This window comes from Mycobacteroides sp. H001, from assembly GCF_001440005.1.
Taxonomy (GTDB): domain Bacteria; phylum Actinomycetota; class Actinomycetes; order Mycobacteriales; family Mycobacteriaceae; genus Mycobacterium; species Mycobacterium gwanakae.
This window is the reverse complement of record NZ_LJYH01000024.1, coordinates 1-56,194: the sequence shown is the minus strand read 5'-3', so window position 1 is coordinate 56,194 and position 56,194 is coordinate 1. Positions and strand designations below refer to the sequence as shown.

General features: G+C 65.4%; 61 protein-coding genes and 3 pseudogenes (1 of these 64 cut by a window edge). 28 read left to right on the top strand and 36 right to left on the bottom strand.

The features are described 5' to 3' along the window. The 4 genes from AOT83_RS06750 to AOT83_RS06735 form a co-directional block, all read right to left on the bottom strand. Positions 1-799, bottom strand: partial view of an alpha/beta fold hydrolase gene (locus tag AOT83_RS06750; RefSeq protein ID WP_057964578.1) — the 5' portion only. It extends 26 nt beyond the left edge of the window; the window shows 799 of its 825 coding nt (coding positions 1-799); its start codon is at positions 797-799; the stop codon falls past the left edge of the window. Positions 800-1,276: 477 nt separating this feature from the next. Further along, a complete protein-coding gene (locus AOT83_RS06745) occupies positions 1,277-1,990 on the bottom strand; it encodes a cysteine hydrolase (protein WP_057964577.1) in 714 nt (237 codons plus the stop codon). 101 nt (positions 1,991-2,091) lie between these two features. Continuing rightward, positions 2,092-2,679, bottom strand: coding sequence for a TetR/AcrR family transcriptional regulator (locus AOT83_RS06740; protein WP_057964576.1), 588 nt, complete (start codon positions 2,677-2,679; stop codon positions 2,092-2,094). Between the two features lie 263 nt (positions 2,680-2,942). Next, positions 2,943-3,599: a TetR family transcriptional regulator gene (locus tag AOT83_RS06735; RefSeq protein WP_082628287.1), complete on the bottom strand. Its 657-nt coding sequence runs from the start codon at positions 3,597-3,599 to the stop codon at positions 2,943-2,945. 250 nt (positions 3,600-3,849) lie between these two features. Here AOT83_RS06735 and AOT83_RS06730 point away from each other — a divergent pair, with 250 nt between their 5' ends. The 9 genes from AOT83_RS06730 (at position 3,850) to AOT83_RS06690 (ending at position 11,819) form a co-directional block, all read left to right on the top strand. After that, positions 3,850-4,701, top strand: a complete 852-nt coding sequence (locus AOT83_RS06730) for an alpha/beta hydrolase (protein ID WP_057964575.1) — start codon at positions 3,850-3,852, stop codon at positions 4,699-4,701. A gap of 226 nt (positions 4,702-4,927) precedes the next feature. After that, a complete protein-coding gene (locus AOT83_RS06725; protein WP_057964574.1) occupies positions 4,928-6,094 on the top strand; it encodes an acyl-CoA dehydrogenase family protein in 1,167 nt (388 codons plus the stop codon). Positions 6,095-6,411: 317 nt separating this feature from the next. After that, positions 6,412-7,002, top strand: coding sequence for a TetR/AcrR family transcriptional regulator (locus AOT83_RS06720; RefSeq protein ID WP_057964573.1), 591 nt, complete (start codon positions 6,412-6,414; stop codon positions 7,000-7,002). A 142-nt stretch (positions 7,003-7,144) separates the two neighbouring features. After that, on the top strand, positions 7,145-7,882 hold the full coding sequence (locus AOT83_RS06715; protein WP_057964572.1) for an SDR family oxidoreductase: 738 nt from the start codon (positions 7,145-7,147) through the stop codon (positions 7,880-7,882). A 2-nt stretch (positions 7,883-7,884) separates the two neighbouring features. Continuing rightward, a complete protein-coding gene (locus AOT83_RS06710; RefSeq protein ID WP_057964571.1) occupies positions 7,885-8,238 on the top strand; it encodes a VOC family protein in 354 nt (117 codons plus the stop codon). 122 nt (positions 8,239-8,360) lie between these two features. Next, complete coding sequence (locus AOT83_RS06705) at positions 8,361-8,948, top strand: TetR family transcriptional regulator (RefSeq protein WP_057964570.1); 588 nt, start codon at positions 8,361-8,363, stop codon at positions 8,946-8,948. A gap of 235 nt (positions 8,949-9,183) precedes the next feature. Beyond that, a complete protein-coding gene (locus AOT83_RS06700; RefSeq protein ID WP_057964569.1) occupies positions 9,184-9,657 on the top strand; it encodes a nitroreductase family deazaflavin-dependent oxidoreductase in 474 nt (157 codons plus the stop codon). A 244-nt stretch (positions 9,658-9,901) separates the two neighbouring features. Next, positions 9,902-11,005, top strand: coding sequence for an alkene reductase (locus AOT83_RS06695; RefSeq protein WP_057964568.1), 1,104 nt, complete (start codon positions 9,902-9,904; stop codon positions 11,003-11,005). A gap of 13 nt (positions 11,006-11,018) precedes the next feature. Next, on the top strand, positions 11,019-11,819 hold the full coding sequence (locus AOT83_RS06690) for a glucose 1-dehydrogenase (protein WP_082628286.1): 801 nt from the start codon (positions 11,019-11,021) through the stop codon (positions 11,817-11,819). 42 nt (positions 11,820-11,861) lie between these two features. Here AOT83_RS06690 and AOT83_RS06685 read toward each other — a convergent pair whose 3' ends face one another. From AOT83_RS06685 to AOT83_RS06635, 10 genes are all read right to left on the bottom strand, one after another. After that, positions 11,862-12,623, bottom strand: a complete 762-nt coding sequence (locus AOT83_RS06685; RefSeq protein WP_057964644.1) for an SDR family oxidoreductase — start codon at positions 12,621-12,623, stop codon at positions 11,862-11,864. Between the two features lie 32 nt (positions 12,624-12,655). Then, on the bottom strand, positions 12,656-13,513 hold the full coding sequence (locus AOT83_RS06680; RefSeq protein WP_057964567.1) for an MBL fold metallo-hydrolase: 858 nt from the start codon (positions 13,511-13,513) through the stop codon (positions 12,656-12,658). Then, entirely contained in the window at positions 13,510-14,391 is an 882-nt protein-coding gene (locus AOT83_RS27300) for an NAD(P)H-binding protein (RefSeq protein ID WP_057964566.1), read from the bottom strand. Before AOT83_RS27300 ends, AOT83_RS06680 begins: the two co-directional genes overlap by 4 nt. A gap of 612 nt (positions 14,392-15,003) precedes the next feature. Next, positions 15,004-15,723, bottom strand: a complete 720-nt coding sequence (locus tag AOT83_RS06665; RefSeq protein WP_057964564.1) for a hypothetical protein — start codon at positions 15,721-15,723, stop codon at positions 15,004-15,006. Positions 15,724-16,252: 529 nt separating this feature from the next. Continuing rightward, on the bottom strand, positions 16,253-17,293 hold the full coding sequence (locus AOT83_RS06660) for an alcohol dehydrogenase catalytic domain-containing protein (RefSeq protein ID WP_057964563.1): 1,041 nt from the start codon (positions 17,291-17,293) through the stop codon (positions 16,253-16,255). Between the two features lie 59 nt (positions 17,294-17,352). Next, positions 17,353-18,906, bottom strand: coding sequence for a GMC family oxidoreductase N-terminal domain-containing protein (locus AOT83_RS06655; protein ID WP_057964562.1), 1,554 nt, complete (start codon positions 18,904-18,906; stop codon positions 17,353-17,355). Positions 18,907-18,952: 46 nt separating this feature from the next. Next, on the bottom strand, positions 18,953-19,255 hold the full coding sequence (locus tag AOT83_RS06650) for an antibiotic biosynthesis monooxygenase (RefSeq protein ID WP_057964561.1): 303 nt from the start codon (positions 19,253-19,255) through the stop codon (positions 18,953-18,955). A gap of 46 nt (positions 19,256-19,301) precedes the next feature. Then, the gene (locus AOT83_RS06645) at positions 19,302-20,210 is read right to left on the bottom strand and encodes an alpha/beta hydrolase (RefSeq protein WP_057964560.1); all 909 of its coding nucleotides are present in this window, start codon (positions 20,208-20,210) and stop codon (positions 19,302-19,304) included. Positions 20,211-20,267: 57 nt separating this feature from the next. Further along, a complete protein-coding gene (locus tag AOT83_RS06640; RefSeq protein WP_057979814.1) occupies positions 20,268-20,999 on the bottom strand; it encodes an NAD(P)-binding domain-containing protein in 732 nt (243 codons plus the stop codon). Then, the gene (locus tag AOT83_RS06635; RefSeq protein ID WP_057964558.1) at positions 20,996-21,442 is read right to left on the bottom strand and encodes a nitroreductase family deazaflavin-dependent oxidoreductase; all 447 of its coding nucleotides are present in this window, start codon (positions 21,440-21,442) and stop codon (positions 20,996-20,998) included. Before AOT83_RS06635 ends, AOT83_RS06640 begins: the two co-directional genes overlap by 4 nt. A gap of 283 nt (positions 21,443-21,725) precedes the next feature. Between AOT83_RS06635 and AOT83_RS06630 the strand changes: the two genes are divergently transcribed. From AOT83_RS06630 to AOT83_RS06605, 6 genes are all read left to right on the top strand, one after another. Then, positions 21,726-22,613, top strand: coding sequence for an NAD(P)H-binding protein (locus AOT83_RS06630; protein ID WP_057964557.1), 888 nt, complete (start codon positions 21,726-21,728; stop codon positions 22,611-22,613). Positions 22,614-22,828: 215 nt separating this feature from the next. Beyond that, entirely contained in the window at positions 22,829-23,284 is a 456-nt protein-coding gene (locus AOT83_RS06625) for a nitroreductase/quinone reductase family protein (RefSeq protein ID WP_157858398.1), read from the top strand. A 10-nt stretch (positions 23,285-23,294) separates the two neighbouring features. Next, positions 23,295-24,173, top strand: a complete 879-nt coding sequence (locus tag AOT83_RS06620; RefSeq protein ID WP_057964555.1) for an LLM class F420-dependent oxidoreductase — start codon at positions 23,295-23,297, stop codon at positions 24,171-24,173. A 125-nt stretch (positions 24,174-24,298) separates the two neighbouring features. Continuing rightward, entirely contained in the window at positions 24,299-25,204 is a 906-nt protein-coding gene (locus AOT83_RS06615) for an oxidoreductase (RefSeq protein WP_057964554.1), read from the top strand. Positions 25,205-25,271: 67 nt separating this feature from the next. Then, entirely contained in the window at positions 25,272-26,213 is a 942-nt protein-coding gene (locus AOT83_RS06610; protein ID WP_057964553.1) for an NmrA family NAD(P)-binding protein, read from the top strand. Positions 26,214-26,325: 112 nt separating this feature from the next. After that, positions 26,326-26,769 (top strand): helix-turn-helix domain-containing protein, encoded by a 444-nt coding sequence (locus AOT83_RS06605; protein WP_057964643.1) that lies wholly within the window; start codon positions 26,326-26,328, stop codon positions 26,767-26,769. A gap of 282 nt (positions 26,770-27,051) precedes the next feature. Here the strand turns inward: AOT83_RS06605 and AOT83_RS06600 are convergent, their stop codons facing one another. Further along, a complete protein-coding gene (locus AOT83_RS06600; protein WP_198530421.1) occupies positions 27,052-27,678 on the bottom strand; it encodes a TetR/AcrR family transcriptional regulator in 627 nt (208 codons plus the stop codon). A 1,061-nt stretch (positions 27,679-28,739) separates the two neighbouring features. On the opposite strand from AOT83_RS06600, the gene AOT83_RS06595 reads away from it, so the two are divergent. Continuing rightward, positions 28,740-29,516 (top strand): SDR family oxidoreductase, encoded by a 777-nt coding sequence (locus tag AOT83_RS06595; RefSeq protein WP_057964551.1) that lies wholly within the window; start codon positions 28,740-28,742, stop codon positions 29,514-29,516. A gap of 5 nt (positions 29,517-29,521) precedes the next feature. Further along, positions 29,522-30,565, top strand: coding sequence for a zinc-dependent alcohol dehydrogenase family protein (locus AOT83_RS06590; RefSeq protein ID WP_165592873.1), 1,044 nt, complete (start codon positions 29,522-29,524; stop codon positions 30,563-30,565). 780 nt (positions 30,566-31,345) lie between these two features. Here the strand turns inward: AOT83_RS06590 and AOT83_RS06585 are convergent. The 5 genes from AOT83_RS06585 to AOT83_RS06565 form a co-directional block, all read right to left on the bottom strand. Next, positions 31,346-32,092, bottom strand: coding sequence for a TatD family hydrolase (locus AOT83_RS06585; RefSeq protein ID WP_057964549.1), 747 nt, complete (start codon positions 32,090-32,092; stop codon positions 31,346-31,348). Next, the gene (gene qatC / locus AOT83_RS06580; RefSeq protein ID WP_057964548.1) at positions 32,089-33,447 is read right to left on the bottom strand and encodes a Qat anti-phage system QueC-like protein QatC; all 1,359 of its coding nucleotides are present in this window, start codon (positions 33,445-33,447) and stop codon (positions 32,089-32,091) included. Before qatC ends, AOT83_RS06585 begins: the two co-directional genes overlap by 4 nt. Further along, positions 33,444-34,169, bottom strand: a complete 726-nt coding sequence (locus tag AOT83_RS06575; RefSeq protein WP_057964547.1) for a hypothetical protein — start codon at positions 34,167-34,169, stop codon at positions 33,444-33,446. Before AOT83_RS06575 ends, qatC begins: the two co-directional genes overlap by 4 nt. Then, complete coding sequence (locus tag AOT83_RS06570; RefSeq protein ID WP_057964546.1) at positions 34,153-36,213, bottom strand: P-loop NTPase fold protein; 2,061 nt, start codon at positions 36,211-36,213, stop codon at positions 34,153-34,155. The genes AOT83_RS06575 and AOT83_RS06570 overlap by 17 nt, the downstream gene beginning before the upstream one ends. A gap of 833 nt (positions 36,214-37,046) precedes the next feature. After that, positions 37,047-37,526: a MarR family transcriptional regulator gene (locus tag AOT83_RS06565; RefSeq protein ID WP_057964545.1), complete on the bottom strand. Its 480-nt coding sequence runs from the start codon at positions 37,524-37,526 to the stop codon at positions 37,047-37,049. Positions 37,527-37,686: 160 nt separating this feature from the next. Here AOT83_RS06565 and AOT83_RS06560 point away from each other — a divergent pair, with 160 nt between their 5' ends. The 7 genes and pseudogenes from AOT83_RS06560 (at position 37,687) to AOT83_RS06535 (ending at position 42,564) form a co-directional block, all read left to right on the top strand. Continuing rightward, positions 37,687-38,250 carry an NADP oxidoreductase gene (locus AOT83_RS06560; RefSeq protein ID WP_234797730.1) on the top strand — a complete coding sequence of 188 codons (564 nt, stop codon included), beginning with the start codon at positions 37,687-37,689 and terminating at the stop codon, positions 38,248-38,250. 27 nt (positions 38,251-38,277) lie between these two features. Further along, positions 38,278-39,213, top strand: a complete 936-nt coding sequence (locus AOT83_RS06555) for an SDR family oxidoreductase (RefSeq protein ID WP_057964544.1) — start codon at positions 38,278-38,280, stop codon at positions 39,211-39,213. 47 nt (positions 39,214-39,260) lie between these two features. Continuing rightward, positions 39,261-39,686, top strand: a complete 426-nt coding sequence (locus tag AOT83_RS06550; RefSeq protein WP_057964543.1) for a hypothetical protein — start codon at positions 39,261-39,263, stop codon at positions 39,684-39,686. A gap of 164 nt (positions 39,687-39,850) precedes the next feature. Further along, the gene (locus AOT83_RS06545; protein ID WP_057964542.1) at positions 39,851-40,474 is read left to right on the top strand and encodes an NAD(P)-binding domain-containing protein; all 624 of its coding nucleotides are present in this window, start codon (positions 39,851-39,853) and stop codon (positions 40,472-40,474) included. A gap of 181 nt (positions 40,475-40,655) precedes the next feature. Beyond that, positions 40,656-41,264 (top strand): annotated as a pseudogene (locus AOT83_RS28410) (NAD(P)-binding domain-containing protein); the annotation flags it as partial. 126 nt (positions 41,265-41,390) lie between these two features. Beyond that, the gene (locus AOT83_RS28405) at positions 41,391-41,645 is read left to right on the top strand and encodes a nuclear transport factor 2 family protein (RefSeq protein WP_324610519.1); all 255 of its coding nucleotides are present in this window, start codon (positions 41,391-41,393) and stop codon (positions 41,643-41,645) included. Between the two features lie 175 nt (positions 41,646-41,820). Then, positions 41,821-42,564, top strand: coding sequence for an SDR family oxidoreductase (locus AOT83_RS06535; RefSeq protein WP_057964541.1), 744 nt, complete (start codon positions 41,821-41,823; stop codon positions 42,562-42,564). 444 nt (positions 42,565-43,008) lie between these two features. Here AOT83_RS06535 and AOT83_RS06530 read toward each other — a convergent pair. From AOT83_RS06530 to AOT83_RS06520, 3 genes and pseudogenes are all read right to left on the bottom strand, one after another. Continuing rightward, positions 43,009-43,140: pseudogene (locus tag AOT83_RS06530) on the bottom strand (Fpg/Nei family DNA glycosylase); the annotation flags it as partial. Between the two features lie 3 nt (positions 43,141-43,143). After that, positions 43,144-43,617, bottom strand: a complete 474-nt coding sequence (locus tag AOT83_RS06525; protein ID WP_057964539.1) for a ribose-5-phosphate isomerase — start codon at positions 43,615-43,617, stop codon at positions 43,144-43,146. Between the two features lie 42 nt (positions 43,618-43,659). Then, complete coding sequence (locus AOT83_RS06520; RefSeq protein WP_057964538.1) at positions 43,660-43,878, bottom strand: hypothetical protein; 219 nt, start codon at positions 43,876-43,878, stop codon at positions 43,660-43,662. Positions 43,879-44,610: 732 nt separating this feature from the next. On the opposite strand from AOT83_RS06520, the gene AOT83_RS06515 reads away from it, so the two are divergent. Further along, positions 44,611-45,114 (top strand): carboxymuconolactone decarboxylase family protein, encoded by a 504-nt coding sequence (locus tag AOT83_RS06515; RefSeq protein WP_234797732.1) that lies wholly within the window; start codon positions 44,611-44,613, stop codon positions 45,112-45,114. A gap of 213 nt (positions 45,115-45,327) precedes the next feature. Continuing rightward, entirely contained in the window at positions 45,328-45,921 is a 594-nt protein-coding gene (locus AOT83_RS06510; RefSeq protein WP_057964537.1) for a molybdopterin-dependent oxidoreductase, read from the top strand. A 277-nt stretch (positions 45,922-46,198) separates the two neighbouring features. Here AOT83_RS06510 and AOT83_RS06505 read toward each other — a convergent pair whose 3' ends face one another. Then, on the bottom strand, positions 46,199-46,615 hold the full coding sequence (locus AOT83_RS06505; protein WP_157858397.1) for a DUF1003 domain-containing protein: 417 nt from the start codon (positions 46,613-46,615) through the stop codon (positions 46,199-46,201). Between the two features lie 42 nt (positions 46,616-46,657). Between AOT83_RS06505 and AOT83_RS28330 the strand changes: the two genes are divergently transcribed. Next, the gene (locus AOT83_RS28330; RefSeq protein WP_267888690.1) at positions 46,658-46,786 is read left to right on the top strand and encodes a hypothetical protein; all 129 of its coding nucleotides are present in this window, start codon (positions 46,658-46,660) and stop codon (positions 46,784-46,786) included. Between the two features lie 32 nt (positions 46,787-46,818). Here AOT83_RS28330 and AOT83_RS06500 read toward each other — a convergent pair whose 3' ends face one another. From AOT83_RS06500 to msrB, 8 genes and pseudogenes are all read right to left on the bottom strand, one after another. Next, positions 46,819-47,121, bottom strand: coding sequence for a hypothetical protein (locus AOT83_RS06500; RefSeq protein ID WP_057964535.1), 303 nt, complete (start codon positions 47,119-47,121; stop codon positions 46,819-46,821). A gap of 422 nt (positions 47,122-47,543) precedes the next feature. Beyond that, positions 47,544-47,744, bottom strand: a pseudogene (locus AOT83_RS06495) (6-phosphogluconolactonase); the annotation flags it as partial. A 138-nt stretch (positions 47,745-47,882) separates the two neighbouring features. Then, complete coding sequence (locus AOT83_RS06490) at positions 47,883-48,476, bottom strand: hypothetical protein (RefSeq protein ID WP_057964533.1); 594 nt, start codon at positions 48,474-48,476, stop codon at positions 47,883-47,885. A gap of 483 nt (positions 48,477-48,959) precedes the next feature. Further along, a complete protein-coding gene (locus AOT83_RS06480; RefSeq protein WP_057964531.1) occupies positions 48,960-49,148 on the bottom strand; it encodes a hypothetical protein in 189 nt (62 codons plus the stop codon). A gap of 347 nt (positions 49,149-49,495) precedes the next feature. Continuing rightward, on the bottom strand, positions 49,496-49,633 hold the full coding sequence (locus AOT83_RS27805) for a hypothetical protein (protein ID WP_157858396.1): 138 nt from the start codon (positions 49,631-49,633) through the stop codon (positions 49,496-49,498). A 112-nt stretch (positions 49,634-49,745) separates the two neighbouring features. Continuing rightward, a complete protein-coding gene (locus AOT83_RS06475; RefSeq protein WP_057980023.1) occupies positions 49,746-50,087 on the bottom strand; it encodes a helix-turn-helix domain-containing protein in 342 nt (113 codons plus the stop codon). An 833-nt stretch (positions 50,088-50,920) separates the two neighbouring features. After that, a complete protein-coding gene (msrA, locus tag AOT83_RS06470) occupies positions 50,921-51,505 on the bottom strand; it encodes a peptide-methionine (S)-S-oxide reductase MsrA (protein WP_057964530.1) in 585 nt (194 codons plus the stop codon). A 2-nt stretch (positions 51,506-51,507) separates the two neighbouring features. Then, positions 51,508-51,975, bottom strand: a complete 468-nt coding sequence (gene msrB, locus AOT83_RS06465; RefSeq protein WP_057964529.1) for a peptide-methionine (R)-S-oxide reductase MsrB — start codon at positions 51,973-51,975, stop codon at positions 51,508-51,510. A gap of 175 nt (positions 51,976-52,150) precedes the next feature. Between msrB and AOT83_RS28120 the strand changes: the two genes are divergently transcribed. After that, entirely contained in the window at positions 52,151-52,327 is a 177-nt protein-coding gene (locus tag AOT83_RS28120; RefSeq protein WP_234797733.1) for a hypothetical protein, read from the top strand. Between the two features lie 196 nt (positions 52,328-52,523). Here the strand turns inward: AOT83_RS28120 and argS are convergent, their stop codons facing one another. The 4 genes from argS to AOT83_RS26690 form a co-directional block, all read right to left on the bottom strand. After that, positions 52,524-54,188, bottom strand: coding sequence for an arginine--tRNA ligase (argS, locus tag AOT83_RS06460; RefSeq protein WP_057964641.1), 1,665 nt, complete (start codon positions 54,186-54,188; stop codon positions 52,524-52,526). Then, positions 54,185-54,481, bottom strand: coding sequence for a peptide methionine sulfoxide reductase (locus AOT83_RS06455; RefSeq protein WP_234797734.1), 297 nt, complete (start codon positions 54,479-54,481; stop codon positions 54,185-54,187). The genes argS and AOT83_RS06455 overlap by 4 nt, the downstream gene beginning before the upstream one ends. Then, positions 54,478-55,092 carry an RraA family protein gene (locus AOT83_RS06450; RefSeq protein ID WP_234797735.1) on the bottom strand — a complete coding sequence of 205 codons (615 nt, stop codon included), beginning with the start codon at positions 55,090-55,092 and terminating at the stop codon, positions 54,478-54,480. The genes AOT83_RS06455 and AOT83_RS06450 overlap by 4 nt, the downstream gene beginning before the upstream one ends. A gap of 729 nt (positions 55,093-55,821) precedes the next feature. Beyond that, positions 55,822-56,082 carry a hypothetical protein gene (locus AOT83_RS26690; RefSeq protein WP_081343823.1) on the bottom strand — a complete coding sequence of 87 codons (261 nt, stop codon included), beginning with the start codon at positions 56,080-56,082 and terminating at the stop codon, positions 55,822-55,824. Positions 56,083-56,194: the final 112 nt, after the last annotated feature.

The following is a 56,194-nucleotide window of genomic DNA, read 5'->3' as shown; positions in this document are numbered from 1 at the left end:
GCCGGTCGGTCGTGTGTTGGGCGTTGACCCAACCGATGGTGAAGTCGGCGACCTCGCGCCACCGACTGTCGAAAACCAGCGAATGTCCTCGGTCGGCGAAGACGTGGTAGTCGGTGACCGCTCCTGATGTGGCGTAAAGCTCTGCAGCTTGGCGGCTCACCGACTCGGTGACGATGTGGTCCTTGCCGCCCCCGATGATGAGCAGCGGTCCGCGACGACCATTGGCGACATCTACGGCGGTAGGCGATGCGGAATCCTTCTTGGCGCCGACCACTTCGAACAGCGGCTTTCCCGGCGCCGGGATGACCAGTTGTTCGTAAAGCTTGTGGGCTTCCTGCCGTGGCACGGCGTTGGCCATGGCATAGCGGAACTGCCCTTCGGTCAGCGTGACGGCTCGGTCTCGGTTCTTCTTGTTGCGCAACACCGGGATGGAGGACCGGATCTGCGACCACGGCAGCTTGGTTACACCCTTGATCGGGGCCGGATCGATCGCCACCGCGGCGGTGGCAAATCCCTCGGCGAGGAGTCGCTGGGCGATCAACCCGCCGAAGGAATGCCCGATGACGACCGGCGTGGTGGGCAACCCGTCGATGACCTTGCGGTAGTGATCGACGACCTCGTTGACGCCGTACCCGCCGACCCGATCGCCGTCACGGCGCGTGCCCTCCACGGTAGGAGCGTCACCCGGCCAGCCGGCGATGACCGGTTCATAGCCCTGCTCTCGAAACGTCCTGGCCCACGGCACCCATGCCTGGCCGTGGATCCACATGCCGTGGATGAACAGAACTGGTTGCGCCATGATGTGTTCCTTTGCCTCGCACCTGATTTGGCTTCCCCACCAAGCCGGTGGAGATCCGGCGGCGCCGTGCCGCTGATGCGCACAGCCGAACTTTTAGACAGTTCATTCCAAAAGCGGTCGCGGTGTGGGGATCGTCACCCTTCGCACTCGAGGTGCCGGGCAGCGGGTGGGCCGAAGTCATGCGGCGACCAATGGACCACCTGGACGACGGCGCGGTCTTCGAACATTGGAATGGGCGCAGGTAGCCGCGATCTGCCGGCCCCTGGCTGGCTTCGGCATTAGCGCTGTGAACGGTTAGGGACGATGCGTCGCCGGCGCGACCACGCGACTCACGGTTCGACCGTTTACCACGCCACTGCAGAGCCCGCGTAGGTGCGCCGACGGCGACTGACCGCATGCCGCGTCCTGCACCCGCTATGTGGTCACCGTGACACCTCGCCGGGGCGACCCAGTGTCCGCGGGTCGTAGGTCACCGTGTTATCCCGTCCTGTTCGCCGTCAGGGAGCGGACCGCCTCGGCGGTGGTCCACACCGCGGAGGCCAGAAAGCGATAGTTGACCAGCGCCGCTAGGTAGCCGTCGCCTTCGGGCAGCCGCGGGCCTGCGGTGGCGTCCTTCACGACGACCACCTCGAAGCCCTGCTCGACCAGTTCGCGCATGTGGCCCTCGACGCAAAGGTTGGCAGCCATCCCGGCCAGGATGACTTGGTTTATTCCGCGCTTGCGCAGCTGTAAGACAAGGTCATTCGATTCCGGACCGACGATCTTGTGCGGAGAGGTGATCACGGTCTCGCCGTCGTGGATGTGGTGCACGTAGTCGGGCAGGAAGTCCGCACCGGAGCCGGCGAACCCGTCCAGGGTGTAGGCGCCTCGGCGACCGAACATGCCGATGCCACCCATGAATTTCTCCAGCGGATCGCCAAACGCCCATTGCGCGTCGGTCGGATAGAAGTAGTGCGGCGACACCGCCACGGTGATGCCCGCCGCCTTCGCGGCGTCGAACAGTTCCCCGATGTGGGCGACGGTGCCGTTCTCCTCGATGCTGTCGCCGAACACCGCCCACGTCGCGCCGTCCGGGCTGAGGAAGTCGATCTGAGGGTCGGTCACGACTAGGGCGGCGTGTGCGCGGTCGAGCGCGAAGCCCGAGGCGGGGAGCGCGGGACTTGCAGGCTCATCGTAGAGCGAATTGGTCATGGGGGTCCTTGCGTATTTAGAGGCGAGTGCCTTCGGAACTAAAATACGTGACTGGTCGTCTAATTAACAGGGGACGAGGTGATGCCGCTTCGCCTTGCGGCTCAGCGCAGCAGAGCTGGGACGGTCACCGCTTCGAAACGGTCGTACGGTGCGCGGCTGCGGGCAACCTTGCCGCGCAGTGCCGCGCCCTCCCATCCCTCGATCAACGAGGCCGCGAGCGCCCCTGCGTCGAGGTCGGTCCGGATGATGCCCGACTCCTGGCCGACGCGAACGCATTCGGTGAGCGCGGCGTCCCATCGATCGAGGATGCTGGCGAGCTGGTTGCGTACCGCGTCACTCGACCCGCCGAGTTCCAGCGCCAGGTTGCCGAGCAGACATCCGAGCAGAAAGCCACCGGCTTCGTGCTGGTCGGCGAGCGCGTGAAAAAAGCGCGTGATTTGTTGCGGCGCCGGTGCCTTCACACCAAGGATGGGTAGCAAGCGGTGCTCGATGTCGGCCCAGTAGCACTCGAGGATCGCGGTGGCGAACTCTTCCTTGCTGGCGAAGTAGGCGTAGAACGAGCCCTTCGGCACCCCCGCCGTATCGGTGATGTCCTTCACCCCGCTGGCGGCGAACCCGCGGTGGTGAACGAGTTCGAGTCCAGCGGCCAGCAGACGACGACGCACGTCGGGATTCGGTGGCCGTGGCATGACGACGACGGTAGTCGACCGGTCACGTATGTTCACGGTCCCTCGATCATCGGGCAGACTTCGTGAACAACGGTGCGCACCGCCGGACGCCGCGACCACTCATTCCCCAGTCGTAGTCCATGCCGACGTGCAACCTCGGCTACGAGCCTTCCGGACGGGCTAACGTCAGGTGCCAACCGTCGCGGAACCGGGCAGTGACGAACCCGCGCATCTCACCCTGTCCCCCACCACGTCAACAGGATTCGATCCGATGCCCCGCTGCGTCACGGGCTTGGCATGGGTTCTGCGCGCGGGCCGCGGTCACCGCGGCGGGCGTGCTCCTCGTCGGAGCGGTTTCCCGTGGACTGCCCGGCGAGCAAGGCAACCGCGGTTTGGACTCCCTGTTCGAGCACTTGGTCGGCGAGCACGCGGTCGGTGAGTGCGCGTGATATCTGCACCGTCCCTGCCATCAACGCGAAGACGTTGAGCACCGCCACACGCGCCGTAGATGGGTCCGGCGACGACATCTGTGCAGCTATGGCGTCCACGACGGCCAGCAGTCCGTCGGTGTAGTTCTGTTTGATGGCGTCGGGGCACCGTCCGATCTCGTCGAGCAACGCCGCAGATGGGCAACCCCCGCCGGGATTGTCGCGATGCTCGACCGAGAGATAGCTGCGGATGATTCGCTCGAGGCCACCGGGCTGAGCGGCCAGTGCGGCGAAACCACTGCCCTGCAACTGGAGTTGATCGGCGACCGTCACCGCCACCAGGTCGTCCTTGGACGCGAAGTGGGCGTAGAAGGCGCCGTTGGTCAGCCCTGCGTCGCTCATGAGCGTCGCGATGCCCGAGCCGTCGATGCCGTCCTGTTTGAAGCGTCGCCCGGCGGTGTCGATGATTCGCTGCCGGGTGGCTTGCTTCTGGTCCTTGGCGTAACGCGCCACGTCAATCCTCCAACCGGGCGTACCAACGCTTGTGTTCCACTGCGCGCAAGGTTACATTACGACCGAACGCTAATATTACGATCATACGACAACGGCCTTGGCGGCACCCTGCCAGCCATCGGGCTCGGGGGCCGCAGCTGGCGCGCAGGCTCGTCCCGGCCACGGCGGACGACGAACAGATCCGCAAGTTCAACGAGCTATCACCCACAAAGCAGCCCACGACCACGACCACGACCAAAGAGGGATCCCCATGACCACGTTTCACGCTGACACCGCCGCGGACCTCACCGTCGACGGCCCATCGGCCCGCTTCACCTACCGCCGACTCGGCCCGCGGGGCGGTGTCCCGCTGATCTTGCTGCAGCGATTCCGCGGCACGATCGACTGGTGGGATCCGGAGTTCGTGGACTATCTAGCCTCCGACCACGACGTCGTCCTGTTCGACAACGTCGGCATCGGCTACACCACCGGGCAGCCGCGTGACTCCGTGGCCGGATTCGCCGATGGCGTCATCGAGTTCGTCGATGCTCTGGGTCTCGCGTCGGTCGACCTCCTTGGTTGGTCACTCGGCGGCATCGTCGCCCAAGCCGTGACCCACCAACGGCCTGAGCTGGTTCGGCGGCTCGTCGTCGCAGGCAGCGCCCCCGTCGGCCCGGTTCCCGGTCAACCAGACATGGACAGTCGGGTGCTCGCAATCATGGCCAAGCCCGACTCCGACGCCGACGACCTGCTCTACCTCTTCTACCCCGAGACCGACGCCGCACGCGCGGCGGGCCTCAAGCACCTCGCCAAGGTGTCCACACGTCTCGGCGCCGGCGGCCCCGCGGTGTCGCAGGACGCTGCGCTCGGACAACTCCAGGCGGTGGCCAAGGTCTTGGCCGTGCCGTTCGAGGAGGTCCGATCCACCCTGGAAGCGATCACGCAACCCGTTCTGTACGCCAATGGCGTGCACGACGTGATGATTCCCGCGCTGGCGTCCTACGTCGCCGTGCAGCACCTGCGATCGGCCACCTTGGTGCTCTACAGCGACGCCGGGCACGCCTTCCTGTTTCAGCACGCCCGCGCCTTCGCCACCGAGGTGGGGAACTTTCTCGCCGCTTGACCGTCGAGAATCCGCCCAAACCGACACGGTCGCCGCCGCCGTCGGAGGGCTCGGCGGGGCGGCGTCGCGGGCCGTGGCAGCACCCCGAAACGACGGTTGCCTCCGCCGCGCCGAATGCGCGAAACACGGGCCACATGAACGATTGTCATTCTGGGCCGCTGACGCGAAGCGGCGGTGAGCACGGCCGCGCCTCCCGAATCACTGGCACGCCGAGAGGAACCCCCTGATGGCCACCACGACACCCTCATTCGATCTCTTCGCCCTACCCGATGAGCACCGTCAACTTCGCGTTGCGGTGCGCGAGCTGTGCGCCAAGCATGTCGCCCCGCACGCCGCCGACGTCGACGAGCAGGCCCGTTTCCCAGAAGAAGCCCTCGCAGCACTCAACGCCGGCGGGTTCTCGGCGATCCACATTCCCGAGGAGTACGGCGGGCAGGGTGCCGACGCGGTCGCCGGTTGCATCGTCATCGAGGAAGTCGCGAGGGTATGCGCATCCTCGTCGATGATTCCGATCGCCAACAAGCTGGGCACCCAGGGCATCGTCCTGCGCGGCTCCGAGGACATCAAGAGGCAGGTGTTCCCGTCGATGGCGTCCGGCAAGACGATGGCCGCCTACGGACTCTCCGAACGCGAGGCAGGCAGTGATGCCGCAGCCATGCGCACCCGCGCCAGAGCTGACGGTGAGGATTGGATCCTCAACGGTTCCAAGTGTTGGATCACCAGCGGCGGCAGGGCTTCCTGGTACACCGTGATGGCCGTGACCGACCCTGACAAGGGCGCCAACGGGATCTCGGCCTTCGCCGTGCACGCCGACGACGACGGTTTCACCGTCGGTGCGAAAGAACGCAAACTGGGTCTTCGCGGCTCCCCGACCACCGAGTTGTACTTCCAGGACTGCCGCATCCCTGGTGATCGGATCATCGGTGAGCCGGGGACCGGCTTCAAGACCGCTCTCACCACCCTGGACCACACCAGGCCGACAATAGGCGCCCAAGCCGTCGGCATTGCCCAGGGCGCATTGGATGCGGCGATCGAATACACGAAGGAGCGCAGGCAGTTCAGGTCGTCCATCAGCGACTTTCAGGGCGTGCAATTCATGCTCGCCGACATGGCCATGAAGATCGAGGCCGCTCGCCTCATGGTGTACACCGCAGCCGCCAGCGCTGAACGCAACGACGCCGCACTGGGATTTCTGGCATCGGCGTCCAAGTGCTTTGCCTCCGACGTGGCCATGGATGTCACCACCGATGCGGTGCAGCTCTTCGGCGGCTACGGCTACACCAAGGACTTCCCCGTGGAGCGGTTCATGCGCGACGCCAAGATCACCCAAATCTATGAGGGGACCAATCAGATTCAGCGTGTCGTGATGGCGCGTGCCCTGCTGCGAGGCTGATCGACGTCCTACCTCGACACACCCGACCGGAAGGTGCGACCGGCAGGCCGGGGACCCTCTCGAAGATCTCCGACCGGCCCTCGGGTGCAGCGTGCAATGGGGGCGGTGTCAAACGAATCAATACCGTCCGTTGAGTCGGGGCGCCGATGGGCCGCGGTCACCCACGCCGACCGCGGTACGCATCGCGGACCCCACGGCTCCGTCCCGCCCGGCATGCACAGACGCCGGGATACCCGTCCGGCCCATGGAACGAAGCCGAAAGCCACGGCCCCCCTGGCGCCCCCTTTTCAAGACAGGTCGGTCTGATAACTTGGGGAATGGCCGAGACTCCCCCGAAGCGGCGGTCCGTTCGCGAGCGGCTGCTCGCCGCGTCTGACGAGTTGTTCTACCGCGATGGCGTTCACTCGACCGGCATCGACGCGGTCATCGAGCGGGCGCACGTCGCCAAGGGGTCCCTCTACTACAACTTCGATGGCAAGGACGCCTTGATTGCGGCGTACTTGGAACGCCGTCACGCAGCATGGCGCGAGAGGGTCGAGAAGCTTCAGGCGCAAGCCGAGGGGCCCGAAGAGAAGATCCTGGCGATCTTCGACGCGGTGGCCGACTACGTCAGCAGCCCGGAGTACCGCGGCGACGAATTCACCAATGCCGCAGCTGAAACCGGCATCGGAGCAGCTCAAGCCGTGGCGACCAAGGAGTTCCGCACGTGGCTTCGTCAGTCCTTCGCGGAGTGGGCCGGGGAGACCGGCGTGTCCGATCCGGACGGACTCGTCGACGCCCTCGTCGTCCTCTACGACGGGGCTCTGGCCACGGCCAACATGGACAAGTCCGCGCGCACCGCGGCGATGACCGCCAAGCGCATCGCCCGTCTCACCATTGCCGCCGCTCGGGCGTCCATCTCCTCCTGACCGCCCCCGGCCGGTCCTCTCATCCCGAGAATGCGAATGCAATGGGAACAATCGCTCGCGCCCGCCGGTTGGGTCTTTAGTCAGACCAGTCTAAATATGCGGCCGAGCGTTCTCGGCCACCCCAACGCTCTAGGAGAGCTAGATGGCAGATGTAGTGCGGGACCTCGAGAATAAGACGGCGCTGGTAACCGGCGCGACATCGGGGATCGGGCGGGCGGCCGCAATTCAGCTGGGCGCCCAGGGTGCCCATGTGATCGTTCACGGGCGCGACGAGGTGCGCGGCAAGGAGGTCGTCGACGCGATCGAGATGGCCGGCGGCACCGCCACCTTCGTCGCCGCCAACCTCTCCGATCCGGCCGCCGCGCAGGAGCTTGCGCACGACGTCGGCAGCGTCGACGTCCTGATCAACAATGCCGGGTTCTCCTGGTTCGGCCCGACCGGTGACATCGAACTCGCCACCCTCGACGAACTGTTCGTCGCGAACGTGCAGGCGGCGTATCTCCTCGCGTCCGTGCTGGCGCCCCAGATGGCAGCCCGCGGTGGTGGGGTGATCATCAACCTGGCGAGCATGGCCGGCACCGTCGGCCTGACCAGCGGCTCGGCCTACGGCGCTACGAAGGCTGCGCTGGCCTCCCTGACCCGGTCGTGGGCCGCCGAATACGGCCCGGCCGGTGTCCGCGTGAACACCGTCTCACCCGGGCCGGTCTACACCGGCGGGGCGTCGGCCGAACTGATCACCGCCCTCGGCGAGACCACCCTGCTGGGCCGGGCCGCACAGCCCGAGGAGATCGCCGAGGTCATCGGCTTCCTCTCCTCCCCACGCGCCAGCTACGTGACCGGAGCCCTCATTCCGGTCGACGCCGGACGCACGGCGGTCTGAGCATGGCCATCGACCTCTACGGCATCAGTTTCGACGCGCACGACGTCGTCGCACAGGCTCAATTCTGGGCGAAGGCCCTCCAGCGCACGGTCGGTGACGACGCCACCGAGCAGTTCGCCACTGTCGCAGCCGGCGGCGCCGGCACCGGCCCTGTGCTGATGTTCCACCAGGTTCCCGAGGCCAAGACCGTAAAGAACCGCGTGCACTTCGACCTCTTGGCTGCCGAAGTCGAGGCCGAGGCACGGCGACTGGAGGAATTGGGCGCCATACGAATTCGCGCGCTCGCCGACAATGGCGGCCGGTGGATCAGCTTTGCAGATCCCGAGGGCAACGAGTTCGATCTCGTAGCCGGCTGATCGCCGCGCCAGGCAGACGAGGACGGTGGCGGCTGGGGAGACCGGCCGCTACCTGCCTCGTGTGTTCTGCGTTACCGTTCGTGGATCCGGTACATCGAACGAACGAGACCCCAGCGAGCGCCATGGCCAACCACGAGCTTGACACCGACCGCAGCGAAGAAGCTCGCATCCGACTGCTCGACGTCGCCGCCGGGCTCTTCGACCGCGAAGGCATCCACGCCGTCAGCCTCGACCGCGTGATCGAACACGCCGACATTCCCGAATCCGAGTTGCGCGACGCGTTCGGCGGCCGCACCGAGTTGATTCGTGCCTACCTCCGCCTCCGACACGGCCGTACCCGCGAGCAGGTCGTCCGCGGACTCGTGTCCTACCGCACTCCGCGAGACAAGCTCATTGGTGTGTTCGACATTCAGGGAGAAGCGTTCGCCGAGCCTGCTTTTCGCGGGTGCGTCTTCGTGACGGCCACGGCGCAGGCGCTACCCGGTGACCTCGTCGAAGAAGTCACCGCGGAGTACCGCACCTGGCTGCACGACCTGTTCTACGACCTCGCCCTGGCCGCGCGCGCCGCGCAGCCACGGGAACTCGCCGAACAACTCGTGCTGCTCTACGACGGCGCGGGAATCTCCGCCTGGATGGACAGCCGCCCCGGCACGGTCAATACCTCGCGGTCCATCGCCACCGCTCTCGTCGACGCCGCGCTGCCGGCCTGAGACTGCTACGCCGCGCGCCGGCGCCCTACGCACGTGGCCCGTCCCGTCACCCGGGTGAGATCGCCCCCATTCTCGGCGCATGAACGATTACGCCGACCAGTCTGACGTCGTCGCGCGGAAGACCTCATCAACTTCGTTGGTGCTGATTCCTTGGACGCGGGAATGCATCCGCTCGGCTGGGACGTTGACCCCATCGAGATTTGATACGACCAGTCTAAAGAATGGATTGCCGCCGATGACGAACGTCGACACGCCAGACGGGTTGGACGGTGAGTATGCGCCCAGCCCCCGAGAGCGCATCCGCGAGCAGGTGCGGGCCTACGAGGCCAGCGCCGGCACCGAGGGCGGGACGCTGGAGGACCGGCCGGTGGTCATCTTGACCTCCGTGGGCGCGAAATCCGGTCTGGTGCGCAAGAACCCGGTGATGCGCATCGTCGACGGCGACAACTACATCGCCGTAGCCTCGGCTGCTGGCTCCCCCACTCATCCCAGCTGGTATGCCAATTTGGTGGCACACCCGCTGGTCCGCATTCAGGACGGCCCGGACGTGGGCGAATACGTCGCACGCGAAGTCACCGGCGAGGAGAAGACGTACTTCTGGGGCGTTGCGGAGCAGTTCTGGCCCCACTTCCCGGAGTATCGCCAGCTGGCACGAGGACGCGAGATTCCCGTCTTCGTGCTCGAACCGGCGAGGGCAGCGCGGCGATGAAGCCCGGACCAATCCATGGCCCGCCCACCGCGCCAGACCGAGCATGATCGTCACAGTGCGTTCGTGCTGGAGGCCTTCCGCACGTTGTTCAAAACCTGCGATTACGCGGCCGCCGAGCAATTTTCGCTCCGAGCTACGTTCAACGCAGCGCACATCGGAGTTCGGCGACCGGCTTCCCGCCCACGCTGACCGCGGCCGCGATCGTTAACCACTTCAGTTCGAGCCCACACTCCGAGGAGATCTCATGACGTCCCCCCTGTTCGATCCGATCACCGTTGGTGCATTCCCGCTGACACACCGGGTGGTTCACGCCCCCATGACCCGGTTGCGCGCCGAACCCGACGACAGCCCCAGCGACATCATGGTCGACTACTACCGCCAGCGCGCCAGCGCGGGCGGGCTCCTCATCACCGAGTCCGCTCACCCGTCGACCGACAGTTTCGGCTACCTCGGTGCGCCAGGGCTTTACGCCGATCACCACGTCGACCGTTGGCGGCGAGTGGTCAACGCCGTCCACGAGCGTGACGGGCTGATCGTCGTGCAGATCGCCCACGACGGCCGCCAGTCCCACGTCGACCTCGCCGACGGCAAGTCGCCCGTCGCCCCGTCGGTGGTGCCCTTCAAAACCCAGGTCGTCACCGCCGACGGGTGGGTGCCCAACTCCCCGCACCGCGCCCTGGACGCCGACGAACTTCCCAGCCTGGTCGAATCGTTCCGCCGCGGCGCCCAGCGGGCCAAGGACGCCGGGTTCGACGGCATCGAAATGCACTCCGCCAATGGCTATCTGCTCGACACCTTCCTGCAGGACGGCACCAATCGCCGCACCGACGCCTACGGCGGTGACGCCGAAGGGCGCACCCGGTTCCCCCTGCAGGTCGCCACCGCGCTGGCCGACGTGTTCGGCGCCGACCGCGTCGGCGTGCGGGTGTCCCCCAGCGGCACCTGGGGTTCCATCTCCGACAGTGATCCCGAAGCGACGTTCGCCTTCTATGCTGAGCGGCTCAACGACCTCGGTATCGCCTACCTGCACGTCATCGAGCCCCGGGTGAGCGGCACCGAGACCGTCGCAGAGGGTCAAGCACCGGTTGCCGCAACGTTCCTGCGCCGGCACTTCCGTGGACCGATCATCGCCGCGGGCGGTTTCGACAAGGCTGGTGCCGAGGACATCGTGGCCCGTGGTGACGCCGACCTCGTCGCGTTCGGCCGCTTCTTCTCCTCGAACCCGGATCTGCCCGAGAGGATCCGCAACGGGTGGGCGTTGACGCCCTATGACCGCGACGCGTTCTGGGGCGGCACCGAACATCACTACTCGGACTACCTACCCCACGACTGCGCCAAGACCGCTTGACGCCATGGTCCCCATGTCCAAGGCCCTGACTTTCCTGGGCCTTGACTCACCGGAGGAGAACCCCTTGACCAGCCCACGCAGCGTGATCGTTACCGGCGCCCTAGCCGGGATCGGGCGAGCCGCCGCTCGTGCATTTGCCGACCACGGTGACAACGTCGTCATCGCAGGACGTCGCGCCGACGCCGGCGCCGAACTGGCCGCCGAGTTGCGCTCGTTGGGCGGGCAAGTCGAATTCGTCCAGACCGACGTCTCGTCGGAAGCCGACGTCGAGGCGCTGGTGGCAGCAACGGTAGAACGTTTCGACCGTCTCGACGTGTTGGTCAACGCTGCCGGAAACGAGGGCGACTCGGCCCCGATCACCGATGTCACGGTGATGAGCTACGCCAAGACCTTCGACACCAACGTGCTCGGCACCCTGCTGGGCGTCAAGCACTCGATGCGGGTGATGAGCAAGCAGGGTGGCGGCAATATCGTCAACGTGTCGTCGACGATGGGTGATAGGGGTGCCCCCAACTCGGCGCTCTACGCGGCCAGCAAGCACGCCGTGGAGGGGCTGACCAAGGCCGCCGCGCTCGACGGGGCGGCAGCCGGTGTGCGGGTCAACGCGATTGCCCCGGGACCGGTTCAGACGGCGATGCTCGACCGGTTGACCGGCACCGAAGAGAACAAGGCTGCGTTCCTGCGCAACGTGCCCCTCGGCCGGGCCGGTGACCCCGAGGAGATCGCCGACGCGATCCTCTTCGTCTCCTCGGACAGGGCATCGTTCATCACCGGTCAGATCATTCGTGTCAACGGCGGCAAGACCGCGTCCTAGACGGGGCCCCGCATGACGCGGCCCCGCCGAGGCGCCGCCCGCTCAGACCTGGTTCATACCGCCGTCGACCGGGACGGCCGCGCCGGTGGTGTAGCTGCTGAGTTCTGACGCCAGGAATACCACGACGTTGGCCGTCTCCCGGGGTTCACCGAAGCGGCCCAGCGGAATCGAGGTGGACGCGGCGGCGCGGAAGCCGTCGGTGTCGGAGTCGGGCGTAGCCGCACGAGCCAACCGTTCAATGCCGGGGGTGGCGGTGTACCCCGGTACGACCGCGTTCACCCGAACGTTCCGTGCAGCCAATTCGTTGGCCCACGTCCGGGCCAGTGAACGCAGAGCAGCCTTGCTGGCGGCATATACGCCCAGTCCGATCCGGCCGCGCTCGCCGGTCGTCGATGAGTTCAGGATGATCGACGCGCCGTCGTTGAGCAGGGGCAGCGCCCTCTGCACCGTGTAGACGGTGCCCTTGATGTTGGTTGCGAGCACGGTGTCGAGGTGATCGTCGGTCACCGTGGCAAGAGTGGCGACCGGGGCGGTACCTGCGTTCGCGAACACGACGTCCAGCCCTCGACCATGCGCGGCGACGGCGGCGTACAGCCGGTCGACGTCATCGGCGACGGCGACGTCCCCCTGCACGCCGATCGCGCGCTCACCCAAAGCCTCGACTGCAGAATCCAGTTCGGCTTGGCGGCGACCGGTGATGAACACCGTCGCACCCTCTTCCACGAAACGGTGCGCCGTGGCCAGTCCGATGCCCTCGGTTCCTCCGGTGATGACGGCGATCTTGTCAGCGAGTAGCGCGGGCATGGTCTTCTCCTTCATCGAGCACGTGAATGATGTCAGCCCTGAGGTTCGAGGAGCGCCGCCGCGCTCGACCACAGGGCCCCGGGATTGAGCCGGTGTGGGAAGGCCTGCACCATGGACTCGAAGAACTCCAGCGCCGTCGGTGTGGCGGCGAGTCGACGTTGAGCCTCGAGCAGGTAATCACGGGTCTGACCGATGGTGGCCGGACCATCGGACTTCGTCTTGTCCTTGTGCCCGCAGACGACGTACACGGGAGACAGGTGCTCGACGAGGTCCAGTGCAGCCAACCAGTTATCGATGCCCTCGCCTTGGGCTTCGCGCAGGTATTGGTGGACGTTGTTGTACACCACGTCGCCGGCCACCACCAGCTTCAGGCTGGGCACGTGCAGGATCGTCGTGTCGTCGGTGTCGGTGTGGCCGACGGGAATCGGGACTAGACGGTGCCCTTCGAGATCGATGTAGCCGCCGGGGGGCGGGGCGGCTTGGACATGTGTGGTCGCGGGGACGACGCCGGGAAATTGTTTGTCCCACAACGCAGCTCGAAACTCTGACGAGCCGTGCACCTTCATCATCGCGATGGTTCCCGGCAGCGCGTACAGGTGGGCACCGGGGAAGCGTTCCAGCAGTGGACCTGCCCCGAACCAATGGTCGCCGTGGCCATGGGTGACGTAGATGGCCTGCAGTGCCTTCCCGCTGGCCGCGATCCAGTCACCGACGGCGGCGGTCTGCTCGGTGGACAGGGGTGGGTCGACCAGGACGGCCCACTCGTTGCCGGCGATCAGGGTGGCGGTCAGTGGGGAGAACATTCGTCGGTCGCCGTTGGGCACCGTGTCGGTCGTTGCGACCGCGATGGGATCGCTGATGAAGGTGTCGTAGGAGAGTGCGCTGCTCATGGTCTGGTCTTTCCTGTGGGGGTTGCGGTCGACCACCGCGCGTGGTGTTCGAGGTACTCGGTGAAACTCATCGGGTCGCGGCCGGTCGCCTGCCGGAATCCGTCGGTGACGGCCGCGGTGGTGTTGTCGGCGAACGCCTTGTAGAGGGTCAGCCCGTAGTCGATGGTCTTCGGCGGCAGACCCCGTGACTCATACATCGCCTTCAGTTCCTCGAGCGTCTTGGGGTCGTAGGTGATGCGCCGACCCAACGCCGTGGTCAACAGGTCGGCAACGTCGTGGTGGTCCAGCGACTCGGGGCCGGTCACCAGGTATTCGCCCACCAGTTTCTGGGCAAGCGCCTCGGCCACGAAGGCGCCGAGGTCGGTTCCCGCGATCAGTGCCGACTTGCCGTTGGCGGTGGCCAGGGTGATGGTGCCCTGCGCCACCATGCCGGAGTAGAAACCGGTGACGTAGTTGTCCATCAGGAAGCCGGCGCGGACGATCGTGTGCCGCACCGCCGATTGAGTGACCAGGACTTCGAGTCGTCGCACCGGCAGCTGGTCGAGTGTCCTGCCCGTCATCCCGGACAGGTAACTGCCGGACACCATCACGAGGTGTTCGATCCCCCGGCGCGCCGCGGCCGCCACGAAGGGCGCGAGCTTCTCGTCGATGTGACCGTCCAGAGGTGGGGCGATCAAGACGATGTCGTCGACGCCGTCGAACAGTTCGTCGAAGTCGGTCTCGAGATCAGCGTCATAGGTGCGGGTTCGAACGCCGGGCGGCACCGTGAGGGTCGCGGGCCGACGTGAGGTGGCGATGGTGTCGAACCCAGCGCTGACGAGGGCTGTGACGCAGTTGTTTCCTACGCTGCCGCTCGCAGCGGTTACCAGTACGGTCATGATCGCACCTTCTTGTCGAAGTCTTTCGGGGTCGGGGTCGGCGAGTGATGTTCGCCGTTGAGCTGGTGGATACGTGGCGCGGTAGGGCCCCGCTTCGCGAACCGGGCGTCCATCTTCGCCGGTGCCTGCGGGTGAGGGGCGACGTCCGGCGGTTGGTGCGTCCGGCGGTGCGCGCACGAGGGGCGACGCTCTGTGGGCCACCAGATAGACCCCTGGTCTGCTGCGACTGCGACGCCGGCCGGGCCGCGAATCTGGTTGTGGGTATGGCCCGGCGCGGCGGCGCGTCGCGGGGTGTCGGGAATGGACGTCAGCCGCGCGGGGACGGGTGCAACTGTCGGGACGAAGGAGTGGCCGCGGCCAGACCGGTGGCGAGCAACACACGGGCGCCCAGTCCCGCTGGACGAAGGCCCGATCACGCTCGACGTGGGGTTCGGGCTCGCCGCCCCCGTGGAGCAGGCACTGGCCGTCGCGTCGAACATCACGCCGTGTCCGCGCGTCGTCGTTGACTTCGACCGGACGGTCGGCTGTCGGTGAAGCCATGGTGGGACTGCGCTTTCGTCGAGCGGCTCGGGTGGTGTGCGTCGCACGGCACCGGTCTGGACGCGGTGCGGGTCAGCTCAGCGTGTAGTCGTCGAACACCATGTTGATCAGCAGCGGCTCGGCGGCGGACTCGTTGTCGGGCTGACGGGGGTAGACCTGGCGACGCGTCGGGAAGACGATGCCGTCGAAGTCCTTGTGGTCGTGCAGGTAATGGGCTCCTGGCCCGCCCTTGGTCACCTCGGCGAGGTAATCGTGGCGGCGGATGAGGCCGGCGTCGTCGACGTAGAGGACCTGCTCGGTGCTGTGGGTAGCGATGTTGTCTGGGAAGGTGACCTGTAGTCGACGCCACGTCTCCCCCTTCTCGTCCCACGGCTCGATCTCCTCGGTGTGGAATCCCGGTTCGGCCAGGACGAACGGCAGCGTGATGTAGGTCCACAGTGCCGTCCCGCCAAAGTAGATGGCGTGCAGGTGATCCCACTGGGTGAACAGATCGTGGGTGTCGAATGCGCTGCGGGGCTCGGTGCGCGATTCCTCGACCTCGCCGGCCTGGTTCTCCACGCGGACGCGATCGCGTTCGAAGATTCCCCGCCAGCCGTCGTGTACGAAGGGGGTGGCGGCGACGTGCTGGGCGTGCGGATCGACGTCGACGTCCACGGAGGCGAACAGGCCGGTCTGGCCCTTCAATTCCCACACCGCGCCGGTCGAAGCGAGATGGGTGTGGACGTTGCGGATCTCCTTCCATCGGGGGAGGCCGCCGTGGGCGGTGATGACCTCGTTGAGCAGATCGGTCATGTGCAGTCCTTTCCTGGGTCCCCGCACACGTGTCCACGGGGGTCAGTTGGCATTTCCAACTGACTTGACCGTAGCCGGGTCAGTAGAAAAACACAACCCTCTATTTTCGGAGGTTCGAGACTCATCCCCAACGCCGTCGGGCGATGTCGGTCACACCGACGGTGAAGGCGCGGTGATGTTTTGGAGCGTCCGCCTCGGCCCCTCCAGCGCGGGCCGTCGCACCGGGTCCGATTCGGGCGCCCCGACGCACTACGCGTCCCACCAGCCAGGTCCCGTGCCCCCGTCGCGCCCGTCCGCATGGGACGTCGGCGCACGGCCTCCGGTGCGCGGACCGCGGGTGCCCCTGGGGCGCCTCTCGCTCGCGAGTGGTCGACAGCTGTGATTCTTTGGGTCGGCGGCTCCTGACCGCCACCCTCAGGGTTGGCGTGTCAGCGCTGACCGGCGATCCCCGGGCCCTCCTCGGCGGCGTCCATCGGGTCGATTCGACGCCTGGGGGCGCCGCTGTCGGGTTCACCTGCGGGTGTCTTCGCTAGGCGCCGGTGGTCAGAACCATGCGCAGGTTGGCCTCGTTGGCGACCATGCGCTGGTACGCGGCGGCGGCCGCTTCGAGCGGGACCACCTCGACGACGGCGCGAATGCCGTGCAGGGCAGCGAAGTTGAGGGTGTCCTCGATGTCCTTCGGGGTGCCGCTGGGATGGCCGCTCACCGACAACGTCTGGGTGATCAACGTCAGGGGATTGGCGTGGACGTCCTCGGGTGTGATGCCCAGGACCAGCAGCTCTCCGTTGGGCGCCAGGCCGTCAACCGTGGCGCTCATCGCGTCGGCGTTGGCCGCGGTGCCCTGCACGACCTTTGCGCCGCCCAGCGCCCGCAGTTCGCCGACGACGTCGGCAGAAGTGGAGTCGATGTAGTGGTGGGCGCCCAGCCGTTGTGCCAGGTCGCGTTTCGCGGTGCCTCGGGCGATGGCGACCGTGCGAAAGCCCATCTTCACGGCGAACTGAAGTCCCAGGTGGCCGAGGCCGCCCAGGCCGAGCACGGCCACGACGTCGCCGGGTTGGGCGCGGCTGCGACGCAGTGAGTTGAACATCGTCACCCCCGCACACGCCAGCGACGCCGCGTCGACTGCGGCCAGTTCGTCGGGGATCCGGGCCAGCCCGGAGGCGGGCACGATCATCGACTCCGCATAGCCGCCGGGGAAGGCCGACCCGGTGACGAAGTTCGCTTCGCAGTGCACGAAGTTGCCGGCCCGGCAGGGGTCGCAGTAGCCGCAATAGCCACCAAACCAGCCGACCGCGACGCGGTCGCCCGGCTGCCACCGCCGAACACCGGGGCCCACGCGGCTGATTCGTCCGGCCACTTCGTGTCCGGGGGTCACCGGCCAGTGGAGTTCCGGCATGGACCCGTCGACGAAGAGCGTGTCGCTGTGGCACACCCCGCACGCCTCGACGGTGATGAGCACTTCCCCGTGTCCGGGTTCCACGGCGTCGACCATGCGGAGGGACAGTTCGGCGCCGGGTGAGGTCGCCTGCATGGCGCGGTACTGCGGACTGGGTGTGGGGGTGTTGTTCATGACGATTCCTGTCGTAGTGCGGGTTTTGGGGTGGACGAGATTGCCGCGACGCGGCGGGGTCAGATGTGGTGTTCGGATTGGATGAATTGCGCGGCGCGCTCACCGATCACCACGCAGGGCGCCATGGTGTTGGCGGTCATGATTCGGGGCATGATCGACGCGTCGGCAACCCGAAGACTGTCGAGGCCGTGAACTTTGAGCTGACCGTCGACCACCGACATCGCGTCGTGGCCCATCTTGGCCGTCCCGCAGTAGTGCCAGTAGGTGGTCGCGGCGTCGCGGAGGTAGGCAGCCAGTTCGACGTCGGTCAGATCACCTGGCATGACCTCGCGGGCCACGAACGGTCGAAGGCCCGCCGCGTTCCCGATCTCACGTTGCATCTTGATACCGGCGATGGCGGTGTCGAGGTCGTCGGGGTCTGACAGCGCGTTGGTCTGGATTCGGAGGGGGTCGTTCGGATGTGGACCCGACACCGACACACGGCCTCGGCTCTTCGGGTGCGTCGGCGCGGTGAACAGGATCCAGCTGTTGGGGGGCAAGCCGTACCGGGCCACGTTCTCCGGTGTCGCCTTGGGGAACGCGCCTTGGCAGGCGAAGAGGTCTGGGCCGCCGTCATCTGACCTACCGGAGCCCCAGAACAGCGCCGCCCCGGCTTGATACAGGCTTTGGCTGCCCTCCGGCAACTCCCACACGCAGTCGAAACCGTAGTGGTCCTGCAGGTTTCGTCCCACTCCGGGCAGGTGCTGATGAAGAGGGATCCCGACATCACGCAGATCGTCTTGGTCTCCAATACCGGATTGCAGGAGCACCTTCGGGGTGTTGATCGCGCCGAGGGACAACACGACCTCCGTCTCGGCGACGACGCGGTGCACGGCACCACCACGGATCAGTTCGACGCCGGTGGCGCGGTCGCCATTCAGCAGAACCCGCGTCACCGCTGCGTTCGGGACGACGGTGAGGTTCGGTTGGTGTGCGTAGGGCGCGGTGTAGGTCTGATACACCGACAGGCGCTTCCCTGCCCGCCAACGGAGGTCGATGATGGCGGCCCCACGGTCCTCCTCCATCAGGGGACCGTTGGGACTTTGGTATGTGGGTAACCCCACCGTCCGAGCGGCCTCCACCACAGCCGCACCCACCGGGTGGGCGTCGGGTGCCGGTTGCACGAACATCAACCCACCGCGGCCCCGGTGGTCGGTCTCCCCCACGCCGTGCCAGTCCTCGATGTGGCGGTAGGTCTGCAGCACGGAATCGTAGGTCCATGCGGGCTCACCGGATTCGGTAGCGAACAGGTTCCAGTCATTGCGGTGTCCGCGGGCCCAGATCATGATGTTGATGCTGGAGCCGCCCCCGAGCACCTTCCCCGTCGACATGGTCAGCGAACGCCCGTTGAGACCGGGTTCGGGTTCCGAGGTAAAGTTCCAGTCGCGCTCGCTGCCCAGGTTCGTCGGCCATCGGGCGGCCTCGGTCACGCTGGGGGAGGTGTCGGTGCCACCTGCTTCGAGGAGCAGGACCCTCACCTCGGGATTCTCCGCCAGTCGTCGGGCGACGACCGATCCAGAGGAGCCCGCACCGCAGACGATGACGTCATAGCGTGGCTCGAGCACGTCGTTCACGAAGGTCCCCTCGTGGTGGGTGGGTGGTAGGCGGCGTGCGACGTCGTCAGAGACGTCGATCTGCGATGGGGCGGCCTCGCATGAGCCATACCGGGCCCTGCGCGATCGGTGTCACCGCGGTGGCGAACTCGGCGAAGTACGGGCCGCCGACATGGACGTCGCAGGCGTCGGCGTCGTCGTAGACTTCGTTGAGGTAGATGAGTTCTGGGTCGTCCTGGGCGGCGATGACCTCGAAGCGTCGGGTGCCGGGCTCGTTGGCGACGGAGTCGCGGGCATTGCGCAGGGCCGCGGTGACGAATGCGTCGTGGTGTTGGGCAGCGACAGTGAACGAGACGAGAAGCTGATACACGTGGTCCTTTCGCGGGAAGCGGATGCGAGGGGATTTGCGGGCGACGTCAGTTGCCAAGCGTGGCGCGGAGCCAATGGCCCATCTCTTCGATCGCCTGGTCGCTCTCCGGTACCCAGCCGGCACCGATGATGAAGGAGTGTTGGCCGGCGTCCACTTGGGTGAGGGTCACGTCGTTGCCTGCGGCCCGCGCGCGACGCGCGAACTCCGAACTCTCCGAGGCGAACAGCTCGTACTGGCCGTAGTAGACCGCGATCGGTGGCAGGCCGGACAACTCCGAGGCCAACAAGTTGACCTGCGGGTCGCCCGGGGCCACCCCCGTGCCGTCGAGCCAACTCGACTGGAACAACTCGACCAGCGGACGTGACAGCAACTTGTCACGGTCGGCGTTGTCTTCGACGGACTGCCCGGAGAGCGTGGGGTCACACCACGGCGAGATGGTCAAGATGGCTCCGGGGAGCGCGTCGCCGCGATCCCGTAGACGCTGCGCGAGTGCCACGGCGAGGTATCCCCCGATCGAGTTCCCCACTGCGGCAACATCGGACGGGAGATAGCCCTGCTCCAGCAGCCAACCGTAGGCGGACTGTACGTCGTCGATCTGCGCGGGGTGCTTGTGCTCGGGTGCCCGCCGGAAGTTCAGCACCAACGACCGCATGCCCGCCGCCTTCGCTATGTGCGCCGCAGCCTTGCGCTCGGAGTACATCGACGTCAGCAAGCCGCCGCCCATGTGACTGTGCAGCAGTACCTTTCGGGAATCACTTTCCGCCGGAATGCACCACAGTGCCTCCACCCCGCCGGCGTCCACCTGGGCGTAGCTGACGCCTTCGGGTTCCCTTGTTGCCACGTGCATCGTTTCGATGACGTCGCGCACGGTCGACAGGTCGAACGTGGGATCCGATGATCGCCTCATCAGGTCGGCGAAGAAGTCTGCGAACTCGGCTGCCTGCGTGCTGGCCATCGATGTCCTTTCGGGATTGTTGGTTCGTGACGGTTGTGCCTCGAGGGCCCGTCGCCTTTAGTGCGTGCCGGGGTCGCGCGGCAGCGAATGTCGGGCGACCGCGGCGACCGCTGCTGGCGAGGCGCCCTCGGGGAGTTTGGGCGGAAAGGGACCCGCGGAGTAGATCAACGTGCCGGTCAAGGTGGCCCGCATCTGCTCTGGGGTGAACAGGTAATGCCACAGTGCGCCGTCGACGTCCAGCGGAGCCGATTCGGCCAGCGTGCCCACGCGGTAGGGCACGAATCCCATGTCGGCGATAAGGCTGGTCACGGTGGCCTCGCTGTCGGGATCGTCCGCGGCGTAGCTGACGGCGTAAGTGCCGGGGTGGGTGGCCTTGGAGACCAGGTACTGCCAATCCATGTGGCTGAAGGCCCGCACGACATTCGTCCTGGGAACGATCGCGGCCATCCAGCTACCCTCGGTCAGCTCGGCGGACAGACCAGCCGCCTCGTAGTCCTCTGGGAGCCAGGCGTTGTTGCTGCTGACCAGCGTCTTGCCAGCAAGCAGGTCATCGAGTTCGGAGAGCAGGTTCTTCGCGGCGGAATGCACGACGGCGATGAACACCACGTCTCCACGGTCGGCCGCATCCCGGAACGACCCGACGGTGACCGAGTGCGGCAGCTCCTCGAGTTCGGGGGTGCCGCTTCGCCGCGTCCCGAGGGTCACGTCGTAGCCGGCCTCGGCGAGCAGGGTGGCGAAACCACGGCCCATGGGCCCGGACCCGAGGACACCAATCGTGGGCTTGCTCATGCGCCGTCCTCGACGGGGCTCAGGACGAAGATGGGGATCGTCCGGTTGGCCGTGTCGATGTAGCCGGTGAACCCCGAATACACGTCCACACCGCGCTGCCACCACTGGCCGTACTCGGCGCCGTCGACCTGGCGAGCCACGTACTCGCGGCGTTCTGCACCGTCCTGCAGGGTCACCCGTGGGTTCTTCACGATGTTGCCGTACCACGCGGGATGGCTGGTCTGGCCCCCGTTGGATGCGACGACGGCATATTGGCCCTCGTGCTCGATGCGGATCAGCGGGCTCTTGCGGAGCTTGCCGCTCTTGGCGCCCACGGTGGTGAGAAGGACGATTGGGATCCCCTGGAAGTCAGCGGCCTCGGTGCCGTTGGAGGCCTCGTACGCGTCAGCCTGTTCACGAACCCAATCCGTGGGGCTGGGGGCGTACTCGCGGTCGATCGTCATGACTGGTCCTGTCTTTCGCTGTGGTGCGGAAGGGCTGCGTGAACCGTGACGCGTTGAGTCCCGTCGTCGCGGTCAGTGACACGGGGCAGGGTCGGTCACTCTGTAGGTCGTCAGCCCATCTGCCGGAAGCCCCGGCGTCGAACATTCAGAACGCCCAGTCTAAAAGAGTTATTCCGTGGATTTCCAACGGGACTAAATGCTTATGAACTGAACGTTCTGAAACAACGTTGGCCCGACCGGGTCGGCGGCTCGGGCACGATCCCCCCAGAAGCGAGGAATTCCCTTGAAGTACGTCGTCACCGGCAGCGCCGGCAAAGTCTCCAAGCCACTGTCGATGCGGCTGTTACAGCAGGGTCACGACGTCACGGTGGTCGGCCGCAGCTCCGCCAACTTGGCGGAGCTGGTCGACGCCGGGGCGCACGCCGCGGTTGGAGATCTCGCCGACGTCGACTTCCTGTCCGACACGTTCGCCGGAGCCGACGGGGTCTACCTGATGCTTCCACCGGGCTGGTCCTCGCCGAGCATCAAGGAGATGAGCGTGCAGCTGGCGCAGGGCTTCGTCACGGCATTGGCCGGCTCGGGCGTGAAGCGGGTGGTGTTCCTGTCCAGTTACGGAGCGCACCGGCTCTTGGACGCCGGTGCGATCAGTGGGATGGGGCTGGCCGAGGGAATCTTGCACGCCTTGCCGAACGCGTCGGTACTGGCGTTACGGCCCGGGTACTTCTACACCAACCTGTTGTTGTCGGTCGACAGCCTTCGTGAGACCGGCGAACTGGGCAACATGTTCGACATCCCGGCGGGAACGTTCACGCTGGTGGATCCGGTCGAGATCGCCGAAGTCGCCTCGGTGGCCCTGACCACCGACGAATATTCTGACCGGTCACACGTCTACATCGTCAGCGACGAGCGCGACACCGACTCGATCGCGACACTGATCGGCCGCGAGATCGGCAAGCCTGGACTTCGTTGGTCGCGCTACACGACCGCTGCGATGAGTGAGGCGTTTCGCCAGTACGGCATGACCCAGGGTGCCATCGACGACTACGTCGAGATGTTCGACGCGCTGGACAAGGGCGTGCTCTTCGAGCACTACGTTACCGAGAGGCCGGCGCTGGGGAAGAGCAAGCTCGAAGACTTCGTGAAGGTCTTCGCCGACGCCTACCGGGGCTGACGACGTCTTCGCGCGTCCGCTTCGGCCACCAGGTCCCGAGTGCCGTCAAGCACACTCGCGATCGCGCAGCGAATGCTAGCTGTGGACAACCACTTTCGCACACCATGTGCTGGCAGTCGTACCAGGTACTGTGTTACCGTTCGATTTGAACCGATCAGTCGTTTAGTGTCGTCGGGCGGACTGTGACCCCGACCGCGATCCCGAGGAGCCTGTTCGTGCCGGAGAACGTCGACTACGCACCGAGCCCCCGGGTTCGGGAACGTGCTCAGGTGGAGTTGTACGAGGCAACTGCCGGCGAGGCGGGCGGCACGCTGTACGGATCGCCGGTGGTCATTCTCAGCCACCGCGGTGCGACCTCGGGTCTGCTGCGAAAGACCCCGTTGATCCGGATCGAACGCAACGGCGTGTACGCCGTGATCGCCACCAATGGCGGTGGAGATCGGGATCCGTTGTGGGTGAGAAACATCGCCGCCCATCCGGACGTCACGATCCAGGACCGGGCCGAGAAGTGCGCCCTGGTCGCCCGACGTCTTCGCGACGACGAGGAGAAGGAACTGTGGTGGAAGCGTGGCTACTCCGTGCTGCCAAAGTTCGCCGAATACCGTGCCGCCATCGATCGCGGGGTGCCGGTTCTCGTCTTGGAGCCGGCGACAGCGGTGTCCGGGCACTAGGACCACGACGGTGACCACGGCAGCAACCCTTGCCAAGCCCCACCTCGGACGCTTCGGGGTGTGGCTGGACGACCGGACGATCGCACCCGAACTAGCCGCCGGGATCGAAGGTCTCGGTTACGGCGCGGTGTGGATAGGCGGGTCACCTGGGGCCGATCTCGCCTGGGCGGAACCGGCCCTGGTCGCCACCACGACGCTGGTGGCGGCCAGTGGCGTCGTGACGATTTGGACCGCGCCGCCCTCGACCCTTGCGCAGACCTACCACCGCATCGACGGTGCCCATCCCGGACGTTTTCTGCTCGGCGTCGGAATTGGTCATCCCGAGCACGCCGGTGACTACCGCGCGCCCTATGACGCCTTGGTCGGCTACCTCGACGATCTGGACGCCGCAGGTGTGCCCGCCGCGCGGCGGATGTTGGCGGCGTTGGGACCTCGGATGCTGAGGCTTTCAGGCGAGCGCAGCGCAGGGGCGCACCCGTTCCTGACCACACCGGAACACACCGCGGCCGCTCGAGAACGGCTGGGCGCTTCGGCATTGCTGGCCCCCGAGCACAAAGTGGTCCTGTCCGCCGACGCCGACCACGCCCGCGCCCGCGCCGTGGGACGCCAGGTCCTCGACAAGTACCTGGGCCTGAGCAACATGGTGTCCAGTCTGCGACGCCAGGGATTCACCGACGTCGACGTGTGCGGGCCCGGCAGCGACCGATTGGTCGACGCGCTCGTCGCCCATGGCTCCGCCGAGGTCGTCTCGGCGCGATTGCGAGAGCACCTCGACGCCGGCGCGGATCACGTCGCGATCCAAGTCTTGGGTGCGCGCACACAAGCCGACATCCTGCCGGCACTGACCGATCTTGCTGCGGCCCTGGATCTGGCCCCGGTGCAGACGTAGACGCCGGGCAGCTCATCGCCAATGACAGTGGGTTGTGCTTTGCTACCCACCCAGGTACGTTGTGAAACACTACTGAGTGGGTCGGGCCGCGATCCACTTCGCCCAACCGAGGAGCAGGGTTTGCCATGAGCACGAAGAAGTGGACGAGCGACGATCTTCCGAGTCTGTCCGGCACGACATTCATCGTGACGGGGGCCACCAGTGGACTGGGTGAGGCCACGACGCGAGCCCTCGCCGGCGCCGGCGCACATGTCGTGTTGGCAGTCCGCAACCCGTCGAAGGGTCGTGCCGTAGCCGCCACGATCACCGGTAGCACCGAGGTGCGGGAACTGGACCTGGGTTCGCTTTCCTCGATCCGCAACTTCACTGCGGCCTGGCGCGACGACGTCGACGTGCTGATCAACAACGCGGGCATCATGCAGGTCCCCGAGGGCCGCACCGCCGACGGCTTCGAACTGCAAATAGGCACGAACCACCTGGGCCACTTCGCTTTGACTAATCTGCTGCTGCCCAAGATCCGCGGCCGGGTCGTGACGTTGAGTTCGGACTTTCACCGGGGCGCCAAGCTCGACCTCGACGACCTCAACTGGCAGCGGCGCGCTTACGACAGCGCCCAGGCCTACAAGGACTCAAAACTGGCGAACCTCTTGTTTGCACGCGAATTGGACCGTCGCCTCCGCGCGAACAACAGCACGGTGCTCTCCGTCGCAGCCCATCCGGGCATCGTCAGAACCGGCCTGTTCGGTCACGTCGACGGGCTGGCTGGACTGAGCATGGAAATCGGCTCCCGCATCGTCGGCCACGACGTCTCTCAAGGCATCCTGCCGTCCTTGTTCGCCGCGACCCAGGACGTTCCCGGCGGCAGCTTCGTCGGGCCCGACGGGTTCAGGCACCTCCGCGGCTTTCCCGAGATTCATCCGTCGTCGAAGAGCGGCGACGACGTCCGACTTGCCCAGCGCCTCTGGCAGCTTTCGGAGTCGTTGACCAGCGCGACCATCGACGATCAAGGACTCCGGCCCGCCCAGCCGTGACCAAGCAGCAATCCACGCGACGACCCAACAGCAAGCGTCCACCTTCGCAACAACGTTAGGAAAAACGATGTCCTCGCAGAACTCGTCCACCGTCCTCGTCATCGGCGCCACTGGCGCCCATGGGCGTACCGGCTCGACGGTCGTGGATCACCTGCTCGCCAACGACCGCTCCGTGCGGGTGCTCGTGCGTTCCGACGACGACCGCGCCGCCGCACTGAGGCAACGTGGCGCACAGACGGTGCTCGGCGACCTACACGACCGCAGCACCCTCGTCGGCGCCGTCGACGAGGTCGCAGCGGTGTACTTCGCCTATCCCATCAACGCCGGCGTGGTTCCGGCCGCAGCGAACCTGGCCTCGGTTCTCCGGGAAGCAGACGCACACCCGCACGTGGTGGTGATGTCGATGGCGCCGTCGGCGCACCGCTCGCCGAGCAAGTTGGGCCAAGCGCAGATCATCGCCGAAGAGATCCTGACCTGGGCCAGCCTAAACCCGACTATCCTGCGCGTCGCCGCCCTGTTCCACGAAAACATCCTCACCCTGCACGCCAGACAGATCCGCGAGGAGGGACTGATACGCAACAGCTTTGGGACCGGACGCGCACCGTGGATCGGAGGTCGCGACGCCGCCGAACTCGCCGTACGCGCCTTGCTGCGCCCGGCGCCTCCGGCTGCCGAAGTGTCCTACCCTCCGGGCGCGGAAGCGCTGAGCCACGTCGAGATCGCCGACATCATCGGCGCTGAAACCGGTCGCACGATCTCCTACGCTGCCATCTCGCAGGACCAGTGGCGTCAGAATCTCGAGCAGCAAGCCGTTCACAGCGCACCGTCACCGGTCAACGCCGCCATGGCGCAGCATATTTCAGCACTCGGCGCCACTCTGGCCGCAGGGGCCAGTCCAACGGCGCCCGCCGACCCCGCCGCTCTCGAGGCCATTCTCGGGCATCCGCCAGAGACGTTCGTCGAATACGTCCGCCGCCATCGCAGCGATTTCCTCACCGACACGGCGTGACGCACCGTCGGCGTTGGTGTGATCCGGGTCGGTGTATCGAAGAAAACCGATGACTACACTGAATGCCATGGATGGCGAAGCCACGGTGGACGAGCCGCAGGGACTCGCACTGATGACGTCTGGAACTCCCATTCCGCGGGAGTGTTCAATCGCCGATGCGCTGTCGGTGCTGGGAGAACGGTGGACCTTTCTCGCGATCCGGGAAATGGTCTACGGTGCGCACAGGTTCGAACAGATCGCGGGCTTCACGGGAGCCACCCGCGACATCTTGGCCGAGCGCCTGCGCAAGCTCGAAGAGCACGGGGTGGTGGAACGACGCCAGTACTCGGCCCGTCCGCCCAGGTTCGAATATCACCTCACCGAGTCCGGGCAACAGCTACTGCCGGTGCTCATGGCACTCGCCACGTGGGGGCACAACTGGGCTAGCGGCCCAGTCGTGCCCCGCGGGTTCCTCCACGAATGTGGCAACCCCCTGCAGATCGACTACTCCTGCCACGCGTGCGGACTGCCCGTCCGTGCGGAGGGCATCGAGCCCATGCCGGACGAACCCGCTTAAGGCGTCGGTCGATCCGCAGCCCCATGGCCTGGGCACGGTCTCGTCGTCGAAGGCACGCGCGGCGGTGGGGAGGCCAAACTGCTGCGGTTCACCACATCGCGACCCGCCGGCCTCCCGCCATTCCAGAATGAGTCCGCCGCGCCCTGCGCATCTCACCGAGTCACCCTGTGCGACGAGCCCTACCAGGACGGGGGCAGCGACCCCCAGCACCGGGCGGGTCAAGTGCAGACCATCCGAATCCGGGGCACGGCGCAACACGCACGAGCGGGGCGGACGTCGCGATCAGCTCGTCGCGCTGCGGGCCGAACGGCGACGGGCGGAACGGATCATCGCAGAGAACCCCATCAGGGCCACGTCGACGGATTCGTGCAATTCTGCTCGGGTGGCGCCCCCTGCTGCGTGCACCGAGTGTCCTTCGACGACGGCGGTCAAGAATCTGGCCGCAGCCCGCGGATTGACTTCGCCGGGCAGGTCGCCGGCCTTGCGGGCGCTGATGAAACGCCTGGTCAACTGACGTTCACTCTCGCGGCGGTGGTGTGCCAACAACTCTGCCATCTCCGAGCTGCCCGGCCCGCACGACACACCGCCCTGGATCGCCAAGCACCCCGGGGGCAACCCGTCGCGCGTCACGGCATCGGCGTTGCCCCGCAGATACCTGGCGGCGACTTTCTCCGCCGTCGGTTCGGACAACGCCACACGCGCGTAGGCGAGGTCACGCTCGACGTACCGGTCGACGGCGCGGCGGAAGAGGTCCTCCTTCGAGCCGAATACGGAATAGACGCTGGACTTGTTCATGTTCATCGCAGCGGTGAGATCGTTCATCGACGCGCCGTCGTAGCCGTGCCGCCAGAACGTCACGATCGCCTCGTCGAGCGCCTCGTCCTCGTCGAACCCCCTGGGCCGGCCCATAGCCATTACTCACCTCCGTGTTGTCCCAGCGTACCGGCGATGTGAACCGAACGGTCGTGATGTACGGCGACGCCCACCGGCGCGCTGCTTCACCGCGTCATCACCACCGTCACGTGTGACGGCGCCGGCCGAATTCCCTCAGCTGCCATTCACCGCCGGCCACTAGGTGTTGTGCTTCGTTAGACCAGGGTGTTGCGGGAGCATATGGTCGCGTCGAGCCGAACGGGTACTTCCTCCCCCACCTACACGTCCTCACCTTTCGGTCGCCGGGTGACATCGGCGTACGGATCTTTGAGGCCGGAACCCACCGCGTGTGCCCAACCGCAGAATTCAGTGTCAACCTCACCATTTCCAGAACGTCCGGTTGGAATACCAGGTCCCCCGAGAGCGTCAATCGCGTAGAGATTTTCATGACTGCAATATGCCAAAGTGAACACATATCAACTGTCCGTTCTGAATATTGCATGCGCCAGCCCGCCGACACGCGACCTGGCGTCGTCGGCTTCCCGGCACCCCTGACAACGCCTGCCGATGCACGCCGAGCGAGATGCTGTATCAACGCTGCACAACCGCAAATCCATTCGGACGGTGTACTTTTCATGTCGTCGACTAGACATCGGCGCACCCGTGATGTCAGTCACAAACAGTTCATGGCATTGCCGAAGCAGCTAGCGTGATAGAGGAGGTTCACAAACTGCCACCCTGGCGACCGCATAAGAACCTCTGCAAGACAACGTCTTCGGCATTGGGCCCGCGGGTGTTACTCGTGGCGGTGATCCCGCCACTCGCCCGTGTCCTGGGCCCCACGCCACAAGGGAGTATTCATGCCCCGGCACGATGGACACCACCAGTCGATCCGCTATCGGCGCGGGTCGTTCGGCACGGCCGCGCGAGTGCAACCATGATCGAGGGGTGCTTCGTGCAGGGCAGCCCATTTTCATCGCCTCCCTCGTCACCACTGGGGTATTGCCGGCGCAACCGCGAGAACCACTCATGCTCTTCCGTCATCCCCAGGGGCTAAGACCCGCCAACCGGGCAGCACCAAACGATTAGGAACAGTTATGTCATCCGTCCTCATCACCGGGGCGTCGCGCGGAATAGGCAGGGCCGTCGCCTCGGAGTTCGCACGGCGCGGACACCGAGTGGTAGCGACCGCGCGCGACCCGCGCAGCCTCGATGACCTTCGCGTCGACCAACGCCTGGCCCTCGACGTCACCGACGACGCCAGCGTGCGAGCCGCCGTCGACGCCGCCGGTGAGATCGACATCGTCATCTCCAATGCCGGCGTCATCTTCTTCGCCGCCGTCGAAGCAATCCCCCTCGGGGAGTTCGAACAGCTCCTTCGGCAGAACACCGTCGGTGCGCTACGCGTCGCTCAGGCCGTGTTGCCTCAGATGCGCCAACGCGGCCAGGGCCGGCTGCTGTTCATGTCGAGCATCGTCGGCCGCATCGTTCTGCCGCCGGGCGCAGCGTATGCCGCGACCAAGTGGGCGTTGGAAGCCCTCGTCGAAGCCTTGGCAATCGAAGTGGCGCCGTTCGGCATCGAAGCCGCCATGTTCGAACCGGGCGCCGTCAGCTCGGGCGCCCTCGACGACGTGCAGGCCTACACCCTCCCCCAGGACCCCTATTCGGCGCTTCTGACCGGCGGGGGCGACGCCCGCGACCGGCAAATCACCCCCGAGGAGGTGGCCAATGAAGTCGTCGACGCAGCGGAGAACTCGCACCTGCCACTGCGGATACCCATCGGCGATCCGGCGCGCCAACTCCTGCAAGCTCGACGCGACGCGCCCGACGACGTCCCCTTCGTCCCCGGCTCGACACCCAAGTCGAATCGGTGACGCTGGTGACACGACCCATCCGACAGCTCCGCTTGAACACCGTCGGCGACCCCCTCCAAGCACTGTCCCTAGTCACCGTCGAGGATCTGGCCCCTGGGGCCGGCCAGGTTCTCGTCGAGGTCGAAGCGGCCCCCATCAATCCCTCGGACCTGTACTACGCGTCTGGCAACTATCTTCTGCGCCCGGAACCGCCCGTCGGTGTCGGCGCTGAGGGATCGGGCAGAGTCACCGCGGTCGGCTCAGGCGTGGACCACGCTCTGATCGGCCGTCGGGTGATCTTGCTTCCGACCTACCGGTACGGAACTTGGGCCACCCACGTCGTGGCCGATGTCGCCGACGTCGTGGTGGCGCCCGACGACATCGACGTGCTGCAGCTGGCGATGGTAGGCATCAACGCCATGACCGCCCATCAGCTGCTGCGCGGCTACGGCAACCCCGCTGCGTCGAACCGCTGGATCGGCCAGACGGCGGGTAATTCCGGTGTCGGCGAGTACGTCGTGAAGATGTCGAAGCGCCTGGGCTACAAGACGCTGAGCATCGTGCGTCGCCAGGCCGCCGCCGACCAGGTCTACAGCTGGGGTGGCGACCGCGTCGTCATCCAGGGCGACGGCCTCGCCGAGGATCTCGCCGCGGCCCTCGGCGGGGCGCGTCTCGACATCGCCGTCGACTCGGTCGGCGGTCCGGCCAGCACCGCCCTCGCCCACCACCTCGACTACTCGGGCACGCTCATCGCCTACGGCGCTCAATCCGGACAACCGCCCGTGATCAAACCGTTCGAGCTGATCGGCAACCATTCCCGCCTGACTGGCTTCTGGCTGAAGAACTGGCTCGACCACACCCATCCCGACGAGGTCTCTCGTGCCTACGGCGAAGTCGTTGGAATGGTCGCCGATGGTGTCATCGACGCTCAGATCGAACGCACGATGGGACTCGACGATTGGCCCGAAGCTCTGAGCCTGGCCCAAGAGGCAGGGCGCATTGGCAAGATAGTCTTCACCCCCAAAAGCGGACCGCACACCCCCCGAACCGAACATTCCTCCAACAAATGACGTCGAGCGTCGCAACGCGACTAGTTGGTGTAGCGGATTGCGGGCGTCGCCCGACTTGCGGCAACCGATGACAACCCATCCCCCGCAGCTAGCCGGCAGGCGCCGCTCCCCGACCGCGTCGTCCCAGTCAAGGTGTCTCGATTCTTGTCTCACACGCGCGTCTCACATATTCCCTGCCGCTAATCGACGCGCCTGCGGGCTCGGGACGTCCCGTCAAGCTGCGGATTCTCACTTTCATGTCCAATTGGACATCAGGTGGACATTTGGAATGAGAATTGGACATCAAACTTGAGAAGCCACAGCAGGTGTGGCTTCTCAAGTTTCATGTCCACTCGCGATCCCCCTGAACTGCAGCAACAGCGGCGATCTCACGGGATGCCCATACCGCGAATTCTCACTTTCATGTCCACTGCTTCGGAGACGCTGATTGGCTACTCGCCAGCAGTGGCGCGCCTACCGAGGCCCAACGCCGCCGTTTAGTCACGTGACGCCGCACCGCACTGCGCCGCACCTGGTATCGAATAGCTAGGCGCTGCAGCCGATCACGACGCATTTGGCGGAGTCGGGCAGATTCCAGTCCACGCGTCGGTTCCGCTTCGGGGTAGGAATCACCAGAGGTCGCCCGGGTGCCAATCGCAGGTGGGCGTCAAATTCCGACCGATCGATTGATTGTGCAATCTCTTGTATAGCAGCATGATTCGGTCATCGGCATTGTCCGTTGCGACGGATCTCCCTGCGCGGTCTATCGCGGCCGTGGCGCCTGTCCACAACGTCCAGTCGTCAGCCGGCGCTGCTTTGCAGTTGGTCGTGGTTTCGTCGTAACGTCTGCGCGGCATCAGATGGCGTCAACCGCCAGGTGAGTGCGAGTTGGTTGACCAGCGATGCCAGATCGGCGGGTTGCGCCGGGCGACCCGCTGTCTTGGCATACGGCCCGTCGGTTTCTAGGAGGATCCGCTCGGCAGGAACGCGCGCGATGAAGGATCCGAATCGTTTGGATCGGACCATGGCGGGGTTGACGGAGAAGTACAGGCCGGCGGCGAGGGCGTCATCGACGAGCTTGAGCGGCCCGGTGTACCAGTGCATCACGGCGGGCAGCCGCGCTTGCGACAGCAGGTTGACGACGTCGGCTTCTGCGCCGCGACTGTGCACGGTAAGGGGGTGGCGCCCGGGCTGGGCTTCGGTCAGCACGGTGTCGAAGACTCGGAGCTGGTGCTTCTTGGTCGCGATTCCGTGTCGGGAGAAGTCGAGCCCGACCTCTCCAATCCAGCGGGTTTGGGGCATGCAGCGGAAGAACCTGGCGATGTCGGCGGGTCGGAAGGACGCGGCGCGCAAAGGATGCAAGCCCAGGGCCACCTCGATGGTCGGTCGCCGTCCCAACCGAGTCTTCAAGCGGCGGAACTCCTCCGGGCTTTCCGTGACGGCCACTAAGGACACGTTGGCCGCAGCCGCGGCGTCCATGACCGCGACCGGGTCGTCGTAGGCACCGAGGTGGCAGTGACTGTCCAGCAGTGGTCCGAGGTCGGTCATTGCAACCTTTGGATCAGTTCGGCGGTCGCCCCCGTGGCGCCCTGCAACCAGCTACGCAGCTCTTCCAGCCCGGAACGCCATACGCCGAGGAAGGCGCGCTGTTCGCCGTCGGGGATGGGTCCGTTGCGTAGGACGTCGCGGTCGGGGCGGTCAGCGAAGACGCCGTTCACCACGGCGCGGAGGTCACTGGCCCGGCGGGTCGGCCGGGACAGCAGATCGCTGCCGTCGAGTGCGTCCCAGGCGTAGCCGTCGGCGCTGTCCCAGCCCACGTGGGCCATCGAGGCGCGGCGGATGAGACACGGGAAGCAGTACCCGCAGTTGCCTTGTTCGCGTTGGACGTAGCGCGCGGCCTCGGGGTGCGAGCAGGACACGCTCAGCGGCGAGAGTCGGCGCAACAGGTCGGGGTTGAGGGTGTCGGCGAGCATCTGCCCCTTGGGTGTGAGGCGGTAGGGGTTGAGGACGGGATTGTTCACCCCGCATTGGGCCGCTGCCTCGGTGAATATCCTGATGAAGTGTGGATGCGTGGTGCGGGTGCTGTAACTCCCAGAACGTGCCCGGGTGAGCGGGACGTTGATGCCGATGAAGCCGTTCTCGGGGATGTACACCGGGATGCTCGGACCCACCGACGCCGCCAGGGCCAGGGCTGTGGTCAAGAACAGCAACGACCGTGCGCGGGTGGTGTTCTCCCGCCGGGCCGGCAGTGGCCGCGCCTGGGCCGTGTTGGGTGGCGCTGGTCGAAGGAACAGTCGTTTGGACACCAGCCGGTCGTGCCCGTAGTGCTCGAACAGTTGGGTGAGGAGGGCTTCTTGGGCGGTGGACGCTTGGCCTCCTTCGTGGTGTGAGAGCAGGCACAACCGCATCGCCGGGTCGCCTTCGAGGAGGTCGACGACACCGCACAAGGAATCCAGGCCTCCGGAGAACAGGCACACCGCGTCGACCTCGCCGACCGCGGTGACTGCGGCCGGCACCTTGGGCACCGCGGCGAGCGGGTCGTGGTCGTCGGTGCGGGCGGTGACCGCCCAGCGGTCCCCTGTCAGGAAGCTCAGCACTGATGACCAGTCGGCGTCGGCCCACCGACCGGCGTCCTGGACGGGCAGGTCGAGGTCGAGTTCCCTGGTCCACCGGTCGGCGGTCAGGCGCCGCAGCGACACCTTGTCGGCGCAGTAGGCGGCCGCGCCCAGTAGTGCCAGATCCATGGCCTCACGCGGGGGGCGCCACCCTTCGAAGAACCGGGCGCCGGCCTTGCCGACCTGGACTGTGGACACCGAACTGCCCGGCCTCCAGTCCAAGAGCTGAACTTCCGGTGACTCGGTGTTGTCCTGGTCTAGGGCGATGCGCATCCGGTAGGAGCTCATGAGTCGTCTCCGTCATCGAGGGCGCTGATCGCCTGGTAGGCACTGCTGATGGCATCGTCGGCGATCCCGCGGCCCTGTTCGCCTCGCCAGTCGACGGCGAAGGGATCCTCGGGCAGGTGGATGGCGACCAAGTTGGCGATGATCTGGCGCATCTCCTGATCGGCCTTGCGCATCGCGACCGGGTCAGAGAGCCGGGACAGTCGCTCGGCGACGACGGGGACGCGGTTGTAGACGTAGAGAGCCAAGAAGCTCTGCAGCAGCGCCAGTAGATCGGTCTCGTCGATGCTGATGTCGGCGAGCTCATCCCATTGATCGGCGTCACCGAACACCTCGTCCAGGACGTCGCATGCCGCGTCGCGTGCCGCCTGGGCGTCCAGGTCGTCGCCGTCTCCGGCGATGAATCCGATCAGTTCGTCGAGCACCGTGAAGCGGTCGCGCCCGATCAGGTCGGCCAGGCCGATGGTCGACAGCGCCTCGGCCAAGCCGGCGGCACCGATGCCCGACAGCAGTGCACCGAGGTTTTGGATGCCCGTGGCCCCGGCTCGGGCCGAGGTCGCGGCTCCGCCCGCACCGCCGAGTAACGGCACGTGGCGGCCTAGGACGCGGCGAGCGTGTGCCTCGGAGTTGGGGCCGTCGAGGTGGCGGACGTAGGAGGCGGCGGCGTATTTCAGGGGCGTCCACGCTCCCCCGCTGCCCGCCGACCTGTCAGCCGAGGTTCCCACCTCGGGCCCCCTTTCTCTGCTGCGTCGCACGTGCTTCAAGCGCTGATTGCACGACGCCCTTTAGGCCGGCGCTGCCCGCGCTTTGCCATCGCTCGAGGACCCGTTGAATCTTCGGATTCTCTGCCGGAAGGCGGCGGACGACCAAGGCGCCCGCCCCCACCGGGATACTCGCGGGCGCCACCCGCAGCAGGACGTCACCGAGCGCGTCGACGACGTCGGCGTTCAATTCGGCCAGCTCGATGGCGGCGGTCAACGCGATGCCCGAGGGGTTTCGCGCCGCCCGGTCGAGCAGAGCTTCGAAGAACTGGGCGCGCTCGGAGGGATCCAGGTCGGCCACGCCGGGATAGTGACTACGCCGGGCTCTGTCCACTTCGGATTGCACGTTGGTCAGCAGGATTTGCAGTCGAGGGGCGAGCCGCGACGCTGACACTCCGAAGGACAGCTTGTCCCGCGAATAGGTGAAGTACGGCCGCAGGTCGACCGTCTTCAACGGCGGATCGAGCCGCAGCCATTCTCCGATGTGGGGCTTGTCGGCCCAGGCTCGCACATCGTCGTCCACCTCGGCGGCACCTGGCTCGGCTGCGGTGACGGTGGGTGCTTCGAGGCGCTTACCTGGAGCGCGCCTGGGTGCTCGAGGAGGGTCGGATTCCTCGACGCTGGCCTCCGGTGTTGATTCGGTTGGCGTGCGGGCGTAGATCTCCGCGGCGATCAACTCAGGTGAGGGCCCGTCGGCGAGGATCTGCCAGTCGAACAGTTTCTGGAAGTCGGAATTGTGTTGATCCTCGAGCACCATCAGTTTCGCGAGTTCGGGCAGTTTGAGGTCGACTTTGCGTCGGGCGGCGCTGCGGTGTTTGAGGAGCAGGTTGTTCATGAAGCGCTTGAGTTGGCGAGGGTTGCCCCGCAGGGAGGTGCCCAGCACCGGCATGATGTTGGCCGCCCACCCGAGGTCGGCTGCCATCGCCGGCGGGATGTCTTTCAGGACCTCGCCGGCGATTCCGGCGTTGAACGCGACGGCGAGCCCTTTGACGCGACGGTTCTCGTCGGTCGCGGTGACGACGTCGTCGAAGCGTTCGTCGTCCAGATGCAGCTCGGCGATCAGCAGGTTGGCGTAGGTCTCGGCTTCCGGCGCCGACAGCGGTGGGATGGCGACCTTGAGTTGCAGCATCTTCTCCAAGTAGTCACGCCCCAGCCCGGCGCCGTCTTCGCGCCTGAGGTCGGGGTAGCGCGCGTCGATCGCCGATTCCACCACCGCTTGGTTGAGGGCCAGTACGTACGCCGTCTTCGGGGTGTTGAGGAACAGCCGTATCGCCTCAAGGGTGTCGACCACGGTCTCGGGCAAGCAGCGGTCGAGGTCGTCGACGAAGACGACGACCGCGTCGACGGACGTTTGGCCCTCGATCAGGGCGGCGAAGTGTGCGCGGAACTGCGTGACGTCGGTGATGGGTCCGGTGTCGGCCGGCGCCGTCGTCTCCGGTTCGGCGAGGCTGTCCTTGACCGGCGCGGCGATCGCCTTGGCGGTCTCGCCGACGAACTTGAGGGTGTCCGGGTCGGTATCGGGGGCCAGTACCTGCATCGCATACGGCGCTGCCGCGGGGGCGACGATGGCTCCCATCCGTCCGGCACGGCGGGCCAATCGTTTGATCGTGCCGACGAAGGCGCGCAGGCGTCCCACCTCGTCGGCGGTGGCCGGGAACCGGCGCTCGAAGGCGTCCAGGACGGTGTTCATCAACGCGACCTTGACGTCGTCGAGGTCCTCGTACTGCCACGGACTGAACGGGACGCACAAGTACGGCGAAGCCTCCTCGTCCTCGTCTTCATCCTCACCGTCATCGTCATCGGCGCTGTGTTCCCCGGCGTCGGCCCGACGCTCGGCCGCCAATTCGGCCGCGGCGATGAGCATCAAGCTGCTCTTGCCCGACCCCCAATCCCCCAGCACCCCGATCGTCACCGGCAACAACCGCGGCTCGGTCAAGGCGACGACGAGGCCGTCGACCAGATAGTCGAAACCCAACAAGTCGAACTCGGTCTCGTTGTCCGCCCACATGTGTTCTCCCCCTGCGTGTTAGGTAGTCCCGCGCACTCTCGCACCGTCGGCGAGCGGACGCACACAACCTCTGCCGCCAGCCTCCGTGGTCCGGCGGTCAGCTGTCGGGCGGACGCACCTTGCCGAACCGTACCCGGAAGGGCAGCAAATTCTTGCCGTGGACATGCGCCATTCGTTCACCGATACGTCTCCATCGTGACCATCCCGTCCGGTGCACACACCTACGACTCGCAGAAGGCCCATGCCGCCAGTAACAGGGCTCCGACGACACGGCCTGGCGATGGCCGCGGCCCGTGAGGTGAGCGCTTGAACCCGGCGACCGAACACCTCCAATGTACCGAGGAGTACACCAGGGGGAATGGTTTCCAGCGAAGAGAAATTATCCTGGGACTTGGCGTTGCACCTCGGTCTGAGTGATGCAGCCGAACTGAGAATTGGACATCAAACTTGAGAAGTCACAGCACCGCTCGCTGTGGCTTCTCAAGTTTCCTGTCCACTCGCGATCCTCTGAGCTGTGACGACGCCACCGTTCTCACACAATATCCACACCAGAAATTCTCACTTTCACGTCCACTCGCCCGGGGGGCCCGACATGACGCGGGGCCGCGATCTGCCTACCGGATCGAAGCCCGCCCACCGATTTTCGTCACGTGACGTGCGACGCTGGACCGTCCCAGCGAACACGTATACTGGCTCAGCCGCAACGGGTTTCGGGAATGCGCGGAACCAAACAGCTGCCATCCGCCCTAGCTTCGCGCTCCGCAGCCGCGGCGCCCAGCAACGGCCCCGCGCACAGGCCCATGAGCGCATCATCGCCCCGATTGGAGGGTTCATCAGGGCGCGTCGCCGGCCGCGGAGTCGTCGTTCTCCGCCAGGTGCGCCAGGATCCGCTCGTTGAGGGTGGCGAGCATGTCCAGCTCAGCAGGGGTCAGCAAATCGATGAAGTTCCGCCGGACATCCGCCACGTGCCCAGGCGCCGCCTTCTCCACAGTGGCGCGGCCCACCGGGAGCAGACAGACCATGGAGCTACGGGCATCGGCGGGATTGGGCTCGCGGCTGATCAGCCCGTCCTTCTCCATACGCCGCAACTGGTGGGACAGACGGCTCTTCTCCCACCCCAACGCGTTGCGCAGCTCCTGGGACGGCATGCGGTCCCCGTCATGCTCGGAGAGCAACGCCAACACCTCGTAGTCGGCACCGGACAGGCCCGACTCCTGCAGACCCCGGTCCAGGTGCACACCGACCTGATGCCGCGCGTCGACGAAGGCCCGCCAGGCACGAAGTTCAGAAGGGCTCAGCCAGTTCGGTTCCATCGGTCTCCACGCCTCCACTCGATTGGTTGACTACTCATCCAAACCGACATATGGTGGACGAGTCAACCAAATTGATCGTACGTCACGACGGGAAATGTCATGAGCAACGTCAGCATCATTGGCGTGGGGAACATGGCCAGCGCTCTCGCCGGCCGGGCGCTTGACGGGCGGCAACACCGTCGAGATCATCGGCCGCGACCCGGCCAAAGCCCACGCACTGGCCGCCGCACGTGACGGCGCCAGCGTCGGCACGTCCCCGACCGGGGACCTCGTCATCGTGGCCGTCCGCTACGCCAGCGCGGTGATGGTGGTCAGCGAGTACGGGGACGCGCTAACCGGCAAGGTCATCGTCGACATCACCAACCCCATCACCCCCGATTTGGCGGGCTTCCTCACCCCCGAGGGCAGTTCCGGCGCACAGGAAATCGCCAAGGCCGCCCCCACCGGCACGCACGTCGTCAAGGCGTTCAACACCCTGCCCTGCGATGTGCTGGCAGCCGGGCCAGTCCACGGTCGCCCCGTAGACGTATTCATCGCCGGCGACGACCCGCAGGCGAAGGCACGCGTGTCGGAGTTCATCGAGAGCCTGGGAATGCACCCCATGGACGCCGGGGCGCTGCCGATGGCCCGGGCACTGGAGCACCTCACCCTGCTGCAGCTGGGCCTCATCACCCATTCGGTCAACAACACCAACCTCTTCCTCGGCGCCAGCATTCTCCGCTGAACGCCCCAACCTGAAAAGGACCGTCACATGCGCGTTTTCATCACTGGCGGAACCGGCCACGCCGGTTCACACATCATCCCCGAGCTGATCGCCGCCGGGTACGACGTCACCGGCCTGGCCCGATCGGACGCCTCCGCAGACGCCCTGTCCGCGCTCGGCGCGACGGTGCGCCGCGGCGACCTCGACCACCTCGACGGGCTCAAAGAAGCAGCCGCTGACTCCGACGGCGTCATCCACGTCGCACACCGACAAGACCTGCTCCCGACTGGAGGGATGGACGCCGTCGCCGCCGCGGAACTGAAGATCGTGCGCGCCTACGGCGAAGCCCTCGCAGAAACCGGGAAGCCGCTGGTCGCCGCTGGCAGCATCGGCTCGGCCGGCAGCCTGGGCCGCCCGGCCACCGAGGAGGACCCCGCCCTACCCAGCCGGCCCGAGGACACCGGCACCCTGCGGGCCCGCAACGTCGTCGAGCGCGCCGTCATCGACCTCGCCGAGCAGGGAGTGCGCTCGTCGATCGTGCGGCTTCCGCCCATCGCGCACGACACGACCGATAACGCCGGCTTCCTGCCGGGGCTGATCGCGCTCGCCCAGGAAAAGGGCTTCGCCGGCTACCCCGGAGACGGCGAAAACCTCTGGGGTGCCGTGCACATCCGCGACGTCGCCTCACTGTTCCGCCTGGCGCTGGAGAAGGGTCCCGCCGGCAGATATTGGCACGCAAGTGAGGGCGCGGACACCCCGCTGCGCGAGATCGCCGAGGCCATCAGCGCCCGCCTAGGCCTTCCCGCGGTGAGCATCCCCATCGACGCACTGATGCTGCCGGGCTACTTCGGCATGTTCACCAATCTGGTCACGCTGAATCTCCCGGCGAGCAGCACCATCACGCGCCGAACCCTCGGCTGGGAGCCCACGGCGCCCCCACTGCTCGCCGACCTCGACAACGGCCACTACTTCCCGACCAGCTGACCGCCAAGAGCCGTCGACCACATTCCACCCACCCCGAGGAGTGACCTATGACCACATTCGCCCCACACCGCGACACCATGGAGTCCTTCGTCGACTGCATCAACAACGGCGCCGACAAAGACACCCTCACCCGACTGCTCGCCGAGGACGTGCGACTCGACGGCCCCTTCAGCGATGAGCCAGTCGTCGGACGTCAGACCGCCGTGGACACCATCAAGTCCGTCAACGAACTGTCCTCGGACGACACCTATCTGGAAGTCCTCGGCGGCGACACCCACCACGCCGCGCACTTCCGGCTGCACGTCGGAGACGCCGCGGTCAACGGAATCTTCATGGTCCTGCTCGACACCGACGGCCTCATCGCCGAGGTGTCCATCTTCTACCGCACGGTCCCGGCCGGTGTTGCGTTGCAGCGCAACCTTTCCGAGGTCATCGGTATGCCGCCCTGGGAACTGCGCACCAACGAGGCGTAACGACCAACTGACGCGCCCTGCTTCACCGGGGGCTCAGCCAGGTCGACCGCTCCCCCGCAGCTCCACGCACTCCCCCACTCGTCGTGACACGTCACCAACCTGGCGGCGTGAGGTGGAGAACTCCACCTATCCGAAAACCCGTACAAGATAGGACATCTCATCTCATGAGCAGCATCAGCATCATCGGCACCGGAAACATGGCCAGCACCCTCGCCGCCCTGGCAGTGGCCGGCGGCAACACCGTCGAGGTCATCGGCCGCGATCAGCCCAAGGCCGCCGAGCTGGCAAAGACACTCGGAGGCGATACCACAGCGGGAGAGTTCGGCGCCGTCCCCGCCGGGGACATCGTCATCGTCGCCCTCGGGTACGCCAACGTCGTCCCGGTCGTCATCCAGTACGGAGACGCCCTCGCCGGCAAGGTCGTCGTCGACCTCTGCAACCCCGTCAACCCCACCGGCGACGGACTCGCCATCCCCGACGGCACCTCGATCGCCCAAGACGTCGCCGCAGCCGCCCCAGCCAGCACCAGCGTGGTCAAGGCCTTCAACACCACCTTCGGCGCCGTCCTGTCCAAGGGCCAGCCGATGGACGTCTTCATCGCCGGCGACGACCAGGGAGCCAAAGCGAGCGTGGCCGAGTTCATCGAGAGCCTCAACCTCCGCCCGCTCGACGTCGGCGGCCTGACCATGGCGCACTACCTCGAAGGTTTGGGCCTGGTCATGATCGGCCTCGCCCAACACGGGATCGGCAACTTCGACTTCGCCCTCAACGTCACCGCACCCAACTGAGCCCCCCGCTGCCGATCTGAGCGGGCTCGGCCGCGGACCGGGGCCTGTCGCCGGGGCCCTCCATTGATGACGCAAACACCTATCCCGCCGCAATGGTCGCGACCCGTGCTCCGCTGCCTGATTCAGCCAGCTAGATCGTCACCCGAATCTCGGGTCGTCAACCGCATAGAGGGAGAGCTTCGTGAAGAAGAGCAACATCAGCATCATCGGACTGGGCAACATGGCCACCGCATTGGCGCAACGCGCGCTGGCCGGCGGCAACGCAGTCGAGATCATCGGCCGCGACCCCGCCAAGGTCGAGAAATTGGCCACGTCGCTCGACGGCGCCACTGTGGGGACCTTCGGCACGGCCCCGGCCGGCGACATCGTCATCCTCGCGGTTCCGTACACCAACGCCGTGGACGTCGTGCGCCAGTACGGGGACGCCCTGGCCGGCAAGGTCATCATCGACATCTCCAATACGTTCAGCGCACCCGACGACACTGAGCTGGTCACGCCTGAGGGCAGTTCGGGCGCGCAGGAGATCACGAAGGCCGCCCCGGCGACTGCACACGTGGTGAAGGCGTTCAACACCGTCTTCGGCCACATTCTGGCCCTGGGCCGCCCGCAGGACGTGTTCTTCGCCGGCGACGACGAACTGGCGAAAACCAGCGTTGCGGCGTTCATCAAGAGCCTCGGGCTGCGCCCGCACGACGTCGGCGGCTTGGCGATGGCGCATTGGCTGGAAGGCACGGGCCTGTTGATGATGGGGCTGGCCAGCCACGGGGCCGGGTTCAAAATCGCGCTCGGCATCGACGCAGTAACCATCGGAGACGACGCGCCAAAACTGAGCGAAGACAAGATCAACGAGATTGTCCGGTCGTATCTCGAGTTGGCAGGACACAGAAGTGTTGACGGGCAAAGCAGTGCCGACCAGGTGGCGCACCTGTTTGCCGACAACGCAATCTTCGAAAGCGGCGGCAACACACATCGCGGAATCGACGCGATCCGCAGTGCCTACCACTCACTGTGGGACGGCCGAGAACAGGAAATCGAACTCGTCTCGCTGAAGGTGGCCGACGCAGGAGCAGCCCTTCACGTGCAGGTCATCCTCTCCGGCCAGCGTGTCGACGTCATCGACGTGATGTCCTTCGACCAGGACGCTAAAATCGCGTCCATGCGAACCTACTAAGACCGTCGAACACGACGCGTGCACGCAGACGGGGCGCCAATTGAAAGTACGTAATCGGCAGCGTCACATGATGGAGCAACCAGCGTTGGATGCGCACCTACGCCGCCGCAATGGTCCCGACCCGTGCGCCGATGCCTGATTCAGCCAGCCATAAAGCGATCCGAAGGAGCAAGTCATGGGAAAGCTTGACGGCAAGGTAGCGGTGATCACGGGCGGCTCCAGCGGTATGGCGCTGGCCGGCGCCAGACTCTTCGCCCACGAAGGAGCCCACGTCTTCATCTCGGGTCGACGGCAGGACGCCCTGGACAAAGCCGTCGAATTAATCGGCCCGAACGTGACTGCGGTGCAGGCCGATTCGGCGAACCTAGACGATCTGGACCGCCTGTTCGATGTGGTCAGGCACGAGAAGGGCGCCATCGACGTGTTGTGGACCAGCGCTGGCACAGCAGAGGAAGGCAAGCTCGGCGAGATCACCGAGGAACACTTCGACGCTATTTTCGGGCTCAACGCACGCGGCACACTTTTCACGGTGCAGAAAGCACTGCCACTGTTCAACCACGGCGGCTCGATATTCATGACCGGATCAATCGCATCGGTCAGAGGCTATCCGGGCTGGGGCGTCTACGCCGCGAGCAAGGCTGCGCTGCATGCCTACGCCCGCGTGTGGCTGGCAGAGTTGAAAGACAAGCGAATTCGGGTCAACGTCCTGACCCCGGGCCAGATCGTCGCAGCAGGACAAGAGCAGATGTTCGACGACGAGACGAAGGCCGCGATGGACGCACGCGAAGCGTTGATCCCACGGGGACAGAACGGCAGCCCCCAGGAAATCGCGACGGTCGCCCTATTCCTCGCCTCAAACGACTCTAGCTTCGTCAACGGGATGGAGTTGGTCGTCGACGGCGGCACCACGGCAATCTGAGTATTCACCAGATTATGCAAGGGGTCAAGCCGAGCGTAGGTGAGTACCGTTGTGGCAGTGCACGTTAGAGGACGGCGACATAAGTATCACGTCGACCACACCTCACCACCATCGCATCACACGCGCACGCCATCGCTGGCGCGAATGCGCGCTGGAAGACTTTCCCCGAGCTGCAGATTCTCATTTTCATGTCCTGTGGCTTCTCATATTTGGTGTACACTCGCAATCCTCTGAAGTGGGACAACGCCACCGTTATCACGCAATGTCCACACCAAAGATTATCGGTTTCATGTCCACTCGCTCGGCGACGCAAATTGGCACGGGCCGCGATCCGCCTACCGGATCGATGCCGCCCAAGGACTTTCGCCACGTGACGTGACGTGGCTGGACTCTTCAGTGTTTAAACATGTTGAATCGCAACGGGTTCGACGCGTCGGCGGTGAACAACACCCGGCCGCTGACCGCTTCGGCGGAGTCGGCGAAGCGGCCCTGTGGACTGGTCACCACGACGGGCGCGTTGCCGAACCGCTTCTGGTGCAGGCGGGCCAGCCGGTGGAGGGTGTGCCCCTCGGGCATGCCCTAGGCGCCCGGTAGGGGTGGCGCGACGTGCGTCTGCTCGTATTCGGACATGATGTCGATGCGACGCTGGTGGCGCGGCGCGTCCGACCACGCGGTGGTCAGGAAGGCGTCGACGAAGGTGAGTGCGTCGGCGACGGTGTGCATCCGGCCGCCGATGCTCATCACCTGGGCGTTGTTGTGCTGACGCGCTAGGGACGCCGTTTCGACGCTCCACGCCAGGGCGCAGCGGATGCCGGGCACCTTGTTGGCGGCCATCTGCTCGCCGTTGCCGGAGCCGCCGATGACGATGCCGAGGCTCTCCGGGTCGGCGAGGATCCGCTCCGCCGCCGCGATGCAGAAGGCGGGGTAGTCGTCCTCGGCGTCGTAGGCGAGGGCACCGCAGTCGACGGGCTCGTGGCCGCTCGACTCGAGGTGCTCGACGATGGCCTGCTTAAGTTCGTATCCGGCATGGTCAGAGCCGAGGTAGACGCGCATGGCGGACACCTTAACCGGCCCGTCCGCGCCCTGGCTTCTCGCCTACCTCACGCTCAGCCCGTCGAGCAGCACGCTCAGCAAGCGCGGTGCGCGCTCGTCCCACTCGGCGCGCTCGACGTGGGCCAGGTACCACGACAGCAGGATGACGTCGCGCGCGTCGACGTCGCCGCGAAGCACGCCCTGTCGGCGGCCTGCGTCGAGGAGCGCGGTGAGCGCTTCGGCGAGCTTGCCCATGGTCTGGGCCGAGATGTCTTGCCACACCGAGGCTTTTACTGCCCGGTGGCCCGGCACCACGGGGCTCTTAGAGGTGGTCGCCTAGCTATGCATCGACAGTGAACGCTTGCGGTTCCAATGGTGCTCGAAGCAGTGCGCCCACCCAGCCCAGCTCCCCCTGGCAACGCGAACGACTCGGCCAGCGGTTCGAGTCCACAACGTCGGCTGATCATTAACAGACGAAAAAGAGGTGCGGCTTCGCTCCGGCACCTCGTAGGACACCCCGTGTGTCGGGAGTAGAGGTCTTGTGTGACACGCGACAGTGAGCGGGATTGCGACCCATAGCATCTCGTAGCGACCGAGGAACGTAACGCGGAACTTCGCTACCGTTCGATCGTTGCGGCCGGAAGGCGCCGTGGACGTCGGACGCCTCCATGCGCGTTCTCCCAAAGCTCGCGTGAATCGGCATTCTGTGCGCCAGACTGTACTACATGGTCCAACATCTGGCTGCGCGATTCGGTTCGGCTGACCTCAGCAATGCGCTGGACAGCGGTGGCCAGCCCTATTCGCGGATGCGAACGGGGATGGGCGGCCGCGATCCTGCCGAACTACCGTGGACGGGGATTAGCAACCGAACTCATTTGCAGGGCGCTGGACAGCATTCTTGCGGAGGCATACGAGCGACCGCGAGGTGCCCGGCGGTCCGGCCCTTCGTCGCACACAACCCCGAGTACACCCTCGCCGTGAATGTGCCCAACGCAGGAAGGGATGGTGCTGGTGATGCCTGAGACCAACGCCGCAAACCAGAACCCGATGCTCGGGAATGTCCGGTTCGAAAACATCCGGTTCGACCCAGACCTCACGCCGTTTCACCAAGTGGCCAAAGACATGGCTGCGCAGTTCGGTTACTCGGCGAACCTGTCGGGAGATCGTCGCCTGCTACAGCTCCTCCGCCTGCGCGTCGCGCAGCTGAACCCTTGCTCCTATTGCCTGATTCTGCACGCCGCGGTCGCGGCCAGCATCGGGATCCCGTCCGAACAGGCTGCACACCTGGCGTCTTGGCGTGAGAGCAGCATGTTCTCGCCCGCGGAGAGAGCCGCGCTCGCGTACTGCGAAGGCCTCACCTCGTTCAGTCACGTGCAGGTCCCTGCCCTGCACGACGAGCTGCGCCTGCACTTCACCGAGCGCGACGTCGCAGAGATCGCCGCGGTCATCATCAACATGAACGTGTGGACCCGCCTCAAGCTGGCCCAGGGCGCCATTCCGGTCGCCTCAGCCATGTAGCGAATCGGTTCATTGACGTACTCGTCGGTAAACTGGAACGGTGCCGACCGGACGCCGAGTGCGGCCGTGTTGGACCAGCTCATCACTACTCCAGCAGTCGTTGTCTCCTCGCGGATTAGTTGCCTTCCCCTCCTGCCGCCAGATACTTCGAGTGGCCTCCACGGTTACCTCCGCACCAGGCCACCGCGCCGAATTCGACAGAAGGGTGCAGTCGTGGAAGTGATCAACAGCAGCTTCGGAGGACGGCGTGGTTCCAGCGACTCGCGACTGCCTCCCGGGCAGACTCTCGTCAACGACTGGCCGGTGCTCTCGACCGGACCCACGCGCAACGTCGACGAGAGCCGATGGAGCTTCTCGATCACAACGGAGGACAAGGTCGCGTACCGGTGGAATTGGAATGAGCTTCACCAGGTGGGCGTCGAAGACATCGTCACCGACATTCACTGCGTAACCCACTGGTCGAAGCTGGACATGGCCTGGCGTGGCGTATCGCTGGACCGGCTGTTCGAGGATGTCCAGACCAGCTACGACTACGTGATGGTGCGTAGCTCCGGCGGATACACCACCAACCTTCGTCTCGAAGATCTCCTCGGTGGGCAGGCCTGGATAGCCACTGGGGCGCAGGGCAAACCCCTTACGCCGGAGCACGGCGGTCCGGCCCGACTTCTCGTGCCGCATCTCTACTTCTGGAAGAGCGCGAAGTGGGTTCTCGGAATGGAGATGATGCCCTCCGACGACCCGGGATTCTGGGAACGGAACGGATACCACCTCCGCGGCGACCCATGGCACGAGCAGCGTTACTGGTGACAACCCCGAGCCGCGTGCCGGGGCACCTCGGCGGGTGATCCCGTCGCGGGTCGTCGACGTCGGTGACATTCTGGTCATAGATGACCTCCTGGCCGCATTTCGACAGGCGCACTTGAATAGCTCGACGCCGCAAGGAAACCAGCTCCTTGGCCTGGGCATTTCAGGAGCGTAAAGGTTCCGCTTTGCGGGTGCGGTGCAGGTAGGCGCTTGAGCGTCCAGCCACGACTGTTATTCGCTCATCGTGCTTTCGCGTTCTGGTCGCCAGAAGCATCACGAATCACGTGGAATCCTTCGATGGCGTGTGCGGTTCCTGTTCTGGGTCATCCGCTTCGCGATTGCCCGTAGGCGTACCTGACATACCTGACGACCGGTCCGGTCCCCGCCGCTCGAGCACCGAGTCGATGGCGAGACTGATCGCGTGCAGGTCCGCCTCGACGTGCTGAGAAATGTGGAATGCCTCAATGTCTCGCGCGCGGTCACGATCGGACTCGCGGCGCTGGGTAAGCAGAATAAGCGGTCCCTGCAAGGCCGCGACCGTCGCGAGAGCCGTTCCGAGATAGTCAAGCATGGCCGACGAGCCAGGATCAAAGAGCGGCACGATCGTGTTGATCACGAGCCACGCGACGATGGCCAGCACCAGGATCAGAAGGAAGGGCCAAGAACCGGCAACGTTGGCCAGCCGGGCAGCGGCCATATCCCCTCGTTTGGACCGCGCCTCCATAAACATGCTGAGCTGGTGCCCGCAGTTCGGACATCCGAACATCTCGCGGCTGAAGTCGCCGGAGCGCCCAGCGGTCTCGAACTCGGTCCGGTCTCGGGAAGCGCGGCCGGAACCAGCGGCGCCTCCGGCGCCGACCGCTGGTGAGGCTTCTGTCGGCTCGTCGGGGCTCATAGCGTTCATCCCTCTCGATTTCCCCGGGCGCTCTCACCGGTACTGGAATGTTCGTGCGAGATTTGCTCACAGAATTCCGCGGTCTCCTGTGTCACTGCTGTCGCGCCGCGAAGGGGAGCGCGTTCGAATCCCGTTAGTGCTCGGTGCCCCGTCTCGGTCGTGATGGTGATCGTCCACTCGTGCGCCCCGACGTCGGTCGTCAGGCCAGCCGTCAGGACCGGCCAGTCGTCCAAGAGCCTCTGCCCCGGAGGCAGCCGCAATTCGGGCACGCCGACACGTCCACCAGATCCGATGCTGATCACTGCCATGGGAAGGCTCCTTCGCATGTCATGCGAGTCTTGGGTGCGCACGTGAGACGTCGACGACCACGGGGTTGTCTGACGCTGTGCAGGCTCAACCGTAAGCATCGTCTTGGTCTCAGAATATGGCTCGATTACAGCGCGAATCCCGACCCATGACACGAGCCCCTCCAGGGGCACTGCTGTGACGGCGACGGCGCGATGGAACCGTGAGACGTCGATCTGTCCCGCCGACGATCAGGGCGAGCACACGACGATGATGACACTGGAGGCGAGCGACCGCGTTGGTGGTCGCGACGCACGCGTCGAGCCATCGAAGGCGATTTCGGCAACGAATTTTTGACCACGAAGTTTGACACCGCGGGCGACGACGCCATCCAAGAAGCGGATCGGCAAACTACATCCCGCCGCGACGCGGCCGAGAATGACTGCTAGGCCTTGATCTGGGACGCCACCTCCGCTTCGAGCAGCCAAACCGTCTTGTTCGTGCCGGCCGCACCAGCGGCGGGTACCTCGACCGCCTCGGCCCCGCCCAACGCCGCGGCACCCGCGTCGGCGTTCTCGACGCCGGAAACGACGAACCAGACCTCCCGCGAGCGGTTGACGGCGGGCAGGGTCAACGTGATTCGACGTAGCCGCCGCACCTAAAGAAACGACATGATGATCACCAGGTTTCCCGGTCTCAACAGTTTCTGCACTACCTGCGTCCCGTCCTGGACACGATCGCCGCCGATTCCGCCACCGACGAGCGCCGACGATGTCACCGAGCGTCAGCCCACCGGCCTATAGCCGAGGTCCTCGGCACACCGGGGACACAACGTCTTGGCCCAACACCGCGTACGTTGCAGCACCGCGGGTAGGCCACAGCGCTCGCAGGTGATCGCGGACACGCGTTCGGCGTCGTCGGTAATGGCATCCATGGCATCCAGCAATTCGGGGCTGGGGTCCTCACCGCTGGGTGCGCAGCAGTAACGCAGAGTGCCGAACTTCTCCTTGATCTGATGCACAACGTAATCGGCGTCGAGCTCAGCCAGTCGGACATCGGTGGAGGCGATCAGGGGGTACCAGCCCGCGTCGAGGCTGACCCAGCGACCCCAGCCGTCTGGGATGCGCCGCAGGATTGCCTCGATCGCTGCGGCATACGGACCGGCGTCCCGTGGAACGCGCAGCGCGTTGCGCCGTTTCTGCGGGTCGATGTCCAACGACATCAGCCGGGCAATGGCGCCTTCGACGTCTTCGGGCGTGGCCGTGCCGGTGCGCAGAGCACCGCCCATCGCAGCGAAGTCAGATTCGGCCGCTACCAGGAGAATTCTCTCGGCCTCCGTCAGTTCGGGGATGTCGTCGCCATCACAACTTTGGCTCATGACGGTTGCGTACCTTCGCTATTGCTCGCGCCGTGGCGGCGGCGGCGGTCGCTCACCGCGGGTGCCGCTTGCCTCGGCTGGCGGATTAATCGCCCGCGACGACGGGACTGCTGGGCAGCCCTCGGAATGCCATGGGGCGGCGACGATCTATGCAGTACAGGGGCCAGTCCAATGGTGTCTGGGCTTCTCGTCACGGGCGTACGGGGTCCTGGCCTGATCTTGGAGCATCTTGACATTGAAGGCTTCTTCATTCGTTCGCTCCTTCTGCCGCCAACCCCAACCGAGAAGGAACACACCAATCAGGACCAGCAGTTGCGTACCGACCATGTACCAGCCCGACCGAATTAATCCCAGCAGCACATTATCCTGGCTGCAAGGTATGACGCCACAGGTGTCCGTCAGCGAGGCGGAGAGGTATTTGGCCACCACCAGCCACCCGACGCTGGTGGCGACGAGCGGCTTCGATCGAGGGAGCGGCTTCGCCTATAGTGCATATCCGGCGAAGTAGGCGGCGTCGGAAGCGGTGAGCTCCGAGATCATCTTGCCTGCAAGCCACGTCGGCATCGGACCCTCCATGCTCAGCAGTGCGGGCTTCTCGCCGTTGTCGTCGAGTAGAAAGAGACGGTCCTTTGCACCGCCCGCTGATCCGTCGCTTGTCCCTTCGGGCCGCACCCTCCTTGGCCGCTTCTTCTCTCCGAATGTCCTGAAGCCGTTCATCTTCGAGGCGATCGGCAACCTTTTCGTCCGCCGGGCGTGGCCATTGCACCGACGGGATCAACATGATCGGTGCCGACATCGCCGAAGTTGACCGGTGGCGTCCCTTCTGTAGTCAGCACAATGGTGAAGATGGGAACGGTAGGGTCGGCCACTGTCGCGGCTCAGGACCGCCACGCCGCGGAAACGCCGCGGCCCGTTGGCAGCTGGCACTCCCAACGGGCCATTCTCCCCCGAAGGAGAATTGTCTTGGCGACGAGGCGAGTCTATCCGACCCTTGAGGTGTACCGGCGTATGAGACCTGGTTACTCGCTGAACTGCGACGCGCCCGTGAACGCGTCGACGTCACTGTCGGCGTCCCCGACCTCCTGCACAGGTGAGGCCGACTGGCCTTGCTTCGAGATGGCGGTCAGCACCTTGCGCCCGAATACGTTGGGTCGCATCGGCTGCCCACGCAGAGCCCGGTGATATAGGGCACCGCCCAGCTCGGCTTCAAGACGGCGGAATTGTTAGACAGAACCGCTTCTGCTGTGTTCAGCGTCTGCGCAGCCGCGGTCAGTGTGGGGTGTTGCATCGCATTGAGAACCGCTGCAGCCGTGCCCAACCCAGCGCTTCGCGCAGGGCGGGCTCAAGCAGTGCTTCTTGGGTCGCCGACGCGCGGCGTGCAGCACCTGTGTCAGCGTGGCTGGGGGCTCCCCGCGGGCGGGTCGGAATGTCGTAGTGCCGTAGCCACCGAGTCACCGTACTGGCACTGACACCGGCAAGGGCGGCGACTTCGGTGAGTGTGCGGTGTTCGGTCAGATACTGCTGGACAAGCCATTCGCGGTCGCGAGTGGTGCGCGAGTGCGCCCCGGTGGACGGGTATCCACACCGAATGTGGTCGCTATGCGGCGTCAAAGCATTCGGCGGCTTCAGCGCTGAGTCAACGGGCTTCTAAATCAAGCTCCAAAGGCAAGAAATAGACCACACGGCTCGCATGTATCGCCGAACGTAGGCATGGCACAAACCGCCTGGGAGTCGAGATGTCCGGCGGGGTGTAGGTAGCGGTTGCCTCGCAGCTTTCGCCGCTTACCAAATGCCGCGATCGGCCGATGGGCGTCAATCGATCAGGCCGAGTTCCGAAACAGCACGATGTGCCAGGGCCTCTGCAGCGACCGGTAATGGGATTCGCTCTTGTTCGATGCGCCGAGGGTTGGCGTTTGCTGCTGTGACGGCGGCATATCCCATCGCCTCGTCTGCGTTAGTCGAGACCCATGAATGGGAGTTTTTAGCACCTCGCCAGAACTCCGCTTGCTGGACTCCGCGTCGGGCCTGGCGCGGTGAGTATACGCCCAGGCCCCCCAGTTGTGTAGTCAAGAACGGCAGCCTGACTCGTTCAAGCAACCGGCGAGCGGCGGATGGGTGCGACGGGTAGTCGTATTTCTTGGACGACCGTTCCGTCCTAGGATTCGACATTTAGATGGCAGAACACAGCCGACATTTCAATGGCAATGCCACGGCCGTAGCTGGTCGACGCATCGACGAATGACGCGCAGTTTGGCAACCTACAACGAGCCGGTCCGAGGGTTGTTTGCTTAGAAACGACCTCGGCGGCGTCGCCGCCAGTGGTGAGATTCACGGTCGCGCTTGCTAACTCGGAGGGGCAGGGTTTCCTGGTACCGCGTTACGGTGCCTGTTCTGGGTCACCTATATTTGTTCCGCCCCGCCGGCGTCGTCATCGAACAGTCGGGTTATTCCTTTGCGCTCAGCTCGGTCCGCTTTGGCAGCACCCAGTCTGCGCGAGGAAAGTGGCACGTGTATCCGTCCGGGTTGCGGAGCAGATAGTCCTGATGCTCGGGCTCGGCCTCCCAGAACGTGCTCGCGTGCTCGATCGTGGTTACGGCCTTTCCGTCCCATAGTCCGGATGCATCGACATCGGCGATGGTTTCGCGGGCGATGTGGTCCTGCTCAGGCGAAAGCGGGAAGATCGCCGAGCGGTAGCTCTCGCCGATGTCGTTGCCCTGACGGTTCAGCGTTGACGGGTCGTGGATCTGAAAAAAGAACGCCAGGATGTCGCGGTATGTGGTTGCAGTGGGATCGAAGTTGACCTCGACGGCTTCCGCGTGGCCAGGGTGGTTTCGATAGGTCGGGTGGTCGTTCTGCCCGCCGGTGTAACCGACGCGTGTGTGGAGCACACCGGGCTGGCGGCGGATCAGGTCCTCCATCCCCCAGAAGCATCCGCCGGCGAGGATGGCCGTCTCGGCGCCGCCGGCGAGAGCAGTCTCGGTGCCCGCAGTTGCAGCGGTCGGTCCGGTGCCATTGCTTCCATTGGCCATAGTCAGATCCCATCCGTCGTGTCAGTGCCGAACAATGCGCGGAACTCGCCGTAGCCCTCATCATCTAGCGACGCGGTTGGCACGAAGCGCAGAGCTGCAGAGTTCATGCAGTACCTGTGCCCCCCCGCGTCCGGCGGACCGTCGGAGAAAACGTGTCCGAGATGACTATCAGCACCCGATGAGCGCACTTCGGTGCGGGGGCGGAGCAGTTTTCGGTCTACCTTGACCGTAACGGCGCCAGCCTTGATGGGGGCGGTGAAGCTCGGCCAGCCTGTACCGCTGTCGTATTTATCGGTGGACGAGAAGAGCGGCTCACCGGAGACAATGTCGACGTAGATGCCGGGTTCGTGGTGGTCCCAATAATCGTTGTGGAAGGCGGGCTCGGTTCCGTCCTCCTGCGTCACCCGGTACTGCGTAGCAGTGAGGTGGCTGAGCGACTCAGGGGTTTTGCGGTACTCAAGTGGATTCACGTGCGTCCTCCTGGGATGACGCGGCCGGGCCCGATAATCACCTTTGGGGACCGGCCGCAACCTTTGAACGATTAGATCGAATTAGATCACAGTGGGGGTTTCCTCAAACTGTACTGGATAATACAGTGTAAAGAACCGTTGTGCTGGAATATGCAGCGCTATAACAATATTCGTCGTGCCGAACACGAACGGCACGGCGAACTGCAACATGGCGGTGAAGGGCGCGATCGACGCGGGCCAGCATTTCGGACTCGTCGACGTAGTCGACGCCCAAGCTCTGAACGTTCTGCGCCTCCACGAAGCGACCGCGATGCGTGCCTTGTCCAACCCGGGATCGTCAACGCGGCGGTGATGCACTCCAATCGCAGGTTCTGCTCGTTCGTCTGCGACATGCCACTCTGAGCACAATGCCGGCGGCGCCTGCGCTGTCATTCACGTCCAAGTTGGCGCACCCAATAAGAATGATCACCGAGCCTCCGGTCGGCATCGAACTTTGGGCATTGAAACGGTCGTGACTGGCGGCCCGGAAGAGCTTCTGTACGTGCTCATTACTGCAGTCGTTCCGGCGCGCCGACCCCGATCAGGGTCAGACCGTTGCGGAGAACCTGGCCGCTCGCGTCGTTGAGCCACAGCCGAGTGCGGTGCACCGTCTCGACGGGGGCGTCGCCGAGCGGGATGACCCGGCGGTTGGCGTACCAGCGGTGGTAGAGGCCCGCGAGCTCGTCGAGGTAGCGGGCGACACGATGCGGTTCGCGCACTTCTGCGGCGAACTTGACGATGCGCGGGAACTCCTGCAGCGCGCCCAGTAGCGCCAGCTCGGTCTCGTGCCCGAGCAGTTCAGGTGCGAACTCGTGGCGCGTGACACCGGATGCCGCGGCGTTGCGTGCGACGTTGTGCGTGCGGGCGTGCGCGTACTGCACGTAAAATACAGGATTGTCGTTGGAGCGCTTGCGCAGCAACTCCGGGTCGAGAGTGAGCGGCGAGTCGGCAGGATGACGTACTAGCGAGTATCGCAGTGCGTCGGTGCCCAGCCACAGGCGCAGATCGTCCATTTCGATGATGTTGCCGGCGCGCTTAGACAGCCGCGCGCCGTTAACCGAGACGAGCTGTCCGATGATCACCTCGATGTCGTCGGGATCCCCGCCGGTGGCGGCCGCGAGCGCCTTCAGCCGTTGCACGTAGCCGTGATGGTCGGCGCCGAGCAGGCAGATCTTGTGCGTGAAGCCTCGGTCAACTTTGTTGAGGTAGTAGGCGGCATCGGCGGCGAAGTAGGTGTACTCGCCGTTCGAACGGCGGATGACACGGTCCTTATCGTCGCCGAAGTCGGTCGTGCGCACCCAGACAGCATCGCTCTCGTCGAACACGTGCCCCTCTGCGCGCAGCCGGTCGACGGCCTCGTGCACGAGGCTCTGCCGGCCGTCGGATCCCTTCATGTGCAACGCGCTTTCCGAAAACCAAACGTCGAAGGGCACGTTGAAGTGGGCAAGGGACGCCTGGATCTCGCTGAGCTGGAATTTGTACGCCAATTCGCCTGCCGCCGTGAGCTGCTCGGCTGAATCGAGATCGAGCAGGCCGGGCTTCGCCTCGAGCACGCGCCGACCGAGGTCGTCGATGTAAGTCCCCTCGTAGCCGTCCTCGGGTGTGGTCTCGCCCTTCGCCGCGGCCAGAACCGAGCGTCCGAACTGCTCCATCTGCACACCCGCGTCGTTGATGTAGAACTCGCGCGTGACCGTCGCGCCGCACGCAATCAGGAGCCGCGCGATCGAGTCGCCAAGCGCCGCCCACCGCGTGTGCCCGATGTGCAACGGACCCGTCGGGTTGGCGCTGACGAACTCGACGTTGATCGTGCGACCTCTCTGCGAGTCGTTCGATCCAAACGCAACGCCGGCCTCGACGATCGTCTTCGCCAGAGACCCAGCAGAGACGGCATCCAGACGGACATTAATGAAGCCGGGACCTGCAACCTCCACGCCCGCGATGCCCGGCATTTCGGCGAGGTGATCCGCGATCTCCACGGCGAGCTCGTGCGAGCTCACGCCGAGATTCTTGGCAAGCTTGAGCGCGGCGTTGGACGCCCAGTCGCCGTGGTCGCGGCTCTTGGGCCGCACGAGAGCGAAATCAGCTACGGACAGGTCCTGCGATACGCCCGGTCGTCGCTCCTCCGCGAGCAAGGTGACGATAGCGAGCAAAGCGGCGCTCAGAGTCTGAGTCATGCGGGTGTCCACGCGCGGAGAAACGCGAGCACTTTGGCGGCGGGCATCTCACAGGCCCGTAGGTGTTCGGCTGCGACGGTGAGGTATACGTTCGCGCTAATCAGGTCGGTGCCGCCGAGCTCTTCGGCGAAAATCGTTGTGCTTTTCCCATCAGCCCGGGTGGTGCGGGCCAATCCGTAGGTTCGCCCGTTGTAAATCGCACGCGTCCAACCCTCTGGAATTCTCTCGACGAGGGCCGACAAGCTTGCCGACCGGACGCCCATAATCGCCCGGTCGGGGGCTTGCTGAGTCACCGCTCGGTCCCGTGTGGATCGTCGATGCTCTCTCGCGCAATCGCGGTTCGGTAGGAAGCGTCGTCGCTTCGGATCTGGTGCGCGGTTTCAAGCACTCTGTCGATGTCGGATTCGGGGATGAACACGGCCCCGGACGAGTCGCAGAAAACGTACTGTCCGGGATGCACGCCGACACCTCCTATGACGACGGGGACGTTCGCTTGGAATGGCGTGACCTCGCTTCCACCCCAGGCAACGGCCTCTCCCGAGCACCAGGCCGCGTACGGTTCTTTGGCCAGTTCGTCGAAGTCACGGAGACGACCGTCGGTCAGCACCCCTGCGAGGCCAGCGTTGGTGAGTCGGGAGAGCTTTGTCCCTCCAGCAAGTGATATCTCGGTGTATCCGTTGCTGGACATGACGAGGACAGTGTGTTCAGGATCGGCGGCGGCGCCCTGCACCGCCTGATGGAACAGTCGGCCAAAGTTGAACTCTTCCGGGCCCAGTCTCTCGGCGCAGGCGGGGAAGAACGAGATCGTGATGACTCGCCCGAACAGGCGGCGTGTGGGAAGGGGGCTCACGAGCCCGCTGACGTGTGCGCGGTGTCGATGCACTCGTCCCAGCGCGTCCGTCACTTCAGCGCATGCGAGGCCCTGGGCGTAAAGTGCACGATTCGCATCGCTCTCTCGATGCAAGCGATCTCCACTACTTGTCTCCACCTGCTCTCCTCAACCCCTTGTCTCTACCTGCTTCCGATTCACCCTCGAAGGTCAACGTCTTCGTCAGCGCTAGAAGAGATGTGGAAGCCAATGACCTCAATTGATCCGTGGCCGAGACGGCCGAGGCGGAGGCCTACAATGTGAGAAACGCCAGTCACAGGTAGGTCCCCGCCTTGATCGACGAATCATCGAGCAGTGCGTTGGGCCGGCCTAGCTCCCTCGGTAACACAAACAACTCAGCCGGCGGTTCGAGTCCGACAACGTCGGCTGATAAACCACAGACTCAAAAGGGTGCGGCTTCGCTACCGCACTTATTAGCCATTGCGTGTCGGGAGAAGAGGTCTTGTGTATCACGCGATGGTGAGTGGGATTGCAGCCCAATGCGTGTCGTCGCAAACCGGAATAAATGGCTCGCGTGGTTCCGTCATCCGCGGCGTGGGTTGACCCTGGTGGGGTGTCAGCCCTCCGGTCTACGGTTGCGTGTCTCTGAGCAGAGGCGTGACGACACACCCCGTGAAAGATACCTGAAACCGGATGTCCGCCAGGGGCTCCAGTCAACATGGGCGAAGTAACCTCATGCCATGATCGTCATCAGCGTCGGTCCGCAATAGTCACCCCACACCGCCACTGCCTTGGGTCCAGTCATTAATCCCGGCGGTCGGGGCTGTACTGTTGCTGCGGCGCCTGAACCGGGGGAGTGAAGAGCCCCGTCCCGTTGGGTTTGGGGGCCTTCTCGGTTGGGGTGAGAGGCGGCGGTGTCGTCGTGGTCGTAGTCGTCGTGGGCGTGGTCGACTCTTCGGGACTGTCGCTGTCACTACTGCAACTCGCGGTGAAGCCGATCATCGCGATGACGGCACCACCGCCAACTACTGCCGCGATACGCCGGAATAGACGCTCTGATGCCATGTTCGGTCCTCTACTAGGGCGTGTCTGACAAATGTTTCGGGTGTTTCGGCTGAGACTTAGGCCATGTCACGGTTCCAGCTGCTCACCGATGCTCAATGGTCGTTGATTGAAG

Coding starts and splice junctions, on each gene's coding strand:
- AOT83_RS06745 (WP_057964577.1), bottom strand. CDS start 1,990: ATGACCAATTCGCTCTACGATGAGCCTGCAAGTCCCGCGCTCCCCGCC.
- AOT83_RS06740 (WP_057964576.1), bottom strand. CDS start 2,679: ATGCCACGGCCACCGAATCCCGACGTGCGTCGTCGTCTGCTGGCCGCT.
- AOT83_RS06730 (WP_057964575.1), top strand. CDS start 3,850: ATGACCACGTTTCACGCTGACACCGCCGCGGACCTCACCGTCGACGGC.
- AOT83_RS06725 (WP_057964574.1), top strand. CDS start 4,928: ATGGCCACCACGACACCCTCATTCGATCTCTTCGCCCTACCCGATGAG.
- AOT83_RS06720 (WP_057964573.1), top strand. CDS start 6,412: ATGGCCGAGACTCCCCCGAAGCGGCGGTCCGTTCGCGAGCGGCTGCTC.
- AOT83_RS06715 (WP_057964572.1), top strand. CDS start 7,145: ATGGCAGATGTAGTGCGGGACCTCGAGAATAAGACGGCGCTGGTAACC.
- AOT83_RS06710 (WP_057964571.1), top strand. CDS start 7,885: ATGGCCATCGACCTCTACGGCATCAGTTTCGACGCGCACGACGTCGTC.
- AOT83_RS06705 (WP_057964570.1), top strand. CDS start 8,361: ATGGCCAACCACGAGCTTGACACCGACCGCAGCGAAGAAGCTCGCATC.
- AOT83_RS06700 (WP_057964569.1), top strand. CDS start 9,184: ATGACGAACGTCGACACGCCAGACGGGTTGGACGGTGAGTATGCGCCC.
- AOT83_RS06695 (WP_057964568.1), top strand. CDS start 9,902: ATGACGTCCCCCCTGTTCGATCCGATCACCGTTGGTGCATTCCCGCTG.
- AOT83_RS06690 (WP_082628286.1), top strand. CDS start 11,019: ATGTCCAAGGCCCTGACTTTCCTGGGCCTTGACTCACCGGAGGAGAAC.
- AOT83_RS06685 (WP_057964644.1), bottom strand. CDS start 12,623: ATGCCCGCGCTACTCGCTGACAAGATCGCCGTCATCACCGGAGGAACC.
- AOT83_RS06680 (WP_057964567.1), bottom strand. CDS start 13,513: ATGAGCAGCGCACTCTCCTACGACACCTTCATCAGCGATCCCATCGCG.
- AOT83_RS27300 (WP_057964566.1), bottom strand. CDS start 14,391: ATGACCGTACTGGTAACCGCTGCGAGCGGCAGCGTAGGAAACAACTGC.
- AOT83_RS06665 (WP_057964564.1), bottom strand. CDS start 15,723: ATGACCGATCTGCTCAACGAGGTCATCACCGCCCACGGCGGCCTCCCC.
- AOT83_RS06660 (WP_057964563.1), bottom strand. CDS start 17,293: ATGAACAACACCCCCACACCCAGTCCGCAGTACCGCGCCATGCAGGCG.
- AOT83_RS06645 (WP_057964560.1), bottom strand. CDS start 20,210: ATGGCCAGCACGCAGGCAGCCGAGTTCGCAGACTTCTTCGCCGACCTG.
- AOT83_RS06640 (WP_057979814.1), bottom strand. CDS start 20,999: ATGAGCAAGCCCACGATTGGTGTCCTCGGGTCCGGGCCCATGGGCCGT.
- AOT83_RS06635 (WP_057964558.1), bottom strand. CDS start 21,442: ATGACGATCGACCGCGAGTACGCCCCCAGCCCCACGGATTGGGTTCGT.
- AOT83_RS06615 (WP_057964554.1), top strand. CDS start 24,299: ATGAGCACGAAGAAGTGGACGAGCGACGATCTTCCGAGTCTGTCCGGC.
- AOT83_RS06610 (WP_057964553.1), top strand. CDS start 25,272: ATGTCCTCGCAGAACTCGTCCACCGTCCTCGTCATCGGCGCCACTGGC.
- AOT83_RS06605 (WP_057964643.1), top strand. CDS start 26,326: ATGACGTCTGGAACTCCCATTCCGCGGGAGTGTTCAATCGCCGATGCG.
- AOT83_RS06600 (WP_198530421.1), bottom strand. CDS start 27,678: ATGGGCCGGCCCAGGGGGTTCGACGAGGACGAGGCGCTCGACGAGGCG.
- AOT83_RS06595 (WP_057964551.1), top strand. CDS start 28,740: ATGTCATCCGTCCTCATCACCGGGGCGTCGCGCGGAATAGGCAGGGCC.
- AOT83_RS06585 (WP_057964549.1), bottom strand. CDS start 32,092: ATGACCGACCTCGGACCACTGCTGGACAGTCACTGCCACCTCGGTGCC.
- qatC (WP_057964548.1), bottom strand. CDS start 33,447: ATGAGCTCCTACCGGATGCGCATCGCCCTAGACCAGGACAACACCGAG.
- AOT83_RS06570 (WP_057964546.1), bottom strand. CDS start 36,213: ATGTGGGCGGACAACGAGACCGAGTTCGACTTGTTGGGTTTCGACTAT.
- AOT83_RS06565 (WP_057964545.1), bottom strand. CDS start 37,526: ATGGAACCGAACTGGCTGAGCCCTTCTGAACTTCGTGCCTGGCGGGCC.
- AOT83_RS06555 (WP_057964544.1), top strand. CDS start 38,278: ATGCGCGTTTTCATCACTGGCGGAACCGGCCACGCCGGTTCACACATC.
- AOT83_RS06550 (WP_057964543.1), top strand. CDS start 39,261: ATGACCACATTCGCCCCACACCGCGACACCATGGAGTCCTTCGTCGAC.
- AOT83_RS06545 (WP_057964542.1), top strand. CDS start 39,851: ATGAGCAGCATCAGCATCATCGGCACCGGAAACATGGCCAGCACCCTC.
- AOT83_RS06535 (WP_057964541.1), top strand. CDS start 41,821: ATGGGAAAGCTTGACGGCAAGGTAGCGGTGATCACGGGCGGCTCCAGC.
- AOT83_RS06525 (WP_057964539.1), bottom strand. CDS start 43,617: ATGCGCGTCTACCTCGGCTCTGACCATGCCGGATACGAACTTAAGCAG.
- AOT83_RS06515 (WP_234797732.1), top strand. CDS start 44,611: ATGCCTGAGACCAACGCCGCAAACCAGAACCCGATGCTCGGGAATGTC.
- AOT83_RS06505 (WP_157858397.1), bottom strand. CDS start 46,615: ATGGCCGCTGCCCGGCTGGCCAACGTTGCCGGTTCTTGGCCCTTCCTT.
- AOT83_RS06500 (WP_057964535.1), bottom strand. CDS start 47,121: ATGGCAGTGATCAGCATCGGATCTGGTGGACGTGTCGGCGTGCCCGAA.
- AOT83_RS06490 (WP_057964533.1), bottom strand. CDS start 48,476: ATGAGCCAAAGTTGTGATGGCGACGACATCCCCGAACTGACGGAGGCC.
- AOT83_RS27805 (WP_157858396.1), bottom strand. CDS start 49,633: ATGCGACCCAACGTATTCGGGCGCAAGGTGCTGACCGCCATCTCGAAG.
- msrA (WP_057964530.1), bottom strand. CDS start 51,505: ATGGCCAATGGAAGCAATGGCACCGGACCGACCGCTGCAACTGCGGGC.
- argS (WP_057964641.1), bottom strand. CDS start 54,188: ATGACTCAGACTCTGAGCGCCGCTTTGCTCGCTATCGTCACCTTGCTC.
- AOT83_RS26690 (WP_081343823.1), bottom strand. CDS start 56,082: ATGGCATCAGAGCGTCTATTCCGGCGTATCGCGGCAGTAGTTGGCGGT.